Source organism: Giesbergeria giesbergeri (assembly GCF_054779375.1).
The window spans coordinates 226,808-281,915 of record NZ_BAAGYJ010000002.1 but is presented as its reverse complement, the minus strand read 5'-3'; the positions used below and the strand labels follow the sequence as shown (position 1 = coordinate 281,915).

Annotated in this window: 60 protein-coding genes and 1 pseudogene (2 of these 61 cut by a window edge); 22 read left to right on the top strand and 39 right to left on the bottom strand. The window is 56.3% G+C overall.

Going from position 1 to position 55,108, the window contains the following annotated elements; translation table 11 throughout:
- From ACYVB2_RS05450 to ACYVB2_RS05405, 10 genes are all read right to left on the bottom strand, one after another.
- Window positions 1–1,481 carry the 5' portion of a portal protein gene (locus tag ACYVB2_RS05450; protein ID WP_382430722.1) on the bottom strand. Its footprint begins 823 nt before the window's first position, so 1,481 of the gene's 2,304 nt are visible here — the first part of the coding sequence; its start codon is at window positions 1,479–1,481; the stop codon falls past the left edge of the window.
- Entirely contained in the window at window positions 1,474–1,890 is a 417-nt protein-coding gene (locus ACYVB2_RS05445; protein WP_382430724.1) for a hypothetical protein, read from the bottom strand. The genes ACYVB2_RS05450 and ACYVB2_RS05445 overlap by 8 nt, the downstream gene beginning before the upstream one ends.
- A 28-nt stretch (window positions 1,891–1,918) precedes the next feature.
- Entirely contained in the window at window positions 1,919–3,505 is a 1,587-nt protein-coding gene (locus ACYVB2_RS05440; RefSeq protein ID WP_382430726.1) for a terminase, read from the bottom strand.
- Window positions 3,486–4,202 (bottom strand): terminase small subunit, encoded by a 717-nt coding sequence (locus ACYVB2_RS05435; protein WP_382430728.1) that lies wholly within the window; start codon window positions 4,200–4,202, stop codon window positions 3,486–3,488. The genes ACYVB2_RS05440 and ACYVB2_RS05435 overlap by 20 nt, the downstream gene beginning before the upstream one ends.
- Before the next feature lie 124 nt (window positions 4,203–4,326).
- On the bottom strand, window positions 4,327–4,656 hold the full coding sequence (locus ACYVB2_RS05430; protein WP_382430730.1) for a hypothetical protein: 330 nt from the start codon (window positions 4,654–4,656) through the stop codon (window positions 4,327–4,329).
- A complete protein-coding gene (locus tag ACYVB2_RS05425; protein ID WP_382430732.1) occupies window positions 4,653–5,093 on the bottom strand; it encodes a RuvC family protein in 441 nt (146 codons plus the stop codon). The genes ACYVB2_RS05430 and ACYVB2_RS05425 overlap by 4 nt, the downstream gene beginning before the upstream one ends.
- The gene (locus ACYVB2_RS05420; protein ID WP_382430734.1) at window positions 5,090–5,869 is read right to left on the bottom strand and encodes an ATP-binding protein; all 780 of its coding nucleotides are present in this window, start codon (window positions 5,867–5,869) and stop codon (window positions 5,090–5,092) included. The genes ACYVB2_RS05425 and ACYVB2_RS05420 overlap by 4 nt, the downstream gene beginning before the upstream one ends.
- Window positions 5,869–6,951, bottom strand: a complete 1,083-nt coding sequence (locus ACYVB2_RS05415; protein WP_382430736.1) for a DUF1376 domain-containing protein — start codon at window positions 6,949–6,951, stop codon at window positions 5,869–5,871. The genes ACYVB2_RS05420 and ACYVB2_RS05415 overlap by 1 nt, the downstream gene beginning before the upstream one ends.
- Window positions 6,948–7,217 (bottom strand): hypothetical protein, encoded by a 270-nt coding sequence (locus ACYVB2_RS05410; protein ID WP_460535610.1) that lies wholly within the window; start codon window positions 7,215–7,217, stop codon window positions 6,948–6,950. The genes ACYVB2_RS05415 and ACYVB2_RS05410 overlap by 4 nt, the downstream gene beginning before the upstream one ends.
- Before the next feature lie 98 nt (window positions 7,218–7,315).
- The gene (locus ACYVB2_RS05405) at window positions 7,316–7,741 is read right to left on the bottom strand and encodes a hypothetical protein (RefSeq protein ID WP_382430740.1); all 426 of its coding nucleotides are present in this window, start codon (window positions 7,739–7,741) and stop codon (window positions 7,316–7,318) included.
- A 77-nt stretch (window positions 7,742–7,818) separates the two neighbouring features.
- Between ACYVB2_RS05405 and ACYVB2_RS05400 the strand changes: the two genes are divergently transcribed.
- Window positions 7,819–8,166 carry a hypothetical protein gene (locus tag ACYVB2_RS05400; RefSeq protein ID WP_382430742.1) on the top strand — a complete coding sequence of 116 codons (348 nt, stop codon included), beginning with the start codon at window positions 7,819–7,821 and terminating at the stop codon, window positions 8,164–8,166.
- A 209-nt stretch (window positions 8,167–8,375) separates the two neighbouring features.
- Here ACYVB2_RS05400 and ACYVB2_RS05395 read toward each other — a convergent pair whose 3' ends face one another.
- Window positions 8,376–8,615 carry a transcriptional regulator gene (locus ACYVB2_RS05395; RefSeq protein ID WP_382430744.1) on the bottom strand — a complete coding sequence of 80 codons (240 nt, stop codon included), beginning with the start codon at window positions 8,613–8,615 and terminating at the stop codon, window positions 8,376–8,378.
- 81 nt (window positions 8,616–8,696) lie between these two features.
- On the opposite strand from ACYVB2_RS05395, the gene ACYVB2_RS05390 reads away from it, so the two are divergent.
- From ACYVB2_RS05390 to ACYVB2_RS05380, 3 genes are read left to right on the top strand one after another with little or no spacing between them, the layout of a single operon-like run.
- On the top strand, window positions 8,697–9,398 hold the full coding sequence (locus ACYVB2_RS05390) for a S24 family peptidase (protein WP_382430746.1): 702 nt from the start codon (window positions 8,697–8,699) through the stop codon (window positions 9,396–9,398).
- A gap of 36 nt (window positions 9,399–9,434) precedes the next feature.
- A complete protein-coding gene (locus ACYVB2_RS05385; RefSeq protein WP_382430748.1) occupies window positions 9,435–10,622 on the top strand; it encodes a DUF262 domain-containing protein in 1,188 nt (395 codons plus the stop codon).
- A complete protein-coding gene (locus ACYVB2_RS05380) occupies window positions 10,619–11,398 on the top strand; it encodes an MAE_28990/MAE_18760 family HEPN-like nuclease (RefSeq protein WP_382430750.1) in 780 nt (259 codons plus the stop codon). The genes ACYVB2_RS05385 and ACYVB2_RS05380 overlap by 4 nt, the downstream gene beginning before the upstream one ends.
- Here ACYVB2_RS05380 and ACYVB2_RS05375 read toward each other — a convergent pair.
- The 4 genes and pseudogenes from ACYVB2_RS05375 to ACYVB2_RS05360 all read right to left on the bottom strand — a co-directional run bounded on the left by ACYVB2_RS05375 (window position 11,356) and on the right by ACYVB2_RS05360 (window position 13,138).
- Complete coding sequence (locus ACYVB2_RS05375; protein ID WP_382430752.1) at window positions 11,356–12,438, bottom strand: DNA cytosine methyltransferase; 1,083 nt, start codon at window positions 12,436–12,438, stop codon at window positions 11,356–11,358. The two genes, ACYVB2_RS05380 and ACYVB2_RS05375, sit on opposite strands and share 43 nt — an antisense overlap.
- Window positions 12,431–12,517, bottom strand: a pseudogene (locus ACYVB2_RS05370) (type II toxin-antitoxin system HigB family toxin); the annotation flags it as partial. The gene ACYVB2_RS05375 and the pseudogene ACYVB2_RS05370, both read right to left, overlap by 8 nt.
- Before the next feature lie 21 nt (window positions 12,518–12,538).
- Window positions 12,539–12,838, bottom strand: coding sequence for an addiction module antidote protein (locus ACYVB2_RS05365; RefSeq protein ID WP_382430754.1), 300 nt, complete (start codon window positions 12,836–12,838; stop codon window positions 12,539–12,541).
- 9 nt (window positions 12,839–12,847) lie between these two features.
- Window positions 12,848–13,138 (bottom strand): type II toxin-antitoxin system RelE/ParE family toxin, encoded by a 291-nt coding sequence (locus ACYVB2_RS05360; protein WP_382430756.1) that lies wholly within the window; start codon window positions 13,136–13,138, stop codon window positions 12,848–12,850.
- A gap of 446 nt (window positions 13,139–13,584) precedes the next feature.
- On the opposite strand from ACYVB2_RS05360, the gene ACYVB2_RS05355 reads away from it, so the two are divergent.
- The 12 genes from ACYVB2_RS05355 (at window position 13,585) to ACYVB2_RS05300 (ending at window position 21,263) form a co-directional block, all read left to right on the top strand.
- Window positions 13,585–13,815 carry a hypothetical protein gene (locus ACYVB2_RS05355; RefSeq protein ID WP_382430758.1) on the top strand — a complete coding sequence of 77 codons (231 nt, stop codon included), beginning with the start codon at window positions 13,585–13,587 and terminating at the stop codon, window positions 13,813–13,815.
- A 608-nt stretch (window positions 13,816–14,423) separates the two neighbouring features.
- A complete protein-coding gene (locus ACYVB2_RS05350; protein WP_382430760.1) occupies window positions 14,424–14,687 on the top strand; it encodes a hypothetical protein in 264 nt (87 codons plus the stop codon).
- A gap of 151 nt (window positions 14,688–14,838) precedes the next feature.
- Entirely contained in the window at window positions 14,839–15,201 is a 363-nt protein-coding gene (locus tag ACYVB2_RS05345) for a hypothetical protein (RefSeq protein ID WP_382430762.1), read from the top strand.
- 1 nt (window position 15,202) lies between these two features.
- Window positions 15,203–15,394, top strand: a complete 192-nt coding sequence (locus tag ACYVB2_RS05340; RefSeq protein WP_382430764.1) for a hypothetical protein — start codon at window positions 15,203–15,205, stop codon at window positions 15,392–15,394.
- Window positions 15,391–15,525 (top strand): hypothetical protein, encoded by a 135-nt coding sequence (locus ACYVB2_RS05335; RefSeq protein WP_382430766.1) that lies wholly within the window; start codon window positions 15,391–15,393, stop codon window positions 15,523–15,525. The genes ACYVB2_RS05340 and ACYVB2_RS05335 overlap by 4 nt, the downstream gene beginning before the upstream one ends.
- Before the next feature lie 466 nt (window positions 15,526–15,991).
- Window positions 15,992–16,978 carry a YqaJ viral recombinase family nuclease gene (locus ACYVB2_RS05330; protein ID WP_382430768.1) on the top strand — a complete coding sequence of 329 codons (987 nt, stop codon included), beginning with the start codon at window positions 15,992–15,994 and terminating at the stop codon, window positions 16,976–16,978.
- A 23-nt stretch (window positions 16,979–17,001) separates the two neighbouring features.
- Window positions 17,002–17,988 (top strand): recombinase RecT, encoded by a 987-nt coding sequence (locus tag ACYVB2_RS05325; protein ID WP_382430770.1) that lies wholly within the window; start codon window positions 17,002–17,004, stop codon window positions 17,986–17,988.
- Window positions 17,989–18,153: 165 nt separating this feature from the next.
- On the top strand, window positions 18,154–18,588 hold the full coding sequence (locus ACYVB2_RS05320) for a hypothetical protein (RefSeq protein WP_382430772.1): 435 nt from the start codon (window positions 18,154–18,156) through the stop codon (window positions 18,586–18,588).
- Between the two features lie 64 nt (window positions 18,589–18,652).
- Complete coding sequence (locus ACYVB2_RS05315; RefSeq protein ID WP_382430774.1) at window positions 18,653–18,901, top strand: hypothetical protein; 249 nt, start codon at window positions 18,653–18,655, stop codon at window positions 18,899–18,901.
- A gap of 57 nt (window positions 18,902–18,958) precedes the next feature.
- Window positions 18,959–19,273, top strand: coding sequence for a hypothetical protein (locus ACYVB2_RS05310; RefSeq protein WP_382430776.1), 315 nt, complete (start codon window positions 18,959–18,961; stop codon window positions 19,271–19,273).
- A 14-nt stretch (window positions 19,274–19,287) separates the two neighbouring features.
- Window positions 19,288–19,848, top strand: a complete 561-nt coding sequence (locus ACYVB2_RS05305; RefSeq protein WP_382430778.1) for a hypothetical protein — start codon at window positions 19,288–19,290, stop codon at window positions 19,846–19,848.
- 572 nt (window positions 19,849–20,420) lie between these two features.
- A complete protein-coding gene (locus ACYVB2_RS05300; RefSeq protein WP_460535593.1) occupies window positions 20,421–21,263 on the top strand; it encodes a hypothetical protein in 843 nt (280 codons plus the stop codon).
- An 83-nt stretch (window positions 21,264–21,346) separates the two neighbouring features.
- On the opposite strand, the gene ACYVB2_RS05295 is transcribed toward ACYVB2_RS05300, so the two are convergent.
- Window positions 21,347–22,018, bottom strand: coding sequence for a response regulator transcription factor (locus tag ACYVB2_RS05295; protein WP_382430782.1), 672 nt, complete (start codon window positions 22,016–22,018; stop codon window positions 21,347–21,349).
- The gene (locus ACYVB2_RS05290; RefSeq protein WP_382430784.1) at window positions 22,015–22,758 is read right to left on the bottom strand and encodes a hypothetical protein; all 744 of its coding nucleotides are present in this window, start codon (window positions 22,756–22,758) and stop codon (window positions 22,015–22,017) included. The genes ACYVB2_RS05295 and ACYVB2_RS05290 overlap by 4 nt, the downstream gene beginning before the upstream one ends.
- A gap of 353 nt (window positions 22,759–23,111) precedes the next feature.
- Between ACYVB2_RS05290 and ACYVB2_RS05285 the strand changes: the two genes are divergently transcribed.
- Window positions 23,112–23,933, top strand: coding sequence for a KilA-N domain-containing protein (locus ACYVB2_RS05285; protein WP_382430786.1), 822 nt, complete (start codon window positions 23,112–23,114; stop codon window positions 23,931–23,933).
- A 68-nt stretch (window positions 23,934–24,001) separates the two neighbouring features.
- Here the strand turns inward: ACYVB2_RS05285 and ACYVB2_RS05280 are convergent, their stop codons facing one another.
- Complete coding sequence (locus tag ACYVB2_RS05280) at window positions 24,002–24,229, bottom strand: hypothetical protein (RefSeq protein WP_382430788.1); 228 nt, start codon at window positions 24,227–24,229, stop codon at window positions 24,002–24,004.
- A gap of 14 nt (window positions 24,230–24,243) precedes the next feature.
- Window positions 24,244–25,506, bottom strand: coding sequence for a hypothetical protein (locus ACYVB2_RS05275; RefSeq protein ID WP_382430790.1), 1,263 nt, complete (start codon window positions 25,504–25,506; stop codon window positions 24,244–24,246).
- Window positions 25,507–25,650: 144 nt separating this feature from the next.
- On the opposite strand from ACYVB2_RS05275, the gene ACYVB2_RS05270 reads away from it, so the two are divergent.
- Window positions 25,651–25,872, top strand: a complete 222-nt coding sequence (locus ACYVB2_RS05270; protein WP_382430791.1) for a helix-turn-helix transcriptional regulator — start codon at window positions 25,651–25,653, stop codon at window positions 25,870–25,872.
- Here ACYVB2_RS05270 and ACYVB2_RS05265 read toward each other — a convergent pair.
- The 3 genes from ACYVB2_RS05265 to guaB form a co-directional block, all read right to left on the bottom strand.
- On the bottom strand, window positions 25,863–27,059 hold the full coding sequence (locus ACYVB2_RS05265; RefSeq protein WP_382430793.1) for a tyrosine-type recombinase/integrase: 1,197 nt from the start codon (window positions 27,057–27,059) through the stop codon (window positions 25,863–25,865). The genes ACYVB2_RS05270 and ACYVB2_RS05265 overlap by 10 nt on opposite strands.
- 310 nt (window positions 27,060–27,369) lie before the next feature.
- Window positions 27,370–28,989 carry a glutamine-hydrolyzing GMP synthase gene (guaA, locus tag ACYVB2_RS05260; RefSeq protein WP_382430795.1) on the bottom strand — a complete coding sequence of 540 codons (1,620 nt, stop codon included), beginning with the start codon at window positions 28,987–28,989 and terminating at the stop codon, window positions 27,370–27,372.
- Window positions 28,990–29,052: 63 nt separating this feature from the next.
- Window positions 29,053–30,528 carry an IMP dehydrogenase gene (guaB, locus tag ACYVB2_RS05255; protein ID WP_382430797.1) on the bottom strand — a complete coding sequence of 492 codons (1,476 nt, stop codon included), beginning with the start codon at window positions 30,526–30,528 and terminating at the stop codon, window positions 29,053–29,055.
- A 53-nt stretch (window positions 30,529–30,581) separates the two neighbouring features.
- On the opposite strand from guaB, the gene ACYVB2_RS05250 reads away from it, so the two are divergent.
- Window positions 30,582–31,085 carry a DUF4124 domain-containing protein gene (locus ACYVB2_RS05250; RefSeq protein WP_382430799.1) on the top strand — a complete coding sequence of 168 codons (504 nt, stop codon included), beginning with the start codon at window positions 30,582–30,584 and terminating at the stop codon, window positions 31,083–31,085.
- Here the strand turns inward: ACYVB2_RS05250 and ACYVB2_RS05245 are convergent.
- Together ACYVB2_RS05245 and ACYVB2_RS05240 are read right to left on the bottom strand one after the other, a co-directional pair.
- The gene (locus tag ACYVB2_RS05245; RefSeq protein ID WP_382430801.1) at window positions 31,082–31,420 is read right to left on the bottom strand and encodes an RnfH family protein; all 339 of its coding nucleotides are present in this window, start codon (window positions 31,418–31,420) and stop codon (window positions 31,082–31,084) included. The two genes, ACYVB2_RS05250 and ACYVB2_RS05245, sit on opposite strands and share 4 nt — an antisense overlap.
- Window positions 31,413–31,853 carry a type II toxin-antitoxin system RatA family toxin gene (locus ACYVB2_RS05240; protein WP_382430803.1) on the bottom strand — a complete coding sequence of 147 codons (441 nt, stop codon included), beginning with the start codon at window positions 31,851–31,853 and terminating at the stop codon, window positions 31,413–31,415. The genes ACYVB2_RS05245 and ACYVB2_RS05240 overlap by 8 nt, the downstream gene beginning before the upstream one ends.
- A gap of 94 nt (window positions 31,854–31,947) precedes the next feature.
- Between ACYVB2_RS05240 and smpB the strand changes: the two genes are divergently transcribed.
- Window positions 31,948–32,421, top strand: coding sequence for an SsrA-binding protein SmpB (smpB, locus tag ACYVB2_RS05235; RefSeq protein ID WP_382430805.1), 474 nt, complete (start codon window positions 31,948–31,950; stop codon window positions 32,419–32,421).
- 24 nt (window positions 32,422–32,445) lie between these two features.
- Here smpB and ACYVB2_RS05230 read toward each other — a convergent pair whose 3' ends face one another.
- The 9 genes from ACYVB2_RS05230 to ACYVB2_RS05190 form a co-directional block, all read right to left on the bottom strand.
- Window positions 32,446–33,540 carry an enoyl-CoA hydratase/isomerase family protein gene (locus ACYVB2_RS05230; RefSeq protein ID WP_382430807.1) on the bottom strand — a complete coding sequence of 365 codons (1,095 nt, stop codon included), beginning with the start codon at window positions 33,538–33,540 and terminating at the stop codon, window positions 32,446–32,448.
- Window positions 33,541–33,724: 184 nt separating this feature from the next.
- The gene (typA, locus tag ACYVB2_RS05225) at window positions 33,725–35,548 is read right to left on the bottom strand and encodes a translational GTPase TypA (protein ID WP_382430809.1); all 1,824 of its coding nucleotides are present in this window, start codon (window positions 35,546–35,548) and stop codon (window positions 33,725–33,727) included.
- Complete coding sequence (gene truB, locus ACYVB2_RS05220) at window positions 35,545–36,540, bottom strand: tRNA pseudouridine(55) synthase TruB (RefSeq protein WP_382430811.1); 996 nt, start codon at window positions 36,538–36,540, stop codon at window positions 35,545–35,547. Before truB ends, typA begins: the two co-directional genes overlap by 4 nt.
- Window positions 36,541–36,542: 2 nt before the next feature.
- Window positions 36,543–36,914 carry a 30S ribosome-binding factor RbfA gene (gene rbfA, locus ACYVB2_RS05215; protein WP_382430813.1) on the bottom strand — a complete coding sequence of 124 codons (372 nt, stop codon included), beginning with the start codon at window positions 36,912–36,914 and terminating at the stop codon, window positions 36,543–36,545.
- A gap of 2 nt (window positions 36,915–36,916) precedes the next feature.
- Complete coding sequence (gene infB, locus ACYVB2_RS05210; protein WP_460535578.1) at window positions 36,917–39,802, bottom strand: translation initiation factor IF-2; 2,886 nt, start codon at window positions 39,800–39,802, stop codon at window positions 36,917–36,919.
- Between the two features lie 24 nt (window positions 39,803–39,826).
- A complete protein-coding gene (nusA, locus tag ACYVB2_RS05205; RefSeq protein ID WP_382430817.1) occupies window positions 39,827–41,311 on the bottom strand; it encodes a transcription termination factor NusA in 1,485 nt (494 codons plus the stop codon).
- Window positions 41,312–41,390: 79 nt separating this feature from the next.
- Window positions 41,391–41,984, bottom strand: a complete 594-nt coding sequence (gene rimP / locus ACYVB2_RS05200) for a ribosome maturation factor RimP (RefSeq protein WP_382430819.1) — start codon at window positions 41,982–41,984, stop codon at window positions 41,391–41,393.
- 176 nt (window positions 41,985–42,160) lie between these two features.
- Entirely contained in the window at window positions 42,161–45,745 is a 3,585-nt protein-coding gene (locus tag ACYVB2_RS05195; RefSeq protein WP_382430821.1) for a DEAD/DEAH box helicase, read from the bottom strand.
- Between the two features lie 33 nt (window positions 45,746–45,778).
- Window positions 45,779–46,129 (bottom strand): thioredoxin family protein, encoded by a 351-nt coding sequence (locus ACYVB2_RS05190; RefSeq protein ID WP_382430823.1) that lies wholly within the window; start codon window positions 46,127–46,129, stop codon window positions 45,779–45,781.
- Window positions 46,130–46,318: 189 nt separating this feature from the next.
- Here ACYVB2_RS05190 and ACYVB2_RS05185 point away from each other — a divergent pair, with 189 nt between their 5' ends.
- Window positions 46,319–46,525: a YjfB family protein gene (locus ACYVB2_RS05185; protein ID WP_382430825.1), complete on the top strand. Its 207-nt coding sequence runs from the start codon at window positions 46,319–46,321 to the stop codon at window positions 46,523–46,525.
- Between the two features lie 22 nt (window positions 46,526–46,547).
- Here ACYVB2_RS05185 and ACYVB2_RS05180 read toward each other — a convergent pair whose 3' ends face one another.
- The 5 genes from ACYVB2_RS05180 to ACYVB2_RS05160 form a co-directional block, all read right to left on the bottom strand.
- A complete protein-coding gene (locus tag ACYVB2_RS05180; RefSeq protein WP_382430827.1) occupies window positions 46,548–47,366 on the bottom strand; it encodes an HDOD domain-containing protein in 819 nt (272 codons plus the stop codon).
- Window positions 47,367–47,372: 6 nt separating this feature from the next.
- Complete coding sequence (locus tag ACYVB2_RS05175) at window positions 47,373–49,739, bottom strand: Tex family protein (protein ID WP_382430828.1); 2,367 nt, start codon at window positions 49,737–49,739, stop codon at window positions 47,373–47,375.
- A 72-nt stretch (window positions 49,740–49,811) separates the two neighbouring features.
- Window positions 49,812–50,417: an isochorismatase family protein gene (locus ACYVB2_RS05170; RefSeq protein WP_382430830.1), complete on the bottom strand. Its 606-nt coding sequence runs from the start codon at window positions 50,415–50,417 to the stop codon at window positions 49,812–49,814.
- Window positions 50,418–50,467: 50 nt separating this feature from the next.
- Window positions 50,468–51,382, bottom strand: a complete 915-nt coding sequence (locus ACYVB2_RS05165; RefSeq protein ID WP_382430832.1) for a ribose-phosphate diphosphokinase — start codon at window positions 51,380–51,382, stop codon at window positions 50,468–50,470.
- Between the two features lie 5 nt (window positions 51,383–51,387).
- Window positions 51,388–52,962, bottom strand: coding sequence for a thymidine phosphorylase family protein (locus tag ACYVB2_RS05160; protein ID WP_382431254.1), 1,575 nt, complete (start codon window positions 52,960–52,962; stop codon window positions 51,388–51,390).
- Between the two features lie 158 nt (window positions 52,963–53,120).
- On the opposite strand from ACYVB2_RS05160, the gene ACYVB2_RS05155 reads away from it, so the two are divergent.
- On the top strand, window positions 53,121–53,732 hold the full coding sequence (locus ACYVB2_RS05155; RefSeq protein WP_382430834.1) for a C40 family peptidase: 612 nt from the start codon (window positions 53,121–53,123) through the stop codon (window positions 53,730–53,732).
- Window positions 53,733–53,793: 61 nt separating this feature from the next.
- On the opposite strand, the gene ACYVB2_RS05150 is transcribed toward ACYVB2_RS05155, so the two are convergent.
- Window positions 53,794–55,108, bottom strand: the 3' portion of a protein-coding gene (locus ACYVB2_RS05150; protein WP_382430836.1) for a diguanylate cyclase. It continues 68 nt past the right edge of the window; only the last 1,315 of its 1,383 coding nucleotides appear in the window; its start codon lies beyond the right edge, outside the window; its stop codon occupies window positions 53,794–53,796.

Sequence of the window (55,108 nt, the reverse complement as noted above, 5' to 3'; positions counted from 1 at the left end):
AGGCGCAGATTGTCGAAAGGCTCAGTGGTCACCACGCTACCCTGCAACTGCCGGGCCTTGATGGCCTCGCCCGATACCGCATTGGTCTGGCGGCCCATGTTCTCTTGGCTCACCCCAGCGGACTTCTGGATACTCTGGGCATCCAGCGTCATCATCTGGATCTGGCCCGTGGCCCCATCGGTATCCCGCCGTATACTGAATTCCTTGCCCGGCTTCTTGATGATCACACCATCAGGGCGGCTCACCTCATCGGCGGCTTCATTCCAATCTGCCACCGCCCCTTCTTCGGCAATGATCTGGTTGGTGTTGAGCATGAACAGCGCCTTGCTGGCCCGCTTGTTCAAGTCACGCTGCAAATCCCGCACCCGGCGCACGACCCCATAGGGCATCCGGTCACGGTTGCGCCGGTAGCACCAGATGGGGGTCAATGTGAATCGGTTGTGCCGAAACACACTCGGCCCCATGGAAAGTACGTCCGACTCGGTAAAGACAGCGATATGCACCCGCATCGTCACCTTGTCGATGATGCTCCCGCCCTGCTGATTCAGGGCTTGCACCAAGGCATCGTCGCCCTCATTAAAGTAGCTGCCCTTCATCGGGCCGCTGGCCACGACCTTGGTTCTGACGGGCTCACGGTACTGGCACTCAAAAAGGCGCACCCGGCGACGCTTCACGTCCACCATCATGCCCGTCCCTTGGGCATAAACGGCACCTGACGAACTGGCGCTATCGCTCATTGGGAACTCAACCTCGTCTTCCGCAGACCAGCTGGCATGATTGCGGCTCTCTACCGCCCGCCGGATGCAGTTCTCCCGGTCTGGAAACATCATCACTGCGATGTCTTCATCTACCCACCGCCAGCGAAAGATGTAACGGGCATCGGACAAATCCAGCTCATAGCTGGCACTGTCGTAGAGGATGTTGCGCCAATCCTCATACTTGGAATACAGAACATCCTGTGTCGGGTCATCGCGCACACCATCATCCATCCAGCCAATCCCGCCTTTCACGGCATCAGCAAACGCACGCGAACGAAGGAACTGCACCCTGTTGATGTCGCTGACGTACTTGAGCACCTGTGTCTTGATATCAGCAATCTGCACATCGTCTTCAGTGCGTGGCAGCACCTTCCAATCCACACGGGTTCGGCGCTCAGTACCAATCAACCAGTCCACCATCGGGGCAATTTCGTTGAACACCAGCGGCAACTGACCACGATCGAGCAGCGTCTGCTTGTCGTCTTCATCCCATTGCAGGTTGTCGTAGAAGTCGTGGTCAACGGCCATCTCTAGCCGGTTGGCCGATTGCTTCTCCCGCTCGTAGTAATACCAAGACAAGAGCTTGCTCAGGGTTTTGCGCGCCCCTTCACTATCGAGCGGATGGGCCTGCTGTGTTACGAGGGCACCAGCATCTGCCGCCAATTCGGCTTGGTATTGATCGCCAGAGGCACTGTGGTCGGATGAAATCTCAAACTCAGGCATAGGTCACACCGCCATGCTCAAGCTTGATGTCCTCTTCGCCAACGGCTTTCCCATCCTCACGCAGCAAAAGTCGCCCATAGGACGCCTTACTCAGCACCTTCGGTGGGGAACTGGGCATACGGATCAAGTCCGGCAGCCCCTCGTTGATGATCGTGGCCACACGAACCCAATTGGAGCGACTGGCCTCGATACCCAACACATCGCACGCAATGGCACACTGTTTGGCCAGATATGCTGGGTCGTCATATTTGTAGGCTGCCGACTCCATGACGATGTACCAAGGTGCACCAGGCCGGTAGGCTGGCATAAGCACCATGGCACGCTCGTCATTGACCCATGTGTAAACGGCGAACAGATCACCGTGCTGGCGCGTCAGGTGCGCTTTCCGTGTATCGATGGTTGCTGGCATAGTGCAGTGACGATGCCATGCTTGGTGGCTACGCGGCCATGCCAGAGCGGCGCCTGCGCACCGATTGCTCCGTTCTAGCCACCGCCCCAGACTGAAACCGCTCTCCTCCCTCGGCCACCTGACCAAACTGCCGAAACGCATCGGCACCGTGGGAGTTGTTGTCATGCAGCGGCTCACTGCTCCAGCGGCCCATCTTCGTGTTCCACACCTTTCGGTAATTGGCCAGCCGCTTGATCCCGTCACCGCAGCCCGCCTCATCAAACCAGCATGACGAGAACTGGTTGCGCGTGGACTGGATGCCGCTGATGGTCGATGTAACGCGGGGGACAATATCAAACCGCTGGCCAGGCATCAGGCCCTCCAGCATCTCTTTGATATTCTTGTTGGTATCTGGCGTCTCCCCCATGCGCTTGTATCCAGCATCGTGCGGCAGATAGTGGGTGCCAAACGCCACCCCCAGCTTTTGCAGCCACCCCACAAAGTGGATCAAATCCTCACCGCTGGCCTCGTAATAGCGAATCCAGCGGTTCTCTGGCCCTACACGCTGGTGGCACCAAATGGCTGTCATGTCGCCGCGACCAATGTCCCAGAACGTATTGACCGGGGCCGCTTCCATAGGCAGTGCAGGGAGAATACGCCCCTGTTTGCGGGCCGTGGACAACTGGGAGGCGTAATAGCAGCCCTCTGTAGAGACCTGAAAAGCCTCTTCCGGGGTGCTGGGATACTCTTGCCACATCAGCGGGGCATCGCCAGAGAAGTCGGAGTTGAGCGTGGTCACATACCAAGCGCGCTGGCCCTGCGTCAGTTCCCGGCCAATCTTCGCCTCAACCTCCGAAAAGTAGGCATTGTTGGCTTCCGTGAACACCACCCCAGTCGGATCAATGCTGTATTCAGGTGCCTGCCACCAAGCAAAGAAGTGGAATCGGTAATCCTTGGGCGTTAGATGCGCCCGCTGCTCGGCCAACGCCTTGGCACGCTGGGTCATGTCATAGAACTTGCCATCCTGCCCTTCAGCAGTCGATTCGATGATGCAGATACCAGAAAGCGGCACGGCGGGGATAGACCCAGTGACCACCTCTTGGGCCTTCTCGGGGTACTTCGCACAGATTTTTCCGAATTCCGAGATGTGCAAGCGGTGAATAGTCCCAGACCGCATGGACGTGGCCACACGAATGCTGGAGCCATTGTGGGCGAACTCGATTTCATTGGCCGTGCGTTTTGCAAACGGCATCTGGGCCTTGAGTTCTTCGGGCAACTGGTCGTATGCGAACAGCACCTTCCCCCGGAATATTGCCTCGGCCGCCTCACGATCCTGCGCCACGATGCCGCACCGGATAGGTGCCTTCGAGAATAGAGCCGTATCGAGCCACAAGATGCACACCAATGTCGTGAACCCCAGCTGCCGGGCCTTGAGAATGATGTTTCGATGGTGCAGCCGTGCGATCAGCCTGCGCTGCGCCCGGTTGGGCTTGAATGTGATGACCAGATCATCGCCGGGGCTGCCCTCATCGCCCTCATCCCCCTTGATGATGATCTTGTAGAGGTTGGACAGCCGCCACATGGGGTCGTCCAGCTTCATGGCCAAGTCGTCCACCTCACTCACTGGGCAGGCCATCGGCACCCCCATCTTTGACCACGCCAACCACATTGCCGCGCAGACCCTCCATCAGCGTTGCCAGAGGGTCAGCCTTTTGTTTGTTGTCTTTCTCATACAGGCCAAGGTGCTTGAACAGCTTCTCCATCGCTGCTGACTTGTCGTGCATCTGAATCTCGATGCCAAACTTGGTTTGCTTGGCCCCGGCATACAAAGCCCGCGCTTTCTCAGACAGATGCCGGGTATCTTTGAGTGCCACACGCGAAATGCCATCACCGCCGCACTCAGGGCATTCGGGGTTAGGCAACAGAATTGGGCTGAAACCAATCCCACCTTGCTCATCAAACTCCGCCGGATCGTTGCCTTTGTCCAACCAGATTTCCCGGTCATGGTTGAACTCTTGGATGGTGCGCTGGTGCTTGAAGCCCTCGCCGTAGCAGCACCGGCAGCAGCCCACCTTCACATCTACCAGCTCGCGCGGGTCTGCCGTGGCGATGTTCCACGCCTCTAGCAGCACCTTGTCTGCGGTGATGGCGGTACGTTCCTGCTGCTCTTTACGGGCCTGCGCAATCGCCTCCTGAATGCTAAGTTTTGCTAAGAGTTGAGAGGCTTGCTCATTCGCAGTGTGTTTGCTGTAACCAGCACGGATAGCTGCTTGTGTGCCATTGAGATCTACCAAATACTCATGAACAAACCGCTGCTGCTTGGGTGGCAACACAGCTGGCCTGCTGTCCGGGCTGCCTTTGGGCAGGTTTGTCTTGGGTTTTCGCATCATTGGCGCAGTGTCTGCACCGGCCCATTGCTAGGTCAAACCGCCAAGCATGGGCGGTAAAGAACCCCCATCACCGCGTCACTCTGTCCTGCGCTCGGTTGCTAGCCTCTCGACTGCGCCAGACCTCGACACGAAGTTGTGCGGCCACCTGCCGCCAGCGCAACTCCTCCTCAACCTGCACAGCCTCCCGTAGTCCTTCCAGCAATTGGATGTACTCTGGGTGGCTGTAGGCGTACTGCTCACGGGCGTTTGCGGCCTTTTCGGTGCATTCGGCCATCAGCAGTGCCTTTTTACTTTTCCGAAATTCTTCGAGATAGACCCGATTAGCCTTGGCTTGGGCAAATTTCACGGCGTTGGACACCATGAAATCCACCACCCGGTTTGGGTCGATCTCGCTCACCCCCGCAGCTCCCGTGAAGGCACAGCACGGCGGTAGGGCCACGCAACCATCGCCGCGTCACGGCTGTGTTCATTGGTGCTTCCACTCCAACCGGTGATGCGCGCAAAGCGGCCAGCATCCACCTTCGCCCCCTTGCTTGCCGGGCTAACCCCATGTGCTGGAATGCCTAGCTCTTCGCAGATGGATGCAATCAAGCTGCACCAAGCATCAATCTGCCCCACGTTACGCGCCATCTTTGCACTGGCAGCGGCAGTTTTGGCCCGGGTCCATGTGTGACTTTGCAAACGACTGTCCTCAAAAACAACCCGGGCAGGCATCCGTTCTCGCAATGTGCGCTCGATTTGGTGGGGGGCGATGGTCTCAAGATGCTCCAGTACACCATCCGCAAAAACCGCAATGCCGGTGTGAGCGCCGGGGTCGATGCCCATGATGCTCATGCCACCCGCCCCCGCCAGCTTTCCCAGTCGAACGGGATCGATTGCCCACCACCCTCGCGCAGCCGATCAAAGATACGTTCACCCAGATATTCCTGCACCTCATCCAAAGGCAGGTTAGACAGCATCAAGGTTGGCTTGCGCTTTTCGTAGCGTTCGTTGATCACATCGAACAGGATCTGGCGTTCAGTTTCGCTGCCAAACTGCACCCCCACCTCATCCAAGATCAGCAGATCTGGGGATGCCAACGCCGCCACAGCTTCGCTTTCAGTCTCCCGGCTGCTACGGCTCCAGGTGTCCTTCACTCGGCGGATAGCCCGCTTGACCGTCATGAACAGCACCGTCCGGCAATCGCGGTGCATCAGGCGTAAACCAATACCAGCGGCTAGGTGCGTCTTCCCGGTACCGATATGGCCAATGAACAGCGCACTGCGCCCGGTTCTAAGCACCTCGTCAAATCCATCTGCATAGGCCGTGGCAAAGGCCAGCGCCTTTTTTTGCTCCGGCGTCTCGGCAACATAGTTCTTCAAGGTGCGGTCTTGGAAACGCTCCGGGATGCCAGAGTCACCAATGCGCTGCTGCCACGCTGCCAGTGCATCTGCACGCTCTTGGGCTGCTGCTTGCGCCTGCACTTGGGCTGCCTTGGGACGCTCACATTCAGGGCACTTTGACCAGATGGCGCCGAAGTAGTGTGTCGAGGTGTACGGGCCGTGGGTGTCGCACGAAATAGTGCGTGGGGGCTGGCGTGTGTCCAGCAAACTGCCGATGTTTTTTATCATCACAGCATCCCTCCAACGTAGCGTTTCTCTGAGAATTTGGTGGTGGTCTTGGGTGACTTGCTGCCAGCACCGGCACCAGCCACGGCAGCACTGGCCATTGCGGCGGCGCGCTGCATTTGGCCCTTCACGGTGCCGATCACGTAGGCAAAAGCGTTGCTGGGCAAGTTACCGCGCTCACGCATATCGCGGGCTGCCTGAACAAAGCTGTCCACCGTGGCACCAGCATCGAGCAGGACGCGCAAGTCAGGGTGCGATGGGTTGGTGCTGGCCATGCCCTCGGCCTTCAGGGCCAGACACACCGCGCTGGCCATTTGGCTCTTGGGCGTGGTGCTGCAAGGGGGAATGTTGCCTAGGTCGTCGTCTGCATCATCAGCTGCAATGGGGCTGATAGAAACCACACCCACACCGCCGTCAGGCGCATCCCCCGGTTGAGGCTCACGCGCTGGTTGATCAATAGCTGCCGCTGGCTGTGTGTTGGTATTGGTATTTAAATATCCCTCTCCTTCTCTCTCTCCCTTGGATGCCATGTCGCTAGGGACAGCATCGGGACAATCTTGGTTGTCGCTAGGGACATCTGTTTTTGGCTCTGGGCTGTCGCTGGCGATTGGATGGCCCATTGGTCGGCCTGCTGCCAGCCATTCTTCATATTGGGGCAGGGGGTAAGCAGTCTTGTTGCGCTCGTTGTGCTTCTTGATGCGGGCACACTCGGTCTTCCAGCGTTGTTGCAGCTTGGACTCCCAAGCCGTGTTCGCCTTCTCAGCCACCGTCTTGTGGTACAGGCGGCCATCGCTGCATTTCACCCAGCCATGCAGGGCACCTGCCTTGTGCTTGCGCCACTCACGCACTACCCGGCCATAGCCCGCTAGGTTGGCCAACACCCGGTCATCGTCGGGTAGGCTGCCAGCGGGCACCTGGTGCCAAGCGGAGCACCACAGCAGCACCGCCGCCCAGCAGGCCTCTGGAGATTCAGTGAGCGCCATGTCGCTGTCGCGTAGGCGCTTCACATCCAGCAGCATGAACGGAAAATCCCGCAAGTCGCAGTCTGCGGGGGTCAGGGGGGCTAGGGTGGTGGTGCTACTCATGTGCTCTCCAGCTTCTTGGCGCGATAGCGCTTGTACCGGCTATTGCGGTTGTCAGCGCCAGACTCAATCAGGGACAGTGCTTGCAAATAAAGTAAGGCCCAGCACACCGACTTGGTACTGCGCTGGGTAGCCAGCAGGAGCTGTGCGTGGGTCATCCATGCGCCTGTCTTGCGCAATACAGCCAGCACCGCCCACGATGCCGACCCCACTTTGATCGTGCCCGGCTTGGAGCCTGTGGGGCTGTACCGGGGCACCTCCAGCGGCATAGAGTTTCTGACTCCATTGCGCCCAGACGGATAGGTGCCCATACGCTGCAATTGCGCTGTCGTCCATGACGACGGTGTTGGCGTTCGGAGTGTGGGGTTCACAAAATCCCCCGGCTATTCGTCGGGTGGCCTTTGGCAGCGCCGCGTGTCATCCTCACGGCCATGACCAAACGACCGAAGGCGTGGCGCTCCAGTACGGCATCTTTGTATTCCTGTACCGAGATGCCGTGCAGTGTGGCCAAGGCCGCCAGGGCTTCTTCCATACCAATATGGCATTCGCTGTGGTCTGCGGCCACATGGTTGCCCATCCTGCGCTGTGCAATAGCCAGTGCCCCCCAAGCGTCTTGCTCTAGGGATTCACGGATGCACTCCGCCTTGGGACGACTTCTCAGGGTGGAAATGGTGATGAACGCATCATTGAGCTCATCGGAGCACGGAACATCCAGCCGAGAGGTCATCTTCCCGCCGGGGTCGGTGCGGCCACTGCGGGCCAACATGGTGGTGGAGTTCATGGGGTCAGGCATGGGCTGGCTCCTGAATGGTGGCCGGGGTTGCTTTGCCACAATGGGAGTTCCTCAACAACCCAGCAAAAGCCCCGGCCATGAAAGAAAAAGATGTCACCGCATCATTGGTGAAAGCCATAGAACAGCTGTACCAACGATCCGATGCTATGACCGATCTGATTGCGCTCATTTGTCTGCACCTTCGGGCAATCGACTCCACCACCGCCGAATCCATTGCAAAACTGTTGGAGGGCCTGCCAAAAGTCGAGTCAGCCACGATGACCGAGGAGTTGAAATGGCTGGCTCAACACTTGACACCGATCTTGCAGGGCGATCCGGACGCGCCACTGCTCCTGAGCGTGCGAAAACCCCCGCCTGTTCGAGATCGCGAAGCGTTACGCGATCTGCTTCAGGTTCTGCCCGGAGGGAAGCAAGAATCGCCTTAAGTTCTTGCCCATCCTGTGCAGAGTTGGTATCAATGGCAGGAACTGATAGTGCAGCCAGAGCAGCAGCCGTAGCCTGCTCATTCCTACCGTGGTGTTGGGTGGCCTGTGCGGCCAAATACACCTGCGCCACCTTATGCCCAAAAGCCACAGGGTCACGCTCTGTGGTGGAATTGCTGCGCGCCCACTCGGTGGCGGCCATCAGGAGAAGATCAGGCATTTCCCACCCCCTGTTCGGTGGTGGCGGCCTTAGCCGTGCCGCGCAAGTAGGCCCAATCCACATCCGGGCGCAGTTCTTCGCAGGTGATGACGCGGCGGCTCTCACGCTCGAGGACGATGCACAGCTCAGGACTGGCAGGCTTGCGCCCCGTCAGCACTTGATAGAGGTAGGCATCACCAATGCCGCTTTTTTTGGCAAGCTCGCGGCGGGCTTCAATGGGAATTTGCGTCATACGCCGAATTCTAGCGTTACGTTAGAAATCATGGAAGCGTTTCGTTGATTTTTTTGTCTAGCGAATTGCTATAACCCTGCCATGGAAAAAATAGACCCGTCTGTTGATGCGCTCAAGCACCTGTGCCAGAAGGTGGGCGGCCACAAGATGCTGGCTCTTGAAATTGGTGTTAACGATCAAACCATCTACCAGATCGTCAGCGGAGTAAAACTGCCATCAGGCAATCCCAAAGGCGTAGGGCCAACCCTGCGGCGCAAAATTGAAGCGCATTACCCCAACTGGCTGGCCAGTGGCAAAGGAGAAACAGCCCCGCTGACCGCAGGGCTTGGACTGGCGCCAACGTCGATTGCGCTGGAGAACAACCCAGACTACCCAGCCGTGCGCCGGGTTCAGTTCAAGCTCTCCGCAGGTGCCACAGGCTTCGGCGTGGAGTACCGTGAAGAAGATGGTGCCCCCATCGTGTTTCAGCGCCAGTGGTATGAAGGCCGTGGCCTCCGCCCCGACAAGCTGTTTGCTATCAAGGTAGCCAACCACAGCATGGAGCCGGGCCTGTTTGATGGCGACACAGTAGTCGTCAATACTGACAGCGTAACGCCCAAAGATGGCGTAGTGTTTGCCGTCAATTACGAAGGCGAGATGGTCATTAAACGGCTGGCGCGTGACGGCGGCCAATGGTGGCTGTGCTCAGACAACCCCGACCAGCGCCGCTACCCACGCAAAGTTTGCGATGAGCACAGCATCATTATTGGTGAGATTGTGCATAAGCAAAGTGAACGAATTTAGTGCGCTCTGAATTTAAAAAATTAATTGGGGAAACTAATGCCGACCGAAAAAAATACATCTATCGCCAATCCAGATAAAGCATCATTGGTTGATAACCATATTGATGAACTGCAAAAAATTACTGATTACGAAATCAGAGAATGGCCAATTGAAGTGTTGGTGGAAAAATTCATCAATGGCCGCGAAACTGACGAATCTGAAATATTTATACCGGATTACCAAAGAGAAATGATTTGGTCTGCAAAACAGCAGTCTAGGTTTATTGAGTCCATACTAATAAAATTGCCAGTTCCATTTATTTTCGCTGGCGATGTACCTAATGGCCCTAGAAAAGGATGCCTTGAAATTATTGATGGCTCCCAGCGAATAAGAACACTTGATAATTTTTTATCTGGGCGACTTGAATTAGAAGGCCTTACAAAACTCACCAGTGCCATTGGCTTAAGATTCTATGATCTAAGCAAGCCACGGCAACTTCGGTTTAAGCGATCAACCATTCGAGTAATTGAACTAACTGAGCAGGCCGATGAAGATGCACGCCGAGAAATGTTTGATCGCCTAAATTCTGGCGGTACAAAGCTCAGTAATATGGAGATACGCCGTGGTGTGATTGATGGGCCATTTATGCAGTTCATTACTGAATTGGCATCAGACCAAAGATTTAAGAATCTTGTGCCTCTTAATGATCGTAATATCAAAAGAAAAGAATATGAAGAAATAGTTCTGCGCTACTTTTCATATCTTAACAACTATAAAAACTTTGAAAAGAGTGTTGATGGTTTTCTAACTGAATATCTTAGGGAGAAAAACAAGAATTTTTCTGATAATGAGAAAAATAGCATGAGGGCCGAGTTTGACAATATGCTTTCATTTGTGGAAAACAAATTCCCCAACGGCTTCAAGCGAAAAGATTACACTACTGTTCCCAGAATTCGCTTTGAAGCGATTTCTGTTGGTGTCTCATTGGCTCTCCGTGAAAACCCAACCCTACAACCAACAACCGTAGATAGTTGGCTTGATAGTCATGAATTCATCAGGCATACCCGGTCAGATGCTAGCAATTCTCGACCAAAACTCATTAATCGCATTCACTATGTGCGTGATAATTTACTAAATCGATCTCTTCAAGAAGATCAAGATACGGCAATCGTAGAATCAAGCGCCAATCATGATGCCCCACCCGATGAAGAAGATATCTTGCTTCAAACAAGTCTTTTCTCATGAATTGTGTACCAATTACTGATGCCCTCCTGCAAGATCGCAAAGCAGAAGTCGATGACTATTTGAAGTTTCTTGAGGTGGCTTTAGAGCGGAATTCTATCATCTCTGCCAATGGCGGAGCGACTTCGCTATCGCTCTCTATTAATATAACCCATACACTTAAGGCCAATCTGCTTCTGTTGCTATACAGCGCAATGGAGGCTACACTCATCCAATTATTAGATGAAATGCACGACGCTATCAACAGCAACTGTGATAGTGCAGATAACCTCAATAGTGAGTTGCTTCGTCTTGTTTTAAAAACATTTCAAAAAAATGCAAACACACAATCTTTTTCTGCCAACTCTCCTCTGCATCAGGAGTTATTCAAGCACTGGATGAACGACTGGCAAGGAAAAACCACTGCAAAGGAAAAACGCAGTGACGGTATTTCCGGAAGTGTCGATGGTGTGGTTTTCTACAAACAACTCAAGAAATTCGGTGTAATTGCAGCAACACCAAATGACAAGCCACCCCCTCATTTAACCCACTGGGCACTCCAGAAAATAAAAAATGATCGCAATGATCTCGCTCATGGCGAAAAGAGCTTTGTTGATCTAGGGCGGATGCTCTCACTGGAAGAGCTTAAAATAAATGCAGAGGCTGTTTTCGTTACTCTTAAAAATATAGCCCTTGAAGTTGATAGCTACCTATCTAGTAAATGTTACTTGGCCATCCCTTCTACAATAGGATCAGCTCAGATAACAGGTGCTCTGCCATCAATAGGTAACGAAACATAGAGTGAGCGGGCCACGGCTTCGCCCAATTTTGGAGGAACAGCGTTACCAATGAGCCGCGCAACAGACTTAATAGTTACCTCGCCACCCTCTGGCACAAATTGGTAGTCTTCTGGAAACGATTGGAAGATAGCCGCCTCACGCAACGTGATAGCCCGATTTTGCTCTGGATGACCAAAGCGCCCATTGCCATAGCCATTGCACAGTGTCGTCATGGTGGGTGCTGGTTTGTCCCACTCCATGCGACCATACACTCCTGCCGAATGCTTGCCGCTTTCCCGTTGGTGACACGCAGCCACCAGATGCTGGGGCCAGTCACGCCAAGTGCCCCCCGGCTTGCTGGCACGAATGCGGGCACGGTTCAGCTCCGAGAGCGTAGAAGCCACATGCAAGGGGTCTTTTCTGCTGGCTTGCCCGTCAGTGAGCTTCTCAAGGTGCCCTATTGCCTGTCGCACTGTCACCCATTTCTCAGGCCCCTCATGGGTGGGTTTTGGCACCGCTACAGGGCCAAGCCTTGAGGCTACTAACACCAAACGCTTACGTTGTTGAGGTGCACCATAGTTGGCAGCACTCACTACCGCATAGTCAACGTGGTAATTGCCACGTTGTAGCGCCTCTAAAAAGTCTTGGAATGGCTCCGCTTCTTGCAAGCGGGGTACATTTTCCATTGTCACCAAGTCCGGCTGGCACTCACTGACCAGCCGGGCAAACTCGCAAAGCAGCCGCCACTTGGCCTTATCCACTGTAGCGGTATTGGCGTAGCTAGAAAAAGGCTGACAAGGTGCGCATCCTGCGAGGAGACGGACAGCACCAGGAGACCATAGCGCATGGAGCTCATCACCCTTGATCGTGCTGACGTCACGCAGGAAAAACTTTGCTCCTTTGTGGTTAGCTTCGTAGGGAAACTGACACGCAGGATCAACATCTATCCCCGCCACGACATGCACTCCTTGAGTAGCAAGGCCATAGCTCAAGCCACCAGCACCACAAAACAAGTCGATACCCTCAATGGTGGGATGAGTAGTCTTTTTCTTATCAGTCATGGAATTCTTTCAATTTTGCTGCGGCCACCACCAAGCGATAGTCGTTGCCCTTGATGTTGAAAACGACGCGGCGATTTTTAAGAACTTTTTTCTACCTGCTTCAGCTATGGGCTATTGGCCCCACACTCAGGCGCAGTCCCAGCGCGTGCGTTACCTTCAAAATGGTGGCAAAACTAGGATTGCCCTCGCCAGACAATGCTTTGTAAAGGCTCTCGCGCCCCAGCCCTGTGTCCCGTGCTAATTGAGACATGCCACGCGCACGCGCTATGGTGCCTAACGCGCTGGCGATAAAAGCCGCATCGTCCCCTGCTTCTTCTATGCAAACCTGTAGATACAGCGCCATGTCCTCTTCGGTCTTGAGGTGCTCAGCACTATCCCATTTGCGTAACTTGATGCCCATGATGATCTCCTACAGTTGCCGTGCCAGATGCAGCGCCGCCTTGATATCTTTGGCCTGAGTAGATTTGTCGCCACCGGCCAGCAAAATCACCAACTCCATCCCGCGCTGGGTGAAATACACCCGATAGCCGGGGCCATAGTCGATGCGCATCTCAGAGACGCCCTCACCCACGGGTTTGACGTCACCAAGGCTTCCGCGCTCGGCTCGGTCAATGCGCACCTGAACCCGCATCGCGGCTTGCCTATCTTTTAACCCCTCAAACCAAGCATCAAAAACTTGGGTGGTTTGAATACTGCGCATGGCCCAATTGTATCCTATTTGATACACAAAGTACTCCTTCCCACCCACCACCCATACCTATTGGAAAAACTAGGGGTTTACCCTATGTTTTGAGAATTTATAGCGTTTCGCTTGTTTTATTCTATCGTTTCGCTAGAATTCTACCATGCCGCAAAAAACGCGGCGTGGGCACCGGGTCATCGGACAGGCACGCCCTTGGCCTTTAAAAACTCAACACGCAAAGAGCAGCCGAAAGGTTGCGCTGCCAAAAGCTAGGCAGTCCCAGTCCGCCGAAGCGCGGTACACGGGTAGGGAAGGGCCTGCGCAGAGAGGGCAGGAGGATGTCACCAGCAAGGTGCCGAATGTTGATTCGGCCAAACGGATACCAGAGTCCGCACGCCTTAGAGATAGGGCGGAAACCTGAGCATCGCGGGTCGGTGCTGTGGTTTCCACAACAGGAGATAGGCATGGAAAACGTAAACAACACTGGCATCAACATCAAGTGCTTCTACAAAGTGCCACGCGGATTTGGGCTGCCGTTTGCTGGCCGCTGGCTCAAAGCTATCGGCCACCGCCTCAACTGCGTCGAGTTTGTTGCTGCCGGAGGAACCGTCGCAAGTCTTGATAACGAATCTGCGGAGTTGCTGGCCCGAAATGCAGACGCCACTCGCCTCACAAGCCCACAGGCATTTCACTGACGATTTGCCAGCACCCGGCCCAGCGCCGGGCCTTCAAGTGGATACCTTACGGATCGTCGTCTTGGCCGCGACGAATAACTCTCCGGGGTTGTGTTGAGGAATGGTGCCCCATCCAAACCGCAGGGTATCCACTTGAGGGCAGTGAAACATTCAACGCACGACAGGCCAGAAATGACGCGCATACCGCGCAGCACTGCCTTCTACTTTTGACAATTTAGAGGTGATCGAAATGTAGGAACCCAGCCAGCCTGCGGCATGCAGGCGCGCACCCCCTCCGCGCTTAGAGGGGCCATCAGGTAGGCGCTTTGCCACTGGGACTTCCCGGTGGGGAGCGCAAAGCGTCTTCCTGATAGCACCATAGAACATCAATCAGAGAAAACCTATGACAATCGTCAGATGAGGCGGCTCTGCACCGCCAAGAGCAGAAAAAAAGCAGCTTTTCTACCCGGCCCAGTGCCAGGCCTTGTGCGATGCCTACCGAGTGTGGGTATCCCAGAGGGTGCTGAACAAGCAACAACACCGGCAGTGTGAGCGCGCAATCGCGTACCAGCGCCCTCTACCTATCAACCCCAGCCCGCGCACCCAGCGGGCTTTTTCATATCCTGACCATGCCAGCACCAGACACGAAACCACCAGAATCTTCAGCCAAGTTGCTTGCAGAAATGATGCAGCGTGAAATCTTGGGACATGGAAACGACGCAGCAGTTCTAGCTAGGCTAGAGGCGCTCACTGAAGAAGTACGGGCGCTGCGTGAAGAACTGACGCCGTCGCCGTCTGGCCTTATCACTGGCCGCCACGCAATCATTGAGTTTGACAGGCTATGCACGAGACTGGAACAACCGCACTGGAACAACCGTAGCCAACTTTCCTGAAAAACGTTCCAACTTAAACACCCCACTACACAGAGAGATTTTTACGTTTGGAACATTTACGACTGGAATGACCATCAGAAATGTTCCAGATGTTTCAACTCCCCAGCCCGCACTAGCGGGCTTTTTTTCGCCCATCCCCAAGGAGAAGTCCATGTTCTACACAGCAAACCCTGAACTCGATGCCGCCCGGCATGAAGATGCAATGGAAGCGGCGCAAGAGGCCACTGCCCATGAATACCAACAGGTGGCAGCCGACATTCGCTACCTGTTCACTGAGCTGGTGATGACTGCGCCACTGATGCGCCTGACCGCACCGCAACTGCGCAGCACCGGCAGCGGCATCTTGCCCGTGCCCATCATCGAAGCCATCGACGACTCGCTCACCTACAGCAAGCCCCACGATGCACTGATGGCCGTCATTGCGCAAAGCCAATGCCCACTGGTGGCCCACTTGCGCGAAGCGTTGGCCCAGCACTGGATCGACCACCATGCTCAAGATTTGGCGGGGGTGTGACATGAAACTGCCCATTAAAGCCATCTCAGCCCAAATGGTGCCCTGCTATCAAGTTGGGGTCATCAGCATGACACTGGAGATGTCCAAAGACCAAGTGCTGCGAATGCTCGATGAGATGGCCAAGCAAGTCACCCCCGAAGTGCTGGTGGAAATGCTGGACTCGGTGCTGGAATGCGCGGGGGTGGAGCAATGAGCCGCTACATCGTCAAGATTGGACGCCATCAGTTTGACGCCATCGGCCCCAGTACCAAGGCCGTCTATAACCAAGCTGCCTTGGATTACCCAGAGGCGCGCAGCATCATTGTGCTGTGCGTGCGGCAATGAGCCGCATCACCGTCTGGATCATCACAGCCGCTCTCGTAGCGGCTTTTTTGTGCGCCGGGCCTTCTATCGACGGCCCGTTCCAAGAAAGGCTGGTCGCCAATGTGCCTTAACCGCTGTAACCAAGGGCGCGGCATCTGCCCACACCCAGAAGCGTGTTTTCACCCCGACAGGGTGGAAAAGGCACTGACCTTGGGGCTGTGGCTGGGGCCACTGATCACATCGATTGTGGGCTTTGCGGCATGGCTGGTCAGCTAGAAGAAGCTACCTGCCGCACAGCCAAGGTCTGCATGGACTTTGGCTTGGCCCAGCAAGTCGCAAAGAAAGACCGGCGCAACTACCACATCCCCATGTCCGCCTACCACTGCAACAAGTGTGGGTGCTGGCATGTGGGCGTCTATCCAACACGGCGGCCACCGGGGCCGCTGCCCATTCTCGATACCAATCACCAATTTTCAGGAGTAAGACCATGAATACTCCGATGAGCAAAGCTGAACGACAGGCCTTCTTGGATGCCCGCCGCCAAGGTATCGGCGGCAGCGATGTGGCGGCCATCTTAGGATTTTCCCCTTGGAAAACGCCACTGGATGTGTACCTGGACAAGACGGCACCACCCCAACCCAACGAGATGAGTGAGCCCGCCTATTGGGGCACGGTACTGGAAGACGTAGTGGCCCAAGAATACGCCAAGCGCAGCGGCTGCAAAGTGCAGCGCGTGCGCCAGTTGTTGCGCCACCCCCACCACCCCTGGGCACTGGCCAATATCGACCGTGCCATCGTCACCCCTAGCAGCCGGGCACGGTTGGATAGCGGCGGTCACTTGTTGGGGGTGGAAGGCATCCTCGAATGCAAAACAGCCAGCGCATACAAGGCCAGTGACTGGGGCCGTGATGGTGATGATGAAGCTATCCCCGTCCACTATGCCGCCCAAGGCATGTGGTATTTGGCCGTGACTGGGCAACCGTGGTGTGATTTTGCCTGCCTGATTGGTGGCCAGAAATTCGTCATCAAGCGCATCGAGCGCGATGAAGAAACCATCGCCAGCATGGTGGAGCAATGCCGCGTCTTCTGGTTTGACCATGTGCTCAAGGGGGTTCCACCAGCCATCAGCAATGGCGCAGATGCCGCCAAGCTGTTCCCACTGGACAACGGCCAAGCCATTGAGGCCAACACTGAAATGCTGGCCGCCTACAGCGATGCCGTGGTATTGCGGGCGCAGATTGAGGCCGCAGAACAGACCCTAGAGCAATGTCTGGACACCCTCAAGACATCCCTAGGCGAAGCCTCAAGCATCACCCTACACGGGCACAAGCTGGTCAGTTGGAAATGCCCCAAAGACAGCCGAAAAACCGACTGGCAGGCCGTGGCTATCGCCTGCGGAGCCAGCAAAGAACTCATTGCTGCCCACACCCATACCCAACCCGGCAGCCGCCGATTCCTCTTTGCCAAGCAATAACGATTTCACAGGAAAAACCCATCATGACTACCGCACTCAAATCTGCCGTTGCCAAAACTACCTCTGCTGCTGTCAGCTACAAAGAACTGCCACCCAAACAGCAAATTGCCTATCTGCTGACAAGCAAACGGGCAGAAATCGAGAAGATGCTGCCCAAGCATCTCCATGCCGAGCGTCTGCTCAAGGTAGCTCAAATTGCCGCTACCACCACCCCAGCCCTAGCTAAGTGCGATGTCGCCAGTTTGGTGGGGGCCATTGGGCAGTGTGCCCAAATGGGACTGGAACCTAATACCGTGTTGGGCCATGCCTACCTGCTGCCCTTCAATACCAAACGCAAAGATGCCGGTGGTCAAGAGCGATGGGTGAACAGCGTTCAAGTCATCATCGGTTACAAAGGCTTGATCGACTTGGCCCGGCGCAGCGGCCAGATCATCAGCATTGCAGCACATGAGGTTTGTGAAAACGACCACTTTGATTTGGTCTATGGCTTGGATGAGAAGCTGGAGCACAAGCCTTGCTTGGGTGAGCGCGGCCAAGTCATTGGTTTCTATGCAGTCGCCAAGCTCAAGGATGGGGGGCACTGCTTTGAGTTCATGAGCCGCTTGCAAGTGGAGCAAATCCGAGCTGCGGCAGAAGCCAAAAACAAACGCCCGAGCAGCGTCTGGAAAGAGCATTTTGTGGAAATGGGCCGCAAAACGGTTATCCGCCGCTTGGCCAAGTATCTGCCGCTGTCCATAGAGTTTCAAACGGCGGCTGCACTGGATGGAATGGCCGAGGCTGGAAAGGATCAGCACCTCGACACTATTGACGGGGAGTTCAGCATCCTGCCTGACGATGCACCGACCGTGGTTGACCCTGAAACTGGGGAAGTGCAAGAAATGCTGGCATCCAGCGCCCCGCCTGCACCAGAAATGATGGCGCCGATGCCCACACATGGAATGGAAACGGCACAAGCCATGCAAGCGCCCCAAACGCAAGACGAGTTCTTGCGCGAGTTCGGTAGCGACTGATTGGAGCAGAGTTCCGTGTTTATGCCGGAATCTGCGCCACTCGACTGGCCCCAATTCCACGGCCTAGGCCGCTGGCTGCACCAATCACCTAGGCCGCGCCCGTGGCCTGCTGATGCGCTGCGGGCGCTGGCGTATGCAATGGCGTGATACGCAGGAGAGAAAACTATGAGCGATAAAAAACTGAAGTTCTGGAAAAAACCAATCACGGAAGATCGTGTCGCTGTTTTGCGCAGGGGCTCGAATGGTGATGAATGCAAGTTTCAATTCATGCTGTGGGCAGATGGAACTAGCCTAGACATTTCTGGCATTCACGGTGGAGAGCCAGTTTTTAGGCCAGCAATATGCGCATGGGAAGCATGGAAGGGGGTATGGGCACTGATGAGTTCTGGCCCCGATATGCAAAAAACCAGTGCTGCCGAATCGGCAAAGCTGCGCGAACGCATCCGCGAACTGGAACTTATAGAAGAAGGCGCACAAGATGCCTTTGCTGCGGTCGTTGAGAAGAAGCGGCAGCTAGAAGCCGAATGCGCAAGGTTGCGCAAGCTGCTTGATGGCGCTCACGAAACTATCCGAAAACAAGCCTCTGGTCTTCGATATTAGACAACCCCCAAAACCACCAACCAGCCCACCTAGCGTGGGCTTTTTTACGTCCCAAGGAGCCTCGATGGCCCAATCCGATATGTTTTCAGCAGTTTCAGCAGAAGTGGTGCTTGCGCGATTCAATCTCGTACTGCCATCGTATCAAGAGCGCATTCGCTATCGCGATGTATCGCGCCGCCTCGCTGAGTTGTTCAAACAAAATGAATTCGATCAGTTACGCGAGCTGTCCATCACAGCAGCACCCTTCTGGGGCATTGCCGGAGAGGGATGGCTCAAGCTGTACGCACCCGATACTCTCGCAGCAAAGCATTGAGAACCCACCAGCCCGCACCACGCGGGCTTTTTTTCACCCAAATTTCAAGGAGCCACCATGCCCACCACCAATTTCTCCATTGGAGATTCCGTCTCTGTCGCGCTGCGCACCCACGGTGCCAAGGTTCAAAAAATCGGCCAGGTCGAGGCCATCATCCCACCTTATGGTGATTTGCCTGACGCCTACCATGGGGAAGTGCCTGCCCTTCCTCCATCGAGCCAGTCCACCTACATCGTCCGGGTGCCCCACGACACCGGCAAAGGCAAGGGCAAGGCCTTCTGGCTCACTGGCGATGCTCTCACGCTCCAAAAGACCTGCCTCGGTTGCGGCTCCAAGCAAGACGCTGATGGTCTGCTGGCCTGCGGGCATTGATAGGGAGAACTGACATGGCAACAACACAACGCCCAGCTTTCAAGATCAACCACCCGGCCAGCATCAAGCACATCAACGTGCGCAAAGAAGGCGAAGAGGGGAACGAGGTTCTGGCCCTCGACCTAAAGCTGGTCTTCAAGGGTCTTGACCGCAACTTGTGCGCCTACTTTGATGAAGCCCTAGAGGCGTTCCTGTGGCGCGGCGACACCGAAGCACTGATTGTCCGCAACGACTTTCTTTCGCCGGTGCAATACGCCAACTATGTGAGCGGTGCCTGTGTGCACATTGGTGGCCGCGACTTCGATGGCTCGGAGTCACCACCGAAAGCGTCGCCTTCCTGTCTGGCCTGCTACACGATGAAGGCCGGGTTGAAATCACGGGGCCGCTTGACCTTTTCGATGCAGACCCGGTGCCGATTAAGCCGGTACCCACAGTGCAGGCCCTGCCGCTTGAGCAGGGTATCGATGGCATTTATGCCTTGCCTTGGGAGGGTAGCGCAGCATGACCAAAAAACTCGGTTGCAACTACGAGGCACCTACGTTTGGGGCCTACTACCCAGATGGCCGATGCCTTGATGGGTATATGTGGGATTTGGATGCTTGTGATGAGCAACAAATGCTGACCGGCGGCCCAGAAATGGCATGCCCATACTGCAACACCCGTGAGCATATAGAGGACACCCTTGCAGGGTTTTCGGGCAACTCGCGTCAGCGGCGCAAAGCAATCCGTAAAAAGATCAAAGAAATTCGCCAATGGGCATATCACCGCTCATCGTTTCCACCTGACGGCGGCCCGTTGTTTTAGGTGAATCTACTTTTGATCGAAACACATCACACCAGCCCGCCCAGTACGGGCTTTTTTAAATTCCCACCTCCATAAAATGCCCCCGCATCTATCCCCAAAGATTTACAAAGCCTTGGCCGCTGTTTCTGCCTGCATTGGCCTATCCTTCAGCGCAGTCACCGGGCATTTCTTTGTTCTGGGTTTGCAGCGGATGGAGCCTAATGAAACTGCTCGTGATGCACTGGCGATTGCAGGATTGCTGATGATTCTGGCAGAGGTGGCAGCATTTTTTATTGCCGCCCTCCTACCCAGCAGGGTTATGCGGTCTTTACGCTGGCTGCTGCTGGGAATGGGATTGTTATTGATGGCGTTTGAAACCGTCACCGTATTTACAACCCAGCAAGTGCTGATGCAATCAAGTGAGGCCAGTCGGGCCGGTACACAGGCCCGCATTGATTATCTATACACCAGCATTGCCAAAGCCCAGCAAAGCGCGATTGCCATGCGCCAAACTGCCCAAGAGCAGGTGGGTAGTCGCTTTATCAACCAACGCCAAGATGGTGCCCAGCTTCTGCAAGCAGCTCAAGCGCTGGAAGCACAAGCCGATGCCCAAGCGGTAGAGTTGGCACGGTTGCTGGCACAGCAGCAGCACACTTTGGCACAGGCACTGGGACACAGCGGCACCATTGCTTACAACACTGCCCGTGCTGTGCTCATGAGCATCACGGGCTTGGTGCTGATGAGCACAGCGGGTGTGCTCCTGCGTGCCAACTGTGCTTTGCCTGTGCTTGCTACCGTGCCAACTGTGCCAGCACAAGCACAAAACACCGTGCTTCCCTCTGTAGGCACCGTGCCAGACTGGGGCAAGTGGCTGATGATGACAGGCACAGCCATTACCCCGTCCAGCGTGGTTTGGGCCATGCCTGTGCCCACTGTGCCAGCCCAAACCGTGCCGCCAGAAGCACAGCAGCACAGTCCGGTGCTTAAGCCAGTTGCGGTACCGGCCACCGAAATCCCCAGCACGCCCACCGCGACCGACCAGCGATATGCCAAGGTGCGGGCCGCCGTGCTGGGGGGTATGAACCCAAGTGTGCGGGCTATTCAAGAGTTGGTGGGGGGCAGCACGGGGACAGCGCGGGAGTTGCAGGCAGAACTGTTGGCGGAGGGGGTGATTAAGCGGTGGAGGAAAAGTTATCGTACTATTTGAATAGTAGCAGTTGAATGCTATTTCGCAGTAGACATTCTTATGCGATGGTCATATATAAATTCCAAATTTTTAATTTTTAATTTTTATAAAGATGAAACAAGGCCAACCAATGTTGAGCCGGATGCAGTTATCTCATTAACCCCTGCATTCAATGATTCTTCACGTAGATTTCTAGCAGCCCAAGAGCCACAATAAATAAATATTGGTATTTCTGAATTCAACTCCCTCACTCTCTTCGTAAGATCAATCCCAGCATGATCTCCTTCTGGCCGCCCCATATCCGAAATTATCAAATCATATTTATTTTCCAAAAAAAGCTTAATGCCTTGATCTGTACTAATGGCTACATCTACACTTTTCACTTGATCTTTCAAATTCTCCATCAAAGTGCTATTATTTCTCGGAATATCATCAACCCATAGAATGCGTTTCTTTCCTTTTTTCGTATTGACTCCTAAATCATCCATGATAGATGCATCACTCTGTGAAATTTTCTTTTCTAATACAGCAATTTTCTTAGCAAGATCAGCAATAATTACTCTCTGCTGCTCAGATGCCTCTTCCATGGTAAGTTCATTACCTCCAACCTTAATCGTAAATTTCCTTCCTTGCGCCGAATCAATCAGCCCTTTTATTGGCTCATAAAGCTTATACACCAATACAGCAATGATTAATGGCCACGCAAGCCCAGAAATCGAAGATATCAGCTTTGAAAACGAATCCACTTCAAGACCCTTCCGAACAAAATTACTCAAACAATAATCCCACCAAAATTACCAACATAGATCCCAACATCCACATCACCATTGAGTAGATACTTTTTACTCTTTTGGTCTATCGTGATAAATATCGAGATAGTTGGCCCTTGGTTTATTTTCCCACCAGCAATCAATGCTTTGAGATATGCACTTGGAATGATAACGAATTCATTATTTGTCTTACGTCGCAAAACAAATACATAAAACATCGTCGAATCATGGTTCGACTGGAATGATGCATTCTTGATGGTAAAAATAAACCGCCCATCACGCTCCGATGCCGTCTTGACCTGAACGTGGAAATATTTCCCGCCCTTGCTGGCAACAATATCAATGCCGGAATCAACTAGCATTGACGATGCGTTGTACTCCCAAAACAGAAGCTCACTCATCACTGCGAGTTCGCCAGCCTTCCCAAGAAAAGACCTATCAGCTTCAGGCGGCACGATGACGGGCGTTGTTGACACCGACCTGTCAATCTTGACCCGGTACCAGCCCCGCTTGAACTGCCCTTTCTTTGCACCCTCTACCTTCGCAAAGGAAGGCTTTTGCGTTTTCAGCTTCAAGTTACTGGCAAGGGCAGATTGGATGCGCCTAGAAAAATCTTCGGCAGACAGGCCCATGTTCTTGTTGACAGACACGGCCGCTGCCGCGATCTCGTCAACGTGCATCCCCTTCATGCCTGCGTTTTTCAGGATGTCCCGGACGACCTCAAGAATTGGTGTCAATTTGACCATCGCTTCCCCCGCTACTTTTTTGTGGAAACCAACTTTCTACCATGACGCCACCATCTAGACAGGCCAGCAGTTGCCAAGGTATGATGCTTGTGCCTCGAAAGAGGTGGAGCGTAAGAACTCCAGTAACAAGCGGATGAACCGCACCCGATAGTCAGCGGTTTTTTTGCGCCCGGACATTCCGCGCCTGCACTTTGCAGGCGGTTGATTTGCGGCCGGGAGGGCGACGGATACAAGACCCGCAAGGGGAAGAAGTCCGCCAGGCTTGTTACTGGTTCTTAACCTCCCGGCCACCTCGTTGGCGGCGCGTAAGAACGCTCCAGCGAGGCTTCAAAGTCTCAACAAGGAGCCGCGCCATGTCGCAAACCATTCAAACCTTCGCCATTGGCGAAATCGTCGTTCGTCAACTCAACGGCCTGTTCTCACTCAACGACCTACACAAAGCAGCAGGCGGAGAAGACAAGCATCGACCGAGCTACTTCATCAACAACGAGCAAACAAAGGCGCTGATTGATGAAATTCAAATAGCCGGAATTCCGGCTATTACTGCCAAGCCAAAGATTGGCACCTACGCCTGCCGCGAACTGGTTATTGCATATGCCACATGGATCAGCGCAGCCTTTCACCTCAAGGTCATCCGGGTGTTTCTGGATGCCACTGCACCGCATCCCCACGATCCGGCCATCGATTACACCCGCATCAGCCCCGCCCAAGCCCAAGGCATTAAAGAGCTGGTGCATCAGGTAGTGGATGCCGGTGTGCAAGGTTTCGGCGAAACGTGGAACCGGCTGCACCATAAATTCCGGGTCAACAGTTACCACGAACTGCCCGCCACCAAGTACGACGAAGTGTGCGCTTACCTGCGGGGCAAGCTGCCCCCGGCACCGGCCCCCAAGCCAGCGGCCATGCCACGGCCATCGTTGATGGAACGTTCGCCCCGGCGCTCCACCCTAGTCAACTTCGATGCCCGGTACAAATACATCGAGTTGCGGGCCGAAGATGGCGAGCCGGGCAATGCCTTTGTATCCAACCTGCTGGACGAAATCCAGTTCGGCCTGATGTTCAACGGCTGTGCCGCCCACGTCAGGTTGACAGTGGATCGGGCGCGAGAAATCGGCAATGCCTTGCTGGAGGTTGCAGCAGTGCAAGCCGTGGTTGAGCAGCGTATTGCAGCGTAGCCCTTAAAGACCAAAACCAAAGCCCGCACAGGGCGGGCTTTGTGAGTGGCAAGCGAAAGGACAGACTGTCAGTGCTGACTCAAAAGCCGACTTTTCTGATGGTCTGCATCCTTCCCAAAATTCTTCTTTGCCCACAACACGAGCGGGCTTTGATCTGCACGCTCTTTTGCAGCAGCCTCCTCTGCAGCAAATGCTTGGTAGCTTGTTATGCGCGGCACTTCCTGCTCCATCAATTCCTGAAGAGGCGATCCTGGGCGCTGCTGCCCAGAGGAAAGAAACTGTTCCAGTTTATTCATGTCCGCACTCCTGTTCATTCGAATGAATGCTCAAGGCGAGCTGCGTATCTCATGTTCAGATTCGCATCAAAATAATGTTTGCGCCGTATCCACACAAGCCCTTCGGACTTGGTAATCGCAGCGACATCGATAGGCCCCCCAACCGACTCGGATGACGAGGTTACACGCTCTTTGAGCGATTCCAAACTTAGAAGAGACTCCGCAAGGTGCGCCATCTCCTGAACGCTCAAAGATTGCAATACTCCAAGAAGAGGATGAAAGTTCTGCTGCCAATTTTTACTCTTCCATGCTCCCATGAAGTCTGTTTGGCACCTCTGAGTAATCGACTGAACGAGTTCTTTCGGAATATCCACGCCATTTTTTTTCAGCTCCTCAAAAATGGCAAGAAAAGCAGTATTTCCCTGCTCTTGGATTATCTTCTCCAATGAAGCACTGAAACCTTCTGTGAACATATTGATCATAGATGCCTGAGCTAGCGGCTGGATCATTGCGGTGCTAGTGTGCGTAACCTCAAATGAAGTTACTTTCTTGTAGGCAAGCTCCTCACCTATGTGACCGTAGACAGCGAAATGTTCATACGCAGGGAAGATTTGATCTTCACCAAAACCAGCGATCACAAGTCCAGTGCTTCCGAGTACTAGTTCTGGATAACAGTAGCGAATTTCGTGCCCGAGAGCCGCAAGTTCATGTGCATTTACAGCATCTAGCCCAGCCTGAAAAAGTTGCTCTGTGACACGTGAGACCCAAGGAGTAAGCGCGTAGCGATCTAATATTTCGTCAAGAGGTTTTTGTGTCAGTGCCTGGCAAACCCCTCTGTCCTTGATAAGTGCTTTCAGGCGCTCCACCTCTTTCGCCCAACAATTCCGTCTCTCCTGTAACGGAACGTCTGTGTCGAAAATTCGGCGACTCATCTCATTCAAGGCTACTTTCACTGCTTCGTCAAACTGGCTTTCGATCCAGGAGGTTCGAAGCTCCGCCGGAAACAACTTATTGTTTCCACTCAAGAACTTAAGGAGTGCAGTGCTGTACTCATCGAGACGGCTAAAGGATGTGTTCCCAAGCTGCGTTCTGAAGAGTTTTAGAGCAATCTCCCAAGGGAGCAAGTCTATTGTTGCAGAGCCGAAAATTGTTGCGGCAACATTGCCGCCCCGCGAGAGCTCGAAAATCTTGTTCGCTGACTTAGAGTACCTTGGATGATCGCCGCCAGACGTAGTGACAGCACTATCAGCCCCTAGCACGACCGCACGCTTATTAAGAATCAGAACTTCACTAGTCACCGATGCACCCTCTGTTTTGTTATCAAAGAGGATAACGCACACTCTACTACACCCCCCATGCAGTAGCACCGCCCAGTGCGGGCTTTTTTTCACCCTCCCCCACCACGCCCCGCCAGTCGGGGCTTTTTCTTTTGGAGCACCACTATGACCACCACCGAGCCTATCCGTTACATTCGGCGCAAGACGCTGCTAGAGCGTGTGCCTTACACCGACCGGCACATCCTGAACCTCGAAAAGAAGGGGCAATTCCCCAAGCGCCGGGTGCTTAGCGCACGCTGCGTGGCTTGGGTAGAGGCGGAGGTAGAAGCATGGCTGAAATCCCGCCAAATTGGCTCTTTGACCCCGCCATGCACCCATCAGTCCTGACCTGCCACCCAGCGGTCAATCATGTCGGCCCAGTCCTGCAACATAGCCGTCCGCTGCTCCCGGTATTCGGCCTTGTTATAGACCGCCCGCACCCCTTTTTGCTCATGGGCCAGACACTTTTCTATCCAGTCGGTGTTGTAGCCCGACTCGTGCAAAAGGGTGCTGGCAGTGCGGCGCAGATCGTGGGGGCCAAACTTGCCCAGCTTTTGCCCTTCTTTCTGGGCCAGTCGGTAGACCAAGGTCATTACCTGGTTCAGCGTGGCGCTGCTCATCGGGCTGTCGATATCGTAGCGCGAAGGCAGCACAAACCGAGAGCCACCGGCCATGGTCTTCAATGCGACCATGATGTCCAGTGCTTGGCGCGACAGAAACACCAGATGGGGTTTCCTGCGCTTCATGCGCTCTGCTGGAATCGTCCACACCGCATCGGTGAAATTGACCTCGCTCCATTCAGCGTTGGTCAGCTCACTTTTGCGCACCATCGTCAGCAGCAACAGCCGAGCAGCTGCCCTGATGCTGGGCGACGTGCCAATACGCTCCAGATAGCGATAGAACAGCTTGATTTCTGCTGGCTCCAGTACCCGATCTCGGGGTTCAAATCGGGCAATGCTGGTAGGTGCCACCAAATCAGCCGGGTTGCTCACCGGCTGGCCTTTGGCGATGGCAAATTTGTACACCAACATCACAATCTCACGCGCATGGACTGCCGTGGCCGGTGCCCCCCGTGCCACGATGGCGTTGGCCAGCATCCGCACATCCTCGTGGGTGATCTCGGCCAACTTCACATTCTCAAACTTCGGCTTCACATCTCGCTCGTAGACAGAGCGCCGCATGTCCCTGGTGCTGTCTGCCATCTGGTGCAGATCCAGCCACTTCTGTGCCCAAGCGCCAAACGTCTCACCAGCGTTGGTACGGGCTCTTACCCTTGATTTCTCTCTGGCCGGAGACTTCCCGGCCGCAATCATCTTCTTGGCCTCATTGAGTTTGTCGCGGGCCTCTCCCAGCGTCAAACCACCGGCACCGTAGCACCCCAAGGTAAGGGTCTCCTGACGCCCATTGATGCGGTAGTTGAACCGGAACGACACCGTTCCTGTAGGCGTGACGGCAACATACAGGCCATCACGATCAGGCATTTTGTAGAGTTTTCCTGTCGGCTTGAGGGTGCGCAGTTTGGTATCGGTCAGCATCGAATCCTCCTGAATTCGGCTGCAATACCAGCATCTAGAAATAGACCATCAAAGACGTGGTATTGCTTTAAATATCAACAAGTTAAACCGATACAGTACCATCACTCAAAGTTTGTGATGGTGTTGGTATCGTGCCACCTCGATGGTATCTGATAGCTTTAGTACCATGAAAAATGCCATGAAAAAAACAGTTCTTGGCAGTTCCAGTTATTTCCAGTTGTTTCCATATTCAGGAGCAAAAAAGCCCGCAGTGATGCGGGCTAGAAGGCCATTTAGTTCCTGTCAGTTCCGGTAGTTTCCGGTTGCCGGATTATTCCCACTCAATAGTAGCTGGTGGTTTGCTAGACACATCGTAGGTGACACGATTGATACCACGCACCTCGTTGATAATCCGGCCAGAAACCTTTTTCAGCAATGCATAGGGCAATTCAGCCCAGTCGGCAGTCATGAAATCAGAGGTTTGTACGGCCCGCAGCGCCACCACATAGTCGTAGGTACGGCCATCGCCCATCACGCCGACGCTTTTCACGGGCAAGAACACCGTAAAGGCTTGGCTGGTCAGGTCATACCAACTCTTGCCCGTGGCTTCATCCACAAAGTTGCCCAGCTCTTCAATAAAGATGGCATCGGCACGGCGCAACAGGTCAGCGTACTCCTTTTTCACCTCACCCAAAATACGCACCCCCAAACCGGGGCCAGGGAAGGGATGGCGGTACACCATATTGCGCGGCAGGCCCAGCGCCACGCCCAATTCGCGCACTTCGTCCTTGAACAGCTCGCGCAGCGGTTCTAGCAGTTTCAGGCCCAATTGCTCAGGCAGACCGCCAACATTGTGGTGGCTCTTGATGGTGACCGCCTTTTTGCTCTTGGCTCCGCCCGATTCAATCACATCAGGGTAAATAGTGCCTTGGGCCAAGAAGGTTGCCCCCTTGTGACCGCCATCACCGGCCTTGAGCTTAGCGGCTTCAGCCTTAAAGACATCGACAAACAGGCCGCCAATGATCTTGCGCTTTTGCTCTGGTTCTGACACCCCAGCCAGCTTGCCCAAGAACAACTCGGAGGCATCCACCCGAATCACCTTGGCGTGCAGCTTGCCTGCAAACATCTCCATCACCATGTCGCCCTCGTTCAGGCGCAACAGACCATGATCGACAAAAACGCAGGTGAGCTGGTCGCCAATCGCGCGGTGAATCAGTGCAGCCGCCACCGACGAATCCACACCACCTGACAGCCCCAGAATCACTTCTTCATCACCCACTTGCTCGCGGATCTTTTGCACCGCTTCCTCAATGTAGTCCCCCATAATCCAATCGGGGCGGGCTTGGCAGATATCCAGCACAAAGCGATTGAGCAACGCTTGGCCTTGCACCGTGTGCGTCACCTCAGGGTGGAACTGCACCGCGTAGTATTTGCGGGCTTCATCGGCCATCCCAGCAATCGGGCAGCTGGGCGTGCTAGCCATCACCTGAAAGCCGGGGGGCAATTCAGTGACCTTATCACCGTGGCTCATCCAGACCTTGAGCATGCCGTGGCCTTCGGGGGTGGTGAAGTCGGCAATATCTTGCAGCAAAGCCGTGTGGCCGTGGGCGCGCACTTCAGCGTAACCAAACTCGCGGGTGTGGCCGCTTTCGACCTTACCACCCAGTTGCTGTGCCATGGTTTGCATGCCATAGCAAATGCCCAACACCGGCACACCCAATTCAAACACCGCTTGTGGTGCTCGGTCGGTGCTGTCTTCATAAACGCTGGCATGGCTGCCCGACAAAATCACCCCCTTGAGCGTGCCATCTTGGGCATAGGCGCGCACCCAATCGTCAGACACATCGCAGGGATGGACTTCGCAGAAAACATGGGCTTCGCGCACACGGCGGGCAATCAGTTGCGTGACCTGAGAACCAAAGTCGAGAATGAGAATTTTGGAATGTTGCATGGCGGTAAAAAGAAAAAGGCCCGAACACCGCTGGCTGGGTTCGGGCCTGTGGCGGTACAAGAATCAATCGGCGCGGTAGTTGGGCGCTTCTTTGGTGATTTGCACGTCGTGGACGTGGCTCTCACGGATACCGGCCGTGGTGATTTCGACGAACTCGGCCTTCTCGTTCATTTCTGCAATCGAGGCGCAGCCGCAATAGCCCATGGCGGCACGCACGCCACCGGCCATCTGATAGACGATCGATACCATCGAGCCTTTGTAAGGTACGCGGCCTTCGATGCCCTCGGGCACCAGCTTATCGGCATTGGGGTTGCCGGTGCTGGACTCCTGAAAGTAGCGATCGGCACTGCCCTGCTGCATGGCACCAATACTACCCATGCCACGGTAGCTCTTGTAGCTGCGGCCTTGGAACAAAATCACCTCGCCGGGGGCTTCTTCAGTGCCAGCAAACATGCCACCCATCATGATGGTGCTGGCGCCAGCGGCCAAAGCTTTGGCAATGTCGCCCGAATAACGAATACCGCCATCCGCAATCAATGGCACGCCCGTGCCCTTGAGCGCCGTGGCCACATTGTCAATCGCCATGATTTGCGGCACACCCACACCCGCCACAATGCGCGTGGTGCAAATAGAACCGGGGCCAATACCGACCTTGACGGCATCAGCACCAGCCTCCACCAGCGCCAGCGCCGCCGCGCCGGTAGCGATGTTGCCGCCCACCACGTCAATTTGTGGGTAGTTTTGTTTGACCCAACGCACGCGCTCGATCACGCCTTGGCTGTGCCCGTGGGCAGTGTCGACCACAATGGCATCTACCCCAGCCCGCACCAGCGCCTCTACACGCTCTTCGGTGCCAGCGCCCACCCCCACAGCAGCCCCCACACGCAAGCGGCCCGAGGCATCGCGCGCGGCATTGGGAAAGCTGGTTTGCTTGGTGATGTCTTTGACAGTGATCAGGCCTTTGAGCTCAAAGGCATCATTGACCACCAAGATGCGCTCAAGCTTGTACTTGTTCAGCAGCGCCTTGGCGGTTTCTGGAGAAGTACCATCTTTTTCATTGACGGTGATCAGGCGCTCGCGTGGTGTCATGATCTGATGCACCTTGACGTCGTAGCGGGTCTCAAAGCGCAAGTCGCGCCCCGTCACGATACCCACCACCTTGCCGCCATCGCACACCGGAAAACCAGAAATGCCCAATTGCTCAGACAATTGCAACACCTGCAACACCGTGTGTTCTGGCGTGATCACGACTGGATCGCGCAAAACACCCGATTCGTAGCGTTTGACGCGTGCCACTTGGGCCGCCTGCTCTTGGGCCGTCAGGTTTTTGTGCACGATGCCAATACCGCCTTCTTGGGCGATGGCAATGGCCAAGCGTGCCTCTGTCACGGTATCCATGGCAGCGGACACCAAAGGCAGGTTCAGCTCGATGTTGCGGGAGAAACGGGTCGCGAGGGACGTGTCCTTGGGTAGGACTTGGGAATAGGCTGGCACCAGCAACACATCGTCGAAGGTGAGTGCTTTTCCAAGAAGGCGCATGTGAAAGCTCCAAAAAACCAATTGTAGCCGCCAGCGCCGCTACACTTCGAACCATGAAAAAGCACTACCCCCTTTTGCTTGCACTGCTTTGCACCCTGTCATCGGGCGCCTGGGCCCAATGGCAATGGGTGGAAAAGGATGGCCGCAAGGTTTTCAGTGACCGCGCACCCCCCATAGACATTCCAGAACAAAACATTTTGCGCAGGCCAGGAGGACATCAGCGCACGGTAGCCCCTGTGGTAGAGACCACACCACCGGCTGATGAGGCGGCAGCAACGGCAGCACCCAAGGCCAGCAAAGTAGATCCTGCATTACAGGCCCGTAAAGCACAGGCTGATGCAGCAGAAGCGGCCAAGAAAAAGGCCGAGGATGACCGTGCAGCCCAAAGCCAAGCCGAAAACTGCGCGCGTGCTCAAGCCGCCAAGACCACTTTTGAGTCAGGTCAACTGCTGCGCCATACCAATGCCAAGGGAGAGAGCGTGTTCATGGATGAAGCCACGCGCGCTACTGAGCAGCAACGCATCCAAAAAGTCATTGACACCAACTGCAAGCGTTAAAGCGGGGCCTTGGGGCGGGCAAACAGACCTGCTGCGCGTGCGCCCTGACGGGCAAAGCGTTCACGCCGGGCCACCTTAGGATCTACCGTCAAGGGGCGGTACAGTTCTACCCGGTCGCCATCACGCAGCGGTTGCGCAGGTGCCATCACCTTGCCCCAAATGCCACAAGTGGGCCATTGCTGCAATGGCAGCTCTGGGGCCAGTAAGGCACTGGCCCGCACAGCATCCGCCAAGGTAGCGCCTAGAGGCAATTGCAATGTGCGCTCCAAGACTTGGCCGGGCTGCAAAGAGGCCACAACGCTCACGCTCAAAACAGAGGGCAGCATCTCAACCATAGACCTGCTGTGCGCGTTTCACGAAAGCATCGACCATCGTAGCGGCAATGCGGTCAAACACTGGCCCCACCAAACCAGCCAGCACCTTGTTAGAAAAACCGTAATGCAGCTTCAGCTCCACCCTAGAGGCCCGCTGCGAGCCATCGCCCACGGCATGGAAATGCCAGTCCCCATCCAGCCGTGAAAATGGCCCCTTGACCAATTTCATTTGCACGCGCCGCCCTTGCTCATGGGTGTTGCGGGTGACAAACGATTGGCGCAAGCCACTCAGGGCAATGCCCACTTCGGCCAGCATACTGCTACCGTCTTGTTCAATCACGCGCGCCCGATCACACCACGGCAAAAACTGTGGATATTGGTCTACCCCGGTGACAAGGGCAAACATCTCTTCGGGGCTATACCAGATCAATACGGACTTGCTGACGGTTTTCATGGAATGCTGTGGGGGAAACTAGAATCGCAGTTGCGCGACGGCAGCAATTGTAGGGAGGCCTTTGATCTCCCGGTTGGCGCCGCAACTATTTCCGATGGCCAAGAAACCCCAAACCTCCTCCCGCATTGCCGATAACAAAAAAGCGGCCTACAACTATTTTTTCGAAGAACGCTACGAAGCGGGCGTAGTGCTGCAAGGCTGGGAAGTGAAGGCACTGCGCGAAGGCAAGGTGCAACTCACCGATGGCTATGTGGTGATTCGCGATGGCGAGCTGTTCTTGTTTGGCTGCCAAATCAACCCACTCAAGACGGCATCTACCCACGTCAACCCTGATGCCGTACGCACCAAAAAACTGCTAATGCACAAGGATGAGATCCGCCGCCTGATTGGCAAGGTGGAGCAAAAAGGCTACACCCTGATTGCCCTCAATCTGCATTGGAAAGAGGGCCGCGTCAAATGCGAGGTGGCACTGGCCAAAGGCAAGGCAGAGCACGACAAACGCGACACCATCAAAGAGCGCGAAGGCAAACGCGAAGTCGAGCGGGCCATGAAGGTACACCACCGCTAAAGCGGGGCGTACCGGCGGTTGAACTCAACCCACCAAGGCGGCCAACGGGTGGGCGTGGGCCGGCCAAGGGCTGGCAAAGAAAGATTGCACCAGCTCAGGCGATACGTCTTCAATGCGCTCCGGGCTCCAGCGCGGCGACTGGTCTTTGTCCACAGCCAGCGCACGAATACCCTCCAGGGTTTCGCTTTGACCAGGACGCAAATAGAAGCAATGGCGCACCAAATCACGCTCCATACGCAGGTCTTGGGCCAAGTCCATGCTGCGGGCCCGGCGTACCTGCTCCAACACCACATGCAGCATCAACGGTGAACGCTTGCGCAACAAGGCCGCTGTGGCCTTAGCCCAGTCGCTATCGGCAGCTTCCAGTGCCGACACGATGGCACTGACGCTACCAAGTGCAAAATACTGGTTGATGTCGGCATGGAAGGTTTCCAGCTTGGGCACGGCTGTTTTCAATTGCTCTGCCACAAAAGCACGCACAGCGGCGCCGTTGGCAAAAGTCTGCTGGCCCAATGCCTCCCAGACGCTGGCTTGTTGGTCAGCGGCCAAGAAGCCATCGGCCAAGTTGAAGGCAATGGCATCACCAGCACCAATGGTTTCACCCACCAGCCCCAGCCACTCGCCCGCACGACCGGGGCAACGGCTCAAAAAGTAGCCGCCCCCAACGTCCGGAAACAAGCCAATTGCCGTCTCGGGCATAGCCATTTTGGTACGCTCCGTCACAATGCGCAGCGCAGCACCTTGGCTGATGCCCATACCACCACCCATCACAATGCCATCCATAAAGGCAATATAGGGCTTGGGATAGCGGTGGATCAGGTGGTTTAGGGCATATTCTTCGGTAAAGAAATCTTCGATTTGGGGATCACCCACGCTGCCCGCTTGGTGCAAAAAGCGGATATCGCCCCCAGCACAAAAGGCACCAAATGGGCCTTCTTTGTTGCTGCCCCGGATGGCTACAGCCAATACGGTAGGGTCATCCTTCCAGGCCAACAAAATGGTCATCAAATCACGCACCATGCCCAACGAAAGCGCATTAAGCGCCCGTGGACGGTTGAGCGTGATCAACCCCACCTGTCCACGCACTTCACTCAAGACCTCAGAGACCGTCTCCGTCATTTTTCTTTCCTTCTGGTTCATTTACGACACAAAGCGTCCATTGTGCGATACGGCAGGGTACCGATTGCGCCATTAGGGTTGGAATAGATGACTCCATGCAGCCATGGCAGCTGATTCCTAAAAAAAAGCCACCGCAAAGGCAGTGGCTTTTGTGCTCACACCGGCACCCAGTGCCGGGCAAAGATCAAGAACGACCAGCACGCTTGCGATCGCTCTCTTTGAGGTGGCGCTTGCGCAGACGCACACTCTTGGGCGTGATTTCGACCAGTTCGTCGTCCTCGATAAACTCCACGCCGTATTCCAGCGTCAGATCAATCGGGGGCGTGATTTTGATAGCATCTTCCTTGCCACTGACACGGAAGTTGGTCAACTGCTTGGTACGGGTGGCATTGACCACCAAATCGTTATCACGGCTGTGGATACCCACAATCATGCCTTCGTACACTGGATCACCGGCCTTGACGAACATACGACCCCGGTCATCGAGCTTGCCCAGAGCGTAGGTGAAGATTTCGCCTTCGTCCATCGAGATCAGCACACCATTTTTACGACCAGCAATATCACCCTTGTGTGGTTCATAGCTGTCAAAGATGTTGGAGATCAGGCCCGAACCACGGGTCAGGTTCAGGAATTCGTTGGTAAAACCGATCAGACCACGGGCCGGAATGCGGTATTCCAAACGGACACGGCCCCGACCATCGGGTTCCATATTGACCAGTTCACCCTTGCGCTCGCCCAAGGCTTGCATCACACCACCTTGGTGACCTTCTTCGATGTCGGCAGTGACCAGCTCAATAGGTTCGTGCTTTTCGCCGTTCACGTCTTTGAAGACCACACGGGGTTTGGATACCGCCAGTTCGTAACCTTCGCGACGCATGTTTTCCAGCAAGATGGTCAGGTGCAATTCACCCCGGCCAGCCACTTCAAAGATACCGTCTTCGTCAGTTTCCTTGACGCGCAGGGCCACGTTGTGTTGCAGCTCTTTTTGCAGACGATCCCAAATTTGGCGGCTGGTAACGTACTTGCCTTCGCGGCCAGCCAAGGGGCTGGTATTGACGCAGAAGTTCATGATCAGGGTAGGCTCATCCACCTTGAGCATGGGCAGCGGTGCGGGGTTGAGCGGATCGGTCACCGTCACGCCAATACCGATGTCAGCAATACCGTTGATCAGCACAATGTTGCCGGGGCCGGCTTCGGTCACTTGCACACGGTCTAGACCTTGGAAAGTCAGTACCTGATTGACACGCCCCTTGAACTGGTTGCCATCTGGGCCTTCCATCACCAGCACGTCCATGCCGGGCTTGATGGTGCCTTGGCTGACACGGCCTACGCCGATACGGCCGACAAAAGTGGAGAAGTCCAGCGCCGAAACCTGCAACTGCAACGGAGCGGCTGGATCTCCCTTTTGTGCGGGCACATGCTTCAGCACGGTGTTGAACAGGGCCGACATATCAGGGCCCCACTGCTCACCAGGAGCACCTTCTTCCAGCGAAGACCAGCCATTGATACCCGAGGCGTACACCACCGGAAAATCCAATTGCTCATCGGTGGCACCCAGCTTGTCAAACAAGTCAAAAGCGGCATTGACCACCTTGTCGCAGTTGGCACCGGGTTTGTCTACCTTGTTCACGACCACGATAGGCTTGAGGCCCAAGGCCAGCGCCTTTTTGGTCACGAAACGGGTCTGGGGCATCGGGCCTTCTTGGGCATCGATCAGCAACACCACGCCATCGACCATCGACAGCGCGCGTTCGACTTCACCACCGAAGTCCGCGTGGCCGGGGGTATCGACGATGTTGATGTGGGTACCTTCCCAGCTCACGGCACAGTTCTTGGCCAAGATGGTGATGCCGCGCTCACGTTCGATGGCGTTGTTGTCCATCACGGTATCGACCACTTTTTCGTGGTCGGCAAAGGTGCCTGACTGGCGCAGCAACTGGTCAACCATGGTAGTTTTACCGTGGTCAACGTGGGCGATGATGGCGATATTGCGAATTTGTGTGCTCATAGTGTTTCCAAAATGCTGGCAGCAGGGGCGGCCAGCGTACGACTTTCTAGAATTTGTTGAATTTCAATCGGACTGAGCAGGCGATCGGGCACCAGCTCTCCCGCCACGGTGTGCCCCACGCCCAACAGTGTGTGGGGAGAGTGACCAAACACAGCCACTGCGGGATGGTTAGGCCAAGCACCCCGTCTGCGCACCCCCGACAGAAAGCGCCCAGCATCTTCGCTGCCCAATGTGACATGCAGATGGTCGGCCAGCAAAGCCTCGGGGGGTAACAGACAGGCCAACCGCTGCGCCTCGTTCATGGCCTCAAAGTCGGCCAGCGTGACACAGCGTTCTACCCCTAGGCCACCGGTATCGGTGCGGCGCAAAAAGGTCAGGTGGGCACCACAACCAAGTGCTGCGCCAATGTCCTCGCCCAGGGTACGGATGTAGGTGCCTTTGCTGCATGTCACAACCATCCGAATCACAGGATGGCCCTGTGCATCAGATGACAACACCAAGCGCAAAGCGTGAATCTCCACCTCGCGGGCTGCACGTTCCACTTCTACACCCGCCCGTGCATACTCATACAGGGCTTTGCCATCCTTTTTGAGCGCACTGTACATCGGTGGCACCTGACGGATAGCCCCAGTGAACTGCTGCTGCACTGCTGCCAAACGCTCAGGGGTTAGCATCTCGGGCGTGATGGCACACCGTGCCAGCACATCACCCTCGGCATCACCAGTGGTGGTGGTCACACCAAGATAGGCAATGGCTTCATAAGTCTTGACGGCCTCTAGCTGCAATTGGCTGAACTTGGTGGCAGCACCAAAGCACAGCGGCAGCACGCCAGTGGCCAACGGGTCCAGGGTGCCAGTGTGGCCCGCTTTTTCGGCGCGCAGCAACCACTTGGCCTTTTGCAAGGCATCGTTGCTGGAGAAGCCCAGCGGCTTATCAAGCAGCAACACCCCATGCACAGGGCGCCGCTGCACCCTCGTGCGTGGCGCGTTCATGCTCAATCCTCTTTAGCGCGAGAAGAAACTGCCTTGGCAATCAAGGCGTTCATGTCTGCCGCCCGCTCGGTAGTGCGGTCGTAGACAAAATGCAGCGTGGGCACGGTATGAATGTGCAAACGCTTGAACAGACCATTGCGCAGGAAACCTGCGGCCTGGTTCAAGGCATCTTGGGTTTGCTGGGGGTCACCCACCAGCAAACTGAAGAACACCTTGGCATGGGCGTAGTCGGGAGTGACCTCTACGCCTTGCAACGTCACCATGCCCACACGCGGGTCTTTCAACTCGCGTGCAATGAGTTCGGTCAAATCGCGTTGGATCTGATCGGCCACTTTGAAGGCACGGTTGGGCGTAGCAGACTTTTTGGCAGCCATGATTACAGTGTCCGCGCGATTTCCTTGATCTCGAAGAACTCCAGTTGATCACCTTCTTTGATGTCATTGCAGTTCTTGAGCTTGATACCGCACTCGAAGCCTTCTTTGACTTCCTTGACATCGTCTTTGAGGCGACGCACAGACTCGACATCGCCAGTGTAAATAACGATGTTCTCGCGCAGCAGGCGGAAGCGGCAGTTGCGTGTCACTTGGCCCGACGTGATGTAGGAACCAGCCACTGTACCAATCTTGGAAGCCACAAACACGGTGCGGATTTCTGCCGTACCCAGTGCCTCTTCGCGCTGCTCGGGAGCCAACATGCCCGACATGGCGGCTTTCACTTCATCAACAGCATCGTAAATGATGTTGTAGTAGTGGATATCGACATCGTTGGCTTCGGCAGTCTTGCGAGCGCCAGAGTCGGCACGCACATTAAAGCCGATGACAATGGCCTTGGAGGCAATCGCCAAGTTGATGTCAGACTCGCTGATGCCACCCACACCCGCATAGACCAACTGCACGCGAATCTCATCAGTAGACAGCTTGAGCAGCGAAGCGCCCAGAGCTTCTTGCGAACCTTGCACGTCCGCCTTGATGATGATGGGCAGGGTTTTGACCTCGCCCGCTGTCATGTCGGCAAACATGTTCTCCAGCTTGGCCGCTTGTTGCTTGGCCAGCTTGGTGTTGCGGAACTTGCCTGCACGGTAGGTAGCCACTTCGCGGGCGCGGCGCTCGTCCGACAGCACGACAAAATCGTCGCCAGCCTGTGGCACTTCGGTCAAGCCTTGGATTTCGACCGGAATGGATGGGCCAGCCGTTTTAGCCACCTTGCCCGCTTCGTCCAACATGGCGCGCACGCGGCCAAAGGTTTGGCCTGCCAGCACAATGTCGCCCACCTTGAGCGTACCCGACTGCACCAGCACGGTAGCCACAGGGCCGCGGCCTTTGTCGAGTTTGGCTTCAATCACCAAGCCCTTGGCTTGGCTCTCAACCGGGGCTTTGAGTTCGAGCACTTCGGCCTGCAACAGCACCTGCTCCAGCAACTCATCAATGCCCATACCCGTCTTGGACGAGACCGGCACGAAGGGCGAATCGCCACCGTACTCTTCGGGCACCACTTGTTCGACCACCAACTCTTGCTTGACACGCTCGGGATTGGCATCGGGCTTGTCGGATTTGGTGATCGCCACCACGATAGGCACACCAGCCGCCTTGGCGTGCTTGATGGCTTCTTTGGTTTGGGGCATCACGCCGTCATCAGCGGCCACCACCAAAATGACGATATCGGTGGCTTGGGCACCACGGGCACGCATGGCCGTGAAGGCCTCGTGGCCGGGGGTATCGAGGAACGACACCATACCGCGTGGGGTTTCGACGTGGTAAGCGCCAATGTGCTGTGTAATGCCACCGGCTTCGCCCGTAGCCACTTTGGTGCGACGGATGTAATCGAGCAGCGAGGTTTTACCGTGGTCAACGTGACCCATGACGGTAACGACCGGGGCACGTGGCAGCAGGGGCACATCTTGCTGTGCTGCTTCATCCGTGAAGGCTTCGGGGTCGTCCAAGGCGGCCACCACGGCTTTATGGCCCATTTCTTCCACCACAATCATGGCGGTGTCTTGGTCGAGCGGCTGATTGATGGTGACCATCTGGCCCATCTTCATCAGCGCCTTGATCACTTCAGATGCCTTGATCGACATCTTGTGCGCCAATTCGGCCACAGTAATGGTTTCGGGCACATGCACTTCCAGCACGCGCGCTTCCACCTGTGCTGCCTGGTTGTGCTGCTCATGACCACCACGGTCATTGCGGTCGTTGCCACGGCGGCCCTTGGGAGCCGCCGAGCGCCAAGCACTGCCGCCACGACCGGCACCTGCACCGGTATCGCCACGGGTTTTGATTTCTTTTTTCTTGGCTGTGTCACCTGCCCAGCTGGACGACAGCTTGGCCGACTTCACCTCTTTGCCTGCACCAGCTGGTGCAGGAGCAGGGGCTGGCGCACGTCCGGCAGCCGTGCCAGGGGAGGCTGCGGGCTTGTGCAGCGTGCCTTTTTTGGCATCTGCAGCGGGTTTGGGCGCCGGCTTTGGCTCTTCGGGCTTCTTGGCCACGAGCACCTTGGCGGGTGACGAGAGCATAGAGCGAATGGCAGCGGCCTCGGCCAATGCTTTGCGGCGGCGCTCGTCCAAATCGGCAGCACGGGAGGCCTCTTCAGCGGCGCGGGCCTTGGACTCTTCTTCGGCTTTGGCGCGTGCGGCGGCTTGGGCTGCAGCCCGTGCAGCAGCTTCAGCAGCGGCTTCACGCGAGGCTTCTTGCTTCATGGCAGAGGCTTGGGCCTTTTTGCGGGCTTCTTGGGCTGCATAGGCTGCGGCACGCTCAGCGGCCTCACGCTCACGGCGCTCACGCTCTTCGCGCTCCTTGCGTTTCTCGGCCAACTCCTGCTCTTGACGACTGAGCAGCTCGGCTTGCTGGCGCGCTTCTTCCTCACGGCGCACCAGATCAGAATTCTGGGCTGGCGTGATATCCGGAGTAGAGGCCACCGTTTCGGCTTCGGCCTGCGGTGCCTCTGTAGAGGCGGCATCGGCCGTTTCTTCGCGTTTGATGAAGGTGCGCTTTTTGCGCACTTCCACCTGAATCGTGCGGGCTTTGCCTGAAGCGTCAGCCTGCTTGATCTCGCTGGTGGAGCGAGTGACCAGCGTGATCTTCTTGCGGTCAGCGGCATTGACACCGTGACTGGCTTGCAGATGCGCTAAAAGCTTTTGCTTATCAGCCTCGGTCAGGGCATCCGATGCCCGGTTCTTGGTAACACCGGCCTGCTTGAGTTGCTCCAGCAGGGTTTCGGGGGATTTCTTGAGTTCGTTGGCGAACTCGGCAACGGTGGTGCTGGACATATGTGGTTTGTACCTCCCTGACCTTTATTCTTGCCCTGCGAACCAGTGTTCGCGTGCCTTCATGATCAAGGCTTTGGCTTCTTCTTCGGACTGGCCGGTCAGGTCGGTCAGCTCGTCGATGGCCAGATCGGCCAGATCGTCGCGTGTATGGATGCCACCAGCAGCCAGCTTGGCAATCAACTCGGGCGTCAGCCCTTGCAGATCGCGCAGCTCTTGCGATACATCGTCCACGCTCTCTTCCCGTGCGATCTCCAGAGTCAGCAGGGCATCCTTGGCCCGCACTCGCAGCTCGTTGACGGTATCTTCATCAAAGCCTTCGATGTCGAGCATCTCTTGCAGCGGCACATAGGCCACTTCTTCGAGACTCTCAAAACCCTCGGCAATCAGGATATCGGCCATTTCTTGGTCGACATCGAGTTTTTCCATGAACAGGCGGCGCGCCGCATCGGTCTCGCTGGCCTGCTTTTGCGCCGACTCGGCGGCATCCATGATATTGATTTTCCAACCTGTCAGGTCGGAGGCCAGACGCACGTTCTGACCACCGCGACCGATGGCAATAGCAAGGTTTTCCTCGTCTACCACCACATCCATCGCGTGTTTTTCTTCATCGACCACAATCGATTGCACATTGGCTGGTGCCAGTGCGCCAATGACGAATTGGGCGGGGTCTTCAGACCACAGCACGATATCCACACGCTCACCAGCCAACTCGTTGGTGACCGCATTGACACGGGTGCCGCGCACACCGACACAGGTGCCGATAGGATCGACGCGGCGATCATGCGAGACCACAGCAATTTTGGCACGGCTGCCTGGGTCACGGGCACAGCTCTTGATCTCGAGCAGCCCCTGCTCGATTTCAGGCACTTCGTTGCGAAACAGCTCCACCATGAAGGCAGGTGCCGAACGCGACAAGATGATGGGCGCACCACGCAAGGTCAGATCCACGTCCATGATCATGGCACGAACCCGGTCGCCACTGCGCAGGTTCTCTTTGGGAATCATTTCGTTGCGGCGCAGACGGCCCTCAACGCGACCTGCTTCCACAATCAGATCACCCTTGTCCATGCGCTTGACGGTGCCTGTGAAGATCTTTTCGCCACGCGACATGAAGTCGTTGAGCAGCATTTCGCGCTCGGCATCGCGAATCTTTTGCAAGATCACCTGCTTGGCTGCCATGGCACCAATGCGCCCAATAGGCAAAGACTCGATGGGCTCTTCGATGTAGTTGCCCACCTCGACGCCGGACACGCGCTCTTGCGCATCCATGAGCAGCTCTTCGGCCTCGGGGTTTTGCAGCCCGGCATCGTCGGGCACCACCAGCCAGCGGCGGAAGGTTTCGTAGTGGCCGCTGTCGCGGTCAATGGACACACGAATGTCCACTTCGCCTTCATAGAGCTTTTTGGTGGCTTGGGCCAGTGCCAATTCGACAGCACCCAGCACCACATCACGCTCGACATTTTTCTCGCGTGAAATGGCTTCAACCAACATTAACAATTCGCGATTCATGCGACGACTCTCCTGTTTCCTTCACCTGCATTGGGCAGCTCGGTCATCCCGACCCGGGCCACCCAGACGTTTGTTGCGCTCATCCGGGCTGACCGGGCGCTGGAGCATGGCCTCGCCCCTTGAAGTCGACAATGGGTGCCAGACGGGCGTCACGCAACTCATCGAGCGCAAAGCCTAGCGCCTGCAATGGGGCAGGCACCCGTTTTTTGCTAACTTTCTGGCCCGGCTTGGGCGGCGGCTCGTCACTCCAGACAATTTGCCAGCCACCCGTCTCAGCACGTTCTAGGGTACCGCGAAATTTTTTCCGATTGGCGTTGACCTGCCCATCGGCTGCCGCACCTATCGGGGCTTTGAGGGTGATATCGATGACTTCACCCTCAAAACGCTCAAAATCTTGCTGATGGCGCAACGGACGGTCAATACCAGGCGAGGAGACTTCCAGACGCTTGTAGTCCACGCCATCGACTTCCAGGGCAAATTGCAATTGGCGCGTGACCTTTTCGCAATCTTCGACCGTGACAAACTGCTCTGGTGTGGTGGAGGCACCTTCAACTGGCGGTTGCCAAGGCCAATCAATGGTGATGCGTAGCAGACCCCCCGCAGAGCGTTCAATCTCTACCAGGTCATAGCCCAGACCCACCACGGTTTGTTCAACGATTTGCTGCAATGCCACGTGTTTTGATTCAGTCCCAGAAAAACAAAAAACCCGATAACCCCCAGAGGCTTCGAGCTCCAAAAGCAAACGACCAAAAAAAACGGGCGGTGGATACCCGCCCGTGTGGTCGTGAGGGTTCTATTGTAGCCTGCAAACCGTGCCTTGGCACAGTTTGCCCCACAGAAAAAAGGATGTCAGGGCGCAAGTGGCTTGAGCAGTTCGGCAACATCGTTGGCGGTAAACATAGGCTCTTGGCGGGCCGTGGCACCGCTGTACATGCTGTCAGCCAATTGCGCTTTACGCTCTTGCAAGGCCAAGATGCGCTCTTCAATCGTGCCTTGGGCCACCAGCTTGACCACCCAGACGCTTTGCGTTTGGCCGATGCGGTGGGCGCGGTCGGTGGCTTGATTTTCTACCGCTGGGTTCCACCACGGATCGTAATGGATCACGGTATCGGCTTGGGGCAGGTTCAGGCCGACACCGCCGGCCTTGAGGCTGATCAAGAACAGGGGCACTTGGCCGCTGGTGAATTGTTGGATGATGTCATCTCGTTTTTGACTTTGCCCGGTCAGTTTGACCCAAGGCAACTGGCGTTTTTCGAGTTCGGCTTCAATCAGGGCCAGCATACTGGTGAATTGGGAGAACAGCAAAATGCGCCGCCCTTCGGCCAGCATCTCGGGCAATATCTCCATCAGGTATTCCAACTTGGCCGAGGTTGGGACTTTGCGGGCGGCCTCTAGGGGTACCAGTTGTGGAGCGCAGCAAACCTGGCGCAGCTTGAGCAGAGCATCCAAGATGGTCAATTGGGATTTAGCCAGTCCTTGGGTCTCTAATGCGTCACGCACACTGGCTTCCATAGTCAGGCGGATGGTCTCGTAGAGGTTGGCCTGTGGGCCTGCCAGTTCTATGCGCATCACGGTCTCGACCTTTGGAGGCAGATCGGCAGCCACTAAGGCTTTGGTGCGCCTGAGCATGAATGGTGTGACACGGGCACGCAACTGTGCCAAGCGGGTGCTGTCGCCCCATTTTTCAATGGGTTGACGAAAAATTTCGGTGAAACGTTTTTGGCTCCCTAAAAAGCCGGGCATCAGAAAATGGAACAAGCTCCAGATCTCACCCAAGTGGTTCTCCATCGGGGTACCCGATAGACACAAACGGTGGCGGGTCTGCAATTCACCGACCACCTGTGCCGCTTGGGTGCTGGCGTTTTTGATATTTTGGGCTTCATCGAGCACCACCAGATGCCAGTGCTGCGCCAACCAACGCTTGCGGTCGCGTTGCAACAGAGAGTAGGGCGCGATGACCAGATCGCAATCGGCGATGTCTTCTACGACAGCATGGCGATCTTTTCCATGCAACACCAAAGAGCGCAATTGCGGACAGAACCGTGCCGCTTCGCGCTGCCAGTTGCCCATGAGGCTCACGGGGGCGATGATCAGGGCAGGGACTGTCAGACGCCCGGCCTCTTTTTCAACCTGTATATGCACCAAGGTTTGCAAGGTCTTGCCCAAGCCCATGTCATCGGCCAAGATGCCACCCAAACCGTGGTGGCGCAAGAACTGTAGCCAGTTGAGCCCCTGTTGCTGATAAGGGCGCAGCTGGGCTTGCACGCTGGTGGGGAGGGGCACGTCAGGCAGTGGAGACTGGTGGTGAAGTTGCTGCACCAACGAATGCAAAGCCGTAGCACCGGCCCACACCGCCCCCTCACCCAGGGCCGCACTGGTGCGCAGTGCATCCATGCGCGACAAGCGCAAACTGTTGGCAGTGAAGTCGTGCTGGCGGTCTCCCACCAAGTCAAACAGTGCCGCCAGCCAAGGCTGCAAAGCAGCCGTGGGCAACCGCAGAAAACCCGTAGTACGGTGAGGTGCTGGCACAAACAGGAAGGGCGGCAGTTGTCGCTGGCCCGTCTGGGGGTCTGTGGGGCTGTGGGCGACTGTGGCAATGATCTCTGGCAGCAAGGGCAGAATGTTGTGGCGTTGGCCGTCAATTTCTATGCCCAGTGACAACTCAAACCACGGTGAGGTAGCAACAGCCTCCGTACTGTCTTCTAAACCGGGGGGGATGCCCTCGGGTTGTAGTCGCACATTCAACTGATCGGCGCGAATAATCCACTGCTGCAAGGCTGTATCGGTGGTGATTTGGAAGCCTGCCGTCCGCAAAGTGGCAAAGTCCTCATCCAACCATTGCAACCACTGTTGGCGCCCTGCGGCATGGCCCAATTGAAACTGGCCGTGATCGCCAAGGGGGGTCAGGCCCAAACCCAGCAGTTGCGCCATCGCATGTTGTTCGGCAGCCAAGTCTCGGTGCAACAGCACTTGGTTGGTTTGCCCTGCCGTGGCCTCCACCAAGACGGTGGCTTGTGCTGTAGGCCACCAGCCCGACAGCCCTTGGTAATCAAAACGCAGCTGGGCGCTGAGCATGCCCAGCTGGCCCTGTTGGGGCGCAGGCGTGGGACTAAGGTGCAATTGGGCTTGGGGGGAGACTCCACGCAGCACGGTGATGTCTTGCACCACAGCCGGCAGCGGCAGATGGCCCAGTTGCTCTATCAGCGTTCGTTGGTGCTGCTTTAACAGGGTCTCTGAGGCTGGTGGAGCTTGCAGCAATACGGCCAACTGTGCGGGGGTGAAGCCGGGCATGTGCACGGGGCCGCACAGGCCGTGTGCAGCATCCAGATACAGTGGCGGCTGATTGGCACAGAGTTGCATGCCCTCTTGTACCGCCACAGCCTGCAATTGCCATAGCGGGGCAGCGCCAGTGGGGGCGATATCCTTGGTTTTCCAACTCCACTGTGCTGTGTGTGCTTCGCCCCATTGCACCGGCATACCAGGTTGCCCATCGGTCTGGGTCAGAAACAACCGTTTGGTGCTGGCAGCATGTTGGAGGGCAGATGCAACCATCGGCCCTTGCAAAACCACCCCTTCGTGCAGTATGCGATGGCCTGTCGGGCTGCTTGCGTGCTGCTGCGATGGTTGGGCCGGGCGCTGTGGAAGGCAGCAAATGCTGCGCAGCAATTCCACCGTAGTGCGATCGTCCTCGCTGGCTTGTTGGTAGAGGGGATCGCTCGGCAAGGGCAGATGGTTGAGGTGGCGCACCTTGGCCCAACCACCCGCCTTTTTGGGGTAGGACTGCACCAGGTGTAGGCACAGCATGGGCAGCCTATCAGCATCAGGCACGGTGCGCTCTTCTGGTACGGCCAGCGCCAGCAGGTACAAAAAACAGTCTGCCCGCTGGGGAGGATGATTTGCTGTAGTGGGGGCTGTACGCGGATGGCTTTGCTCCAGCGTATGTAACCATTGCAGCCATTGCGTGTCTATCAGGGCACGGGCTGTAGCCTGTTGCTGGCGTTGTTGTTCTGCCACGCTTTCTTCTGAAGCGGCTCGCTCGGCTTGCAAGGCCTCAGGGCTCAAGCGGATGGTTCCGGGCAGGCCGATGTCCGGAAAGGCTTCATGGCCGTGGTGCGAAGCATGCAGCAACAAAGCCACTGCATGTTTGCATTGGTGGCCGACTGGGCAACTGCACTCACTCTCCCAGCTATAGGGTTGACCAGTCATATCGACATGGACTTCAATGCTCAGTGTGTAAGGTGCCGTGGCACTGCCCTGAACCTGACCAAACACTTGCCAATGGTCATCCAGTGCTTCAATATCAAACGCGAGGATGGCACCTTGGCGGTACAGCTCTTGCCCTCGCTGCCCCGTGGAATGGCCCGCGCCGTGGGCGATGGTGGTCAGAGGAATCCAAGGAGCCTGAGCACTGGACGGTCGAACAAAGCGGGACATGGGGGATGGAGAACAATCAGCAACATTCTGCCGTTATGGGTGGGCTGCACGCAGACGCTCAAACAGCAGTTGTGCTTGGGGATCGATACAGGCGGGCGCAGGAATGCTGGCCAACATACGGGCCAGCACCCCGGCCTGTGGGGGCAATGGCCCCAAAAAACACACCTGTGTGGTGTTGGCCAACAACAGGGTCGGAAAGGTTTCAATGTCCAAGTCACCAAGCAAGTCTGCTTCGTCCTCGACATCTACCCAGACAAAGCGCATGTGCGGGTGTTGCACTGCGGCGGCGTTAAAAACATCGACATAGGCATCGCAGGTGCGACACCAAGCGGCACACAGGCAAATGACCCAATGGGTAGGGGCGATGGAAGCAGAGGTGGGCACAGGTATGAAACTGGAGCGGGGAGCAGCGCCGATTGTGCCCCAAGCCATCGGCGTCACCACTGGGCCTGTAGTGTGCAGGCACCAGCCCAGACAGCCCCCATCGGCACGCGGTCTTTGACTGGCAGGGCTGTCAGTACGGAACTACACTGGACAAATATTGTCCTCTTAATTTACTGCTGGAGTTTTACGATGGATGTCTCTCTCACCAACCAGATCATCAACACGGCCACGGCCATGAATCAGGCCAAAACGGCGCAGGAAGTGAGCACGACGGTGCTCAAAAAGAGCATGGACATGCAGGAGTCTGCGGCAGCAACGCTGCTTCAGGCATTGCCCCAAGTGCCCCCCTTGGCGACATCGGGCTCTTTAGGTACCCAAGTGAACACCTACGCCTAAAACACGGGTTGACCTAAGCGGGTTAGTCGTCGGCATCCGGGCGGGCATACCAGTCGATAGGGTCTTGCTGCAACACCATGTCGATATCCAACCCCAAGGCCAACCCTACTTCGGCCGGAAAACTGACGGCCAATTCTTTGTCGTTCATGCCTGCTTCGCGGGCGCGGGCACGCCAAGCAGCCAAATGAATGACCCCGGCCAAGGGCTCATAGGCTTGGTTGTCAAAAGGGGCATCTTGGTAATTGATGGCGTCAATGACCACCTGTGGCAGTTGCCAGCGCCGCGCCAATGCGGCACTCACATCGCCATAACAATACCCCAACAGCCGCAGCTCCAGTTTGCTGCGCCGAATGTCTAGCGGCGGTAGCAAGGCATTGATGGATGGCATTCTGTCGGGGTGCCCCCAATGGATGAGCAGCTCACCCAATGCGTGCAATAAGCCCGCCGTGTAGGCGGCTATCTGGTTTTGCTGCACAGTGCCCGCCAAAGAGCGGGCCAGTTTGGCCGTGTTGCGACTGTAGCGCCAGAAGTGTTGCAAATTCATGCCCGGCACCGAGCGCGAAGTGGTTCCTAAGGGTGCTGTTTGCACCAAGGCCCGCAGATGAGCCACCTCTAGCAGCGCCAGCGCCTCGGAAATGCCCGCCAACTGCCCTGACAGGCCAAAATCTGCCCCATTCGCCAGCGCCAACAGGCGGGCAGCCAGGGCCGGATCGGTGCCAAACAGTTGATTGAGGCGGCGCAGATTGGGTTCATCTTGCGCCAACTCCGTCATCAGCAAGGCTACGGCGCGCGGCAGGCTGGGCAGCGCCGGGGACATCTCCAGCAGGGCGTGCAAGTCCATAGGTGGTCAGTGGCCCTTGCGTTGCTGCAATTTGGCAAAGGCAGAAGCCATTGCCGAGGGGGGCGCTGTTGCAGTATCCCGGCCACGGGCTGCCTGCTGTTGGCGGCCAGCGGGCGCAAAGCGATGGTCTCGTGCGCCATCGCGGCGGGCCGGGGCGGCATCGAGTTTCATGCTCAGGCTGATGCGTTTGCGCTCTACATCCACTTCAAGCACCTTGACCTTGACGATATCGCCGGTCTTGACCACCTCACGGGCATCACTGACAAACTTGTGCGCTAACTGGCTCACATGCACCAAACCGTCTTGGTGTACCCCCAAATCGACAAAAGCACCAAACTGGGCCACATTGCTCACCGTACCTTCGAGCACCATGCCTTCGCGCAGGTCTTTGATGTCTTCTACGCCTTCGTTAAAACGCGCCACCTTAAAGTCTGGACGCGGGTCGCGGCCTGGCTTTTCTAGCTCACTCAAAATATCTTTGACGGTAATGACACCAAACTGTGGATTGGCAAACAGCTCTGGGCGCAATGTTTTGAGCATCTCAGCACGGCCCATCAATTCGGCCACAGGTTTGCCTGTGTGGGCGATGATGGCTTGCACCACCGGGTAGGTTTCGGGGTGGACGCTGGTCATGTCCAGCGGGTTGTCGCCCCCCCGGATGCGCAAAAACCCGGCCGCTTGTTCAAAGGTTTTGGGCCCCAACCCTGTCACTTCGAGCAGTTGTTTGCGGTTGCGGAAAGCCCCGTGGGCTTCGCGCCAACGCACCACGGCTTTGGCTACGCTAGGCGATAGCCCCGACACCCGCGACAACAACGGCACGCTGGCAGTATTGAGATCGACGCCCACCGAATTGACACAGTCCTCCACCACGGTGCCCAACGTGCGGGCCAACTCGCTCTGGTTCACATCGTGCTGGTATTGACCAACGCCAATGCTTTTGGGGTCGATTTTGACCAGTTCGGCCAGTGGGTCTTGCAAGCGACGGGCAATACTGGCCGCACCACGCAAGCTGACATCGACCTCGGGCATCTCTTGGCTGGCGTATTCGCTGGCGGAATAGACCGAAGCCCCGGCCTCACTGACCACTATCTTTTGCACACCAGTAAGGGACGGACTGGCCTTTTCCAGCAACTTGATGAGATCGGCAGCCAGCTTGTCGGTCTCGCGGCTGGCGGTGCCATTGCCAATGGCAATCAGTTGCACACCATGCTTACGGCAGAGCTGGGACAGGGTGTGCAGGGCACCATCCCAATCCTTGCGAGGCTCGTGGGGGTACACAGTGTGGGTATCGACCAGCTTGCCGGTGGCATCTACCACAGCCACTTTCACGCCGGTGCGGATACCGGGGTCTAACCCCATCACCACCCGTGGCCCTGCTGGGGCCGCCAGCAGCAAATCGCGTAGATTGTCGGCAAACACTTTGATGGCGACTTTTTCGGCTTCTTCGCGCAAACGCGAGAACAAATCGCGTTCGGTAGACAAGCTGAGTTTGACGCGCCAGGCCCACGCCACGCATTTGCGGATCAGATCGTCGGCGGCACGGCCCGCATGGCTCCAGCGCAAATGGACGGCTATTTTGCCTTCGGCCAAACTGGGGTGACCGGGTTCGGGTTCTATGGGCTGCACCAGTTTGGCATCCAATATCTCCAGTGTCCGGCCCCGAAACACCGCCAGCGTCCGGTGGGACGGCACGCGGCCTATGGGCTCGTCGTAGTCAAAATAATCGCGAAACTTGGCTACTTCAGGATCGGATTCGATCTTGCCATCTACTTTTTTGCTGCGCAGCAAGCCTTCGGCCCATAACCACTCGCGCAGCGATTGCACCAGTACGGCATCTTCGGCCCAACGCTCCGACAAAATATCGCGCACGCCATCCAACACCGCAGGCACGGTAGAAAAGTCCGGGCCAGGCTTGCCATCGTCCAAGGTTTGCGCCGGACGCAAAAAGGCCAGCGCCTCTTGGGCAGGATTCAGTGTCGGATCGGCCAGCAGTTGGTCGGCCAGTGGTTCAATGCCGGCTTCTTTGGCCATTTGGCCCTTGGTGCGGCGCTTTTGTTTGAACGGCAGGTAGAGGTCTTCCAGCTCCTGCTTGGTTGGGGCTGCGGCAATGGCCGCGCGCAGAACATCGGTGAGCTTGCCCTGTTCATCAATCGCCTTGAGCACAGTCAGGCGTCGGTCTTCCAACTCGCGCAGATAAGACAGACGGGCTTCGATCTCGCGCAGCTGGATATCATCCAGCCCTTGCGTAGCCTCTTTGCGATAGCGAGCGATAAACGGCACCGTTGCGCCGCTGTCGAGCAGCTCCACGGCTGTTTGCACCTGCTGGGCCGTCACCCGGATTTCTGTGGCAATTTGCCCGATGATTTTTTGCATTGCTAAGAACAGTGAGCCTTGCGGCAGCCATCAAAAAGCGGGCGAGTGTGCCACAGGCATTTTTCAGATTTTTTATTTGATCAAAGCCAACATGTCTTTGAAGGCAGGGTGCTCACAACTACCCAACCATTCAAAAGCCACCATCTCCGTGGTGACCAATTCAGCACCCGCCCCGGCCAAGCGGTCAAAGGCCGCATCGCGGTTGCGTTCAGTGCGCGAGCTGCACGCATCGGTCACGACCCACACCTCGAAGTCTTCGGCCAAGAGCTCTAAGGCCGTTTGCAAGAGGCAGACATGGGCCTCACAGCCTGCAATCACAATGCTGGGGCGCTCGGGCGCCGCCGGTTGCGCTGGTTTTTGCAGGTGTTTGGGCAGGCTGCGCGCATTGCCGCCTTGGGGTTTGACGGGAGGTCGCAACCAATCGGCCAAGCCATCGGGCACTGCACTGAAGTGCATTTTGTTTAAAGTCTTGCGGCACAGCGCCCGCAAGGCCGCATCGTTGGGGCCAAGGCGATCAGGGTTTTGCTCCGTGCCCCAAACAGGCACGTCCAACATCTGTGCCATCGTCGCCAGACGCACCGCATTGGCCAGCACCACTGGGCCTTCGTGGATGGCAGGCATCAGACGGGTCTGGTAGTCCACCAGCACGAGTTGGGATTCAGCAGCGTCCAGCAGCATGGAGAGGTCTTTCTTGAGTTCAATACAGGGGCAGATTGTCGCAGCGCCCGCTAAGGCTGTAGCGTTTGCAAGGCATCGCTCAACGCAGGTGCCAGCGCAACACAATTGCTGGGGTGTAGCACGGCATCTGTGCTCCAGAAGTGCTCAACTCCGGCATCGTGCAGGGCTTGCAATGCAGCCGCATCCAACAAGGCATGGGTCACAGCCACGTCCACTGAAGTGGCACCAGCGGCCCGCAGCAGTGCTGTGGCTTGGATCAGTGTATGCCCAGTGCTAGCCATATCGTCCAGCAACACAACTGCCCGCCCTTGCACTGGCACAGGCGGCAAGACAATGCTGACCTGTCGGTCGCCATGGCGCTCCTTGGTACAAACCGCATGGTCTAGGTTGTGGCGGGCCGCTGCTTGGGCCACCCATTGTGCTGATTCGCCATCGGGCCCCATCAACAAGGCACCCGCACGCTGTTGGACGATCCAATCGGCCAACAGGGGCGCACCACTGACCACGACCGTTTGCATGGCGGGTACCGCTTCGTGCAAGGTAGCCACCCGGTGTAGGTGTGGGTCCACGGTCAGCACAGCATCAAACAGGCCTGCCAGAAAATCTCCCACCACACGCTGGCTCACGGCCTCGCCGGGGTGAAAAGCGATGTCTTGGCGCATATAGGCCAAATAGGGGGCGACCAGCGTCAGGTGCTGCACGCCCAGACGGCGGGCCGTCTGGGCCGCCAACAGCAACTCCACCAGTTTGTCATTGGGTTGGTGCAGGCCACGCAGCAACACCACCCGTGGCGGCAACAAGCCTTGGGCATCGACTGGCAGTGTCAATTTGAGCTCCCCATCCGGGAAGCGGTGGCGTGCAATAGGCCTTGCTTGCAAGCCAGTGGCACGGGCCAGCCGCTCGGCGCTGGCCTGCTCATCGGCGAAGAACAGCAAACAGGTGGTGGGGCTGTGCAATGCAGTCATAGTGCTCAAAACTCCACAAAGACACGGGGCAAATCGTCTGCCGTACCAATGCGGTAGGCACTGGCCCGGCTGCTGGCTTGACGGGCAAACTCCAAGTCGGCGGCATAGCCCGCATAGACACGGTACAACACGTCCCCTGCGGTCACGGCATCGCCCAACTTGCACAGCAGGTCAACACCCGCCCTTTGCACTTTGGGCGCACCCGCCAAACGGGCAATGCGGGCAATTTGCAAATTGTCGATACCCGCCACCACCCCACTGGCGGGCGCAAGCACCTCAAAACTCAGCGGCCCCAAGGGGGGGTGGTTGTGGTCAAAGTCTTTACCGCCTTGGGCGGCGATGATGTCACGCATCCGTGCCAACGCACGGCCTGAGTCCAGAATATCGCGGGCAATGGCATAGCCATCACCACCGCGAATGTCTGGATCGCACTCAATCAAGCGCCCGGCCAAGCGCAGGGCTTTTTGTCGCAGATCATTGGGGGCTCTTGGGTCGTTTTCGAGCACCCGCATCACATCACGCGCTTCCAGCACTGGGCCAATACCGCTGCCCACTGGCTGGCGGCCATCCGTAATCACCACATCCAGCGACAACTGCAAGCGCCGCGCCACATACTCAAACAAACGGCGCAGGCGCTGGGCCTCGGGCATGGAGCGCACCTTGGCCGTGGGGCCAATCGGGATATCCAACACCAGATGGGTGGAACCCGCCGCAATCTTTTTCGACAAGATAGATGCCACCATCTGCCCTGGCGAATCAATCGACAATGGGCGCTCCACCGAAATCAACACATCATCGGCTGGCGAGAGTTGGGCTGTGCCCCCCCAAGCCAAACAACCGCGATGGTCGCGCACGATGTCGGCCAGTTGCTCTAAGGGCAGTTCCACATTGGCCAGCACCTCCATGGTGTCTGCCGTGCCTGCAGGCGAAGTGATAGCGCGTGAAGACGTTTTGGGACACAACATGCCATGTGCGGCCACAATGGGCACAATCAGCATAGAGGTGCGGTTGCCCGGAATGCCGCCAATACAGTGCTTGTCTACCACCCTGGGCTCATGCCAATCCAGCCGCTGGCCCGTAGCCACCATTGCATCAGACAGAAAGAACACTTCTTCTCGGTCGAGTTCATCGCGGTTGCAAGCCACCACAAAGGCCGTCAGTTCGATCTTGGAGTAGCGATGTCGGGCAATGTCGCGCACGATGGCATGAAAATCCTCGCGCGCTAGCCGTTCACCGGCAATTTTTCGGAACAGTGCCCCCATGGATTCGGGCGGTTCTGCCTGAGACACCGTAACGGTATGACCATCAGACACCCCCAGTTGGGCAAAGGCATCTTCCGATAAGCCCAACTCTTGGCAGCCCACAATCGACAAATCATCGACCACATTGACCGTAGCCAGAATGCGCCGCCCATTGCTGCGCACCTCGATTTTGGACAGGGCTTGAAAGCCCTCCGCGCGGTAGACGGCGCAATCGCGGTGCAGATAGGCAACGTTTTCACGCCAAGTATCAATGGCCACACGGCGCACCGCCAATTGAGAGACGGGCACTACCACTGGGGCAGACTCGGCCACTGCCATAGCAGAAGAGGGGGTAATTTCAGCAGTCATAGTGACAAGACTACACCGGATTAACCGGCCCGCGTACCGGGTCTGCACAGGCAAGCATGGCAAAAGTGAGTGCAATGACAGGTTTTTCTGGTTTTGGGCTGGCCTTGACCGTGTTACCCTTCGCGCCCATGTCTAAATGGTTTTGCATCCTGTTGATTGCTTGCGCCAGCGCCCATGCGGCCCCTGGTGCAGCACCCGCCGACGACGCAGTACAGGTTTTGAACGACAAAAGCCTGCTCAACCAACTCGTTGAAATCCAACACAACGTGGCAGAAAAAGCCCAGAGCAAACTCTCCGCAGTCGGGCAAAACGTGAGCCAGACCGCACACCAGGTGGCCGATAGCACTGCCGATTTGGTGATCACCTCCATGGGTTTTTTGGGCTTGCCCTACCGCCGTGGTGGCAGCAGCGCAGAAACTGGCTTTGATTGCAGTGGCTTTGTTCGGGCGATGTACCAACAAACCGTTGGCATGCTGTTGCCGCGCCGGGCCAGCGATCAGGCAGCCTCCACCCAAGTCATCGACAAAAAAGAGCTCAAGCCTGGCGATTTGGTGTTTTTTAACACGATGCGCCGTGCCTTCAGCCATGTGGGCATCTATGTAGGCAATGGCAAGTTCATCCATTCGCCCCGCAGTGGCTCCGAAGTGCGTGTAGAAGACATGCGCGAGAGCTACTGGGCCAAGCGTTTCAATGGTGCCCGCCGGGTGGCTGGCATTGACGAAGGCGCCAAGACTTACTGAACCACACCACCCGATGGTGTGGCCCGCCCCATAGTGCAGGCCAAGGGCGGGGCCAGTTGGTTCAATCTTCTCCTTGGATCACGCGGTTACGGCCACTGTTTTTGGCACGGTACAAAGCATCATCGGCTTGGCGCAAGACACGCTGGTAATCGGGGTGCCCATTGTGGGCAGCCACGCCCACACTGATGGTCAGGTGCAGGGTATGGTCTTGCGGTAGACGAAACGCCTCGCGCTCGATCAGCTTGCGCAGCTTCTCGGCCATTTTTATGGCGTCGCCCAGTTTGGTATCTACCAGCAAGACTAAAAACTCCTCGCCCCCCATGCGGAAGATGTAATCTCCACCACGGCTGCTGTTGGTCAGTATGGCTGCCATCTGCTGTAGCACCATATCTCCGGCTTCATGCCCATACCGATCATTGACCTGTTTGAAATGGTCAATATCAATCGCCAGCAAGGCAAAACTGCTCTTGCGCTGGCGAGAGAAATTAATTTCTTTACTCAACACCACGGGCAAAAACTTGCGGTTGAGCAAGCGGGTGAGTACATCACGGCCCGCCTCTAACTCGTTGTTTTGTGCAAACAAACAGTCCAGATGGTAGGCAATGCTCTTGGTGGCATCGCGCAATTCGCGCAGACACAGTACCCGGTTTGCTTGCAAGGAGGCGGGTGCCAAGGCAAACATGGGCAGTAGCACCTCGTCTACCCGATCTATGGCATCCAAAATCATTGTGGCTTCTGTGGAGCCATGAAAGGCATGTGCCCCCTTGTGGCGAAACCACAGGCCAAACTCTGAAGAGCCTAATCGGGGGAGTTGGGCAGCATCAGCCCCCACCGCCTGATCGAACATCAACTGGTTTTCCCAGGCCAACAAGGCGGCACGCTGGCGCTCGCGTTCAGAGCCTACATGCTGCGACACCGAAAACAGACGGTAGGCTTCTTCGGCACGCGAGTTGCGGTCGTTGGCCGAGGAGTAGGTCTGACTCATGATCTCCATGGCCGTGTCAATCACCCCCACCGCCAGCCGGGTAGCTATGTGTGCTTGTTCACCTTGCAATTCTGGGTCTGCATGGAGCAGATCGACAAATCGCTCTTTGAGGCATCGGGCACCCCGCAGCACCAAATGCACTGGAATGCCAATACGGGCATGCACTTCGCCAATATGAATTTGCTGCGCCACAATCGGCAGCAGGTCGGTATCGCTGCGTGCAGAAAATACGGTAGTGATCCACCGCTGCATAGAACCATGCAGGCGCTCCTGCACTTGCTCATGGGAGAGAAACTGCGATACCACCGCATCTCCGAGCATTTGCTCATAAAAATAGCTCGCCAGAGCCACTTGGTGGGTTTGCGCCTGTAAATAGATGCGTTCATGCACC

Bases quoted from the DNA above. Each gene is read 5' to 3' on its own strand.
- ACYVB2_RS05445 (WP_382430724.1), bottom strand. From the start codon at position 1,890: ATGCCAGCAACCATCGATACACGGAAAGCGCACCTGACGCGCCAGCAC.
- ACYVB2_RS05440 (WP_382430726.1), bottom strand. From the start codon at position 3,505: ATGGCCTGCCCAGTGAGTGAGGTGGACGACTTGGCCATGAAGCTGGAC.
- ACYVB2_RS05425 (WP_382430732.1), bottom strand. From the start codon at position 5,093: ATGAGCATCATGGGCATCGACCCCGGCGCTCACACCGGCATTGCGGTT.
- ACYVB2_RS05420 (WP_382430734.1), bottom strand. From the start codon at position 5,869: ATGATAAAAAACATCGGCAGTTTGCTGGACACACGCCAGCCCCCACGC.
- ACYVB2_RS05415 (WP_382430736.1), bottom strand. From the start codon at position 6,951: ATGAGTAGCACCACCACCCTAGCCCCCCTGACCCCCGCAGACTGCGAC.
- ACYVB2_RS05410 (WP_460535610.1), bottom strand. From the start codon at position 7,217: ATGCCGCTGGAGGTGCCCCGGTACAGCCCCACAGGCTCCAAGCCGGGC.
- ACYVB2_RS05405 (WP_382430740.1), bottom strand. From the start codon at position 7,741: ATGCCTGACCCCATGAACTCCACCACCATGTTGGCCCGCAGTGGCCGC.
- ACYVB2_RS05400 (WP_382430742.1), top strand. From the start codon at position 7,819: ATGAAAGAAAAAGATGTCACCGCATCATTGGTGAAAGCCATAGAACAG.
- ACYVB2_RS05395 (WP_382430744.1), bottom strand. From the start codon at position 8,615: ATGACGCAAATTCCCATTGAAGCCCGCCGCGAGCTTGCCAAAAAAAGC.
- ACYVB2_RS05390 (WP_382430746.1), top strand. From the start codon at position 8,697: ATGGAAAAAATAGACCCGTCTGTTGATGCGCTCAAGCACCTGTGCCAG.
- ACYVB2_RS05385 (WP_382430748.1), top strand. From the start codon at position 9,435: ATGCCGACCGAAAAAAATACATCTATCGCCAATCCAGATAAAGCATCA.
- ACYVB2_RS05380 (WP_382430750.1), top strand. From the start codon at position 10,619: ATGAATTGTGTACCAATTACTGATGCCCTCCTGCAAGATCGCAAAGCA.
- ACYVB2_RS05375 (WP_382430752.1), bottom strand. From the start codon at position 12,438: ATGACTGATAAGAAAAAGACTACTCATCCCACCATTGAGGGTATCGAC.
- ACYVB2_RS05365 (WP_382430754.1), bottom strand. From the start codon at position 12,838: ATGGGCATCAAGTTACGCAAATGGGATAGTGCTGAGCACCTCAAGACC.
- ACYVB2_RS05360 (WP_382430756.1), bottom strand. From the start codon at position 13,138: ATGCGCAGTATTCAAACCACCCAAGTTTTTGATGCTTGGTTTGAGGGG.
- ACYVB2_RS05355 (WP_382430758.1), top strand. From the start codon at position 13,585: ATGGAAAACGTAAACAACACTGGCATCAACATCAAGTGCTTCTACAAA.
- ACYVB2_RS05350 (WP_382430760.1), top strand. From the start codon at position 14,424: ATGCCAGCACCAGACACGAAACCACCAGAATCTTCAGCCAAGTTGCTT.
- ACYVB2_RS05345 (WP_382430762.1), top strand. From the start codon at position 14,839: ATGTTCTACACAGCAAACCCTGAACTCGATGCCGCCCGGCATGAAGAT.
- ACYVB2_RS05340 (WP_382430764.1), top strand. From the start codon at position 15,203: ATGAAACTGCCCATTAAAGCCATCTCAGCCCAAATGGTGCCCTGCTAT.
- ACYVB2_RS05335 (WP_382430766.1), top strand. From the start codon at position 15,391: ATGAGCCGCTACATCGTCAAGATTGGACGCCATCAGTTTGACGCCATC.
- ACYVB2_RS05330 (WP_382430768.1), top strand. From the start codon at position 15,992: ATGAATACTCCGATGAGCAAAGCTGAACGACAGGCCTTCTTGGATGCC.
- ACYVB2_RS05325 (WP_382430770.1), top strand. From the start codon at position 17,002: ATGACTACCGCACTCAAATCTGCCGTTGCCAAAACTACCTCTGCTGCT.
- ACYVB2_RS05320 (WP_382430772.1), top strand. From the start codon at position 18,154: ATGAGCGATAAAAAACTGAAGTTCTGGAAAAAACCAATCACGGAAGAT.
- ACYVB2_RS05315 (WP_382430774.1), top strand. From the start codon at position 18,653: ATGGCCCAATCCGATATGTTTTCAGCAGTTTCAGCAGAAGTGGTGCTT.
- ACYVB2_RS05310 (WP_382430776.1), top strand. From the start codon at position 18,959: ATGCCCACCACCAATTTCTCCATTGGAGATTCCGTCTCTGTCGCGCTG.
- ACYVB2_RS05305 (WP_382430778.1), top strand. From the start codon at position 19,288: ATGGCAACAACACAACGCCCAGCTTTCAAGATCAACCACCCGGCCAGC.
- ACYVB2_RS05300 (WP_460535593.1), top strand. From the start codon at position 20,421: ATGGCGTTTGAAACCGTCACCGTATTTACAACCCAGCAAGTGCTGATG.
- ACYVB2_RS05290 (WP_382430784.1), bottom strand. From the start codon at position 22,758: ATGGTCAAATTGACACCAATTCTTGAGGTCGTCCGGGACATCCTGAAA.
- ACYVB2_RS05285 (WP_382430786.1), top strand. From the start codon at position 23,112: ATGTCGCAAACCATTCAAACCTTCGCCATTGGCGAAATCGTCGTTCGT.
- ACYVB2_RS05280 (WP_382430788.1), bottom strand. From the start codon at position 24,229: ATGAATAAACTGGAACAGTTTCTTTCCTCTGGGCAGCAGCGCCCAGGA.
- ACYVB2_RS05270 (WP_382430791.1), top strand. From the start codon at position 25,651: ATGACCACCACCGAGCCTATCCGTTACATTCGGCGCAAGACGCTGCTA.
- ACYVB2_RS05265 (WP_382430793.1), bottom strand. From the start codon at position 27,059: ATGCTGACCGATACCAAACTGCGCACCCTCAAGCCGACAGGAAAACTC.
- guaA (WP_382430795.1), bottom strand. From the start codon at position 28,989: ATGCAACATTCCAAAATTCTCATTCTCGACTTTGGTTCTCAGGTCACG.
- guaB (WP_382430797.1), bottom strand. From the start codon at position 30,528: ATGCGCCTTCTTGGAAAAGCACTCACCTTCGACGATGTGTTGCTGGTG.
- ACYVB2_RS05250 (WP_382430799.1), top strand. From the start codon at position 30,582: ATGAAAAAGCACTACCCCCTTTTGCTTGCACTGCTTTGCACCCTGTCA.
- ACYVB2_RS05245 (WP_382430801.1), bottom strand. From the start codon at position 31,420: ATGGTTGAGATGCTGCCCTCTGTTTTGAGCGTGAGCGTTGTGGCCTCT.
- ACYVB2_RS05240 (WP_382430803.1), bottom strand. From the start codon at position 31,853: ATGAAAACCGTCAGCAAGTCCGTATTGATCTGGTATAGCCCCGAAGAG.
- smpB (WP_382430805.1), top strand. From the start codon at position 31,948: ATGGCCAAGAAACCCCAAACCTCCTCCCGCATTGCCGATAACAAAAAA.
- ACYVB2_RS05230 (WP_382430807.1), bottom strand. From the start codon at position 33,540: ATGACGGAGACGGTCTCTGAGGTCTTGAGTGAAGTGCGTGGACAGGTG.
- typA (WP_382430809.1), bottom strand. From the start codon at position 35,548: ATGAGCACACAAATTCGCAATATCGCCATCATCGCCCACGTTGACCAC.
- truB (WP_382430811.1), bottom strand. From the start codon at position 36,540: ATGAACGCGCCACGCACGAGGGTGCAGCGGCGCCCTGTGCATGGGGTG.
- rbfA (WP_382430813.1), bottom strand. From the start codon at position 36,914: ATGGCTGCCAAAAAGTCTGCTACGCCCAACCGTGCCTTCAAAGTGGCC.
- infB (WP_460535578.1), bottom strand. From the start codon at position 39,802: ATGTCCAGCACCACCGTTGCCGAGTTCGCCAACGAACTCAAGAAATCC.
- nusA (WP_382430817.1), bottom strand. From the start codon at position 41,311: ATGAATCGCGAATTGTTAATGTTGGTTGAAGCCATTTCACGCGAGAAA.
- ACYVB2_RS05195 (WP_382430821.1), bottom strand. From the start codon at position 45,745: ATGTCCCGCTTTGTTCGACCGTCCAGTGCTCAGGCTCCTTGGATTCCT.
- ACYVB2_RS05185 (WP_382430825.1), top strand. From the start codon at position 46,319: ATGGATGTCTCTCTCACCAACCAGATCATCAACACGGCCACGGCCATG.
- ACYVB2_RS05180 (WP_382430827.1), bottom strand. From the start codon at position 47,366: ATGGACTTGCACGCCCTGCTGGAGATGTCCCCGGCGCTGCCCAGCCTG.
- ACYVB2_RS05175 (WP_382430828.1), bottom strand. From the start codon at position 49,739: ATGCAAAAAATCATCGGGCAAATTGCCACAGAAATCCGGGTGACGGCC.
- ACYVB2_RS05170 (WP_382430830.1), bottom strand. From the start codon at position 50,417: ATGCTGCTGGACGCTGCTGAATCCCAACTCGTGCTGGTGGACTACCAG.
- ACYVB2_RS05165 (WP_382430832.1), bottom strand. From the start codon at position 51,382: ATGACTGCATTGCACAGCCCCACCACCTGTTTGCTGTTCTTCGCCGAT.
- ACYVB2_RS05160 (WP_382431254.1), bottom strand. From the start codon at position 52,962: ATGGCAGTGGCCGAGTCTGCCCCAGTGGTAGTGCCCGTCTCTCAATTG.
- ACYVB2_RS05155 (WP_382430834.1), top strand. From the start codon at position 53,121: ATGTCTAAATGGTTTTGCATCCTGTTGATTGCTTGCGCCAGCGCCCAT.